39 protein-coding genes and 2 pseudogenes are annotated in these 43,189 nt (G+C 58.4%); 15 read left to right on the top strand and 26 right to left on the bottom strand.

Annotated elements, in window-relative coordinates; genetic code table 11:
• Window positions 1–320: 320 nt before the first annotated feature.
• The 18 genes from J0F90_RS24640 to traW form a co-directional block, all read right to left on the bottom strand.
• The gene (locus J0F90_RS24640; RefSeq protein ID WP_014072582.1) at window positions 321–1,103 is read right to left on the bottom strand and encodes a TraX family protein; all 783 of its coding nucleotides are present in this window, start codon (window positions 1,101–1,103) and stop codon (window positions 321–323) included.
• 13 nt (window positions 1,104–1,116) lie between these two features.
• On the bottom strand, window positions 1,117–1,671 hold the full coding sequence (locus tag J0F90_RS24635) for a phospholipase D family nuclease (RefSeq protein WP_033641520.1): 555 nt from the start codon (window positions 1,669–1,671) through the stop codon (window positions 1,117–1,119).
• The gene (locus J0F90_RS24630) at window positions 1,664–1,882 is read right to left on the bottom strand and encodes a hypothetical protein (protein ID WP_033641521.1); all 219 of its coding nucleotides are present in this window, start codon (window positions 1,880–1,882) and stop codon (window positions 1,664–1,666) included. Before J0F90_RS24630 ends, J0F90_RS24635 begins: the two co-directional genes overlap by 8 nt.
• A 78-nt stretch (window positions 1,883–1,960) precedes the next feature.
• Complete coding sequence (gene traI / locus J0F90_RS24625) at window positions 1,961–7,267, bottom strand: conjugative transfer relaxase/helicase TraI (protein WP_033641523.1); 5,307 nt, start codon at window positions 7,265–7,267, stop codon at window positions 1,961–1,963.
• Window positions 7,267–9,465 (bottom strand): type IV conjugative transfer system coupling protein TraD, encoded by a 2,199-nt coding sequence (gene traD / locus J0F90_RS24620; protein WP_033641524.1) that lies wholly within the window; start codon window positions 9,463–9,465, stop codon window positions 7,267–7,269. Before traD ends, traI begins: the two co-directional genes overlap by 1 nt.
• Complete coding sequence (locus J0F90_RS24615) at window positions 9,455–9,664, bottom strand: hypothetical protein (RefSeq protein WP_033641525.1); 210 nt, start codon at window positions 9,662–9,664, stop codon at window positions 9,455–9,457. The genes traD and J0F90_RS24615 overlap by 11 nt, the downstream gene beginning before the upstream one ends.
• A gap of 2 nt (window positions 9,665–9,666) precedes the next feature.
• Window positions 9,667–10,197 carry a hypothetical protein gene (locus J0F90_RS24610; RefSeq protein WP_033641526.1) on the bottom strand — a complete coding sequence of 177 codons (531 nt, stop codon included), beginning with the start codon at window positions 10,195–10,197 and terminating at the stop codon, window positions 9,667–9,669.
• Window positions 10,194–13,025: a conjugal transfer mating-pair stabilization protein TraG gene (traG, locus tag J0F90_RS24605; protein ID WP_014072586.1), complete on the bottom strand. Its 2,832-nt coding sequence runs from the start codon at window positions 13,023–13,025 to the stop codon at window positions 10,194–10,196. Before traG ends, J0F90_RS24610 begins: the two co-directional genes overlap by 4 nt.
• A gap of 1 nt (window position 13,026) precedes the next feature.
• Window positions 13,027–14,394 (bottom strand): conjugal transfer pilus assembly protein TraH, encoded by a 1,368-nt coding sequence (gene traH, locus J0F90_RS24600; RefSeq protein ID WP_014072587.1) that lies wholly within the window; start codon window positions 14,392–14,394, stop codon window positions 13,027–13,029.
• On the bottom strand, window positions 14,391–14,927 hold the full coding sequence (trbB, locus tag J0F90_RS24595) for a type-F conjugative transfer system pilin assembly thiol-disulfide isomerase TrbB (RefSeq protein ID WP_014072588.1): 537 nt from the start codon (window positions 14,925–14,927) through the stop codon (window positions 14,391–14,393). The genes traH and trbB overlap by 4 nt, the downstream gene beginning before the upstream one ends.
• Window positions 14,914–15,228, bottom strand: a complete 315-nt coding sequence (locus J0F90_RS24590) for a conjugal transfer pilin chaperone TraQ (protein WP_014072589.1) — start codon at window positions 15,226–15,228, stop codon at window positions 14,914–14,916. Before J0F90_RS24590 ends, trbB begins: the two co-directional genes overlap by 14 nt.
• A gap of 10 nt (window positions 15,229–15,238) precedes the next feature.
• On the bottom strand, window positions 15,239–15,988 hold the full coding sequence (traF, locus tag J0F90_RS24585; RefSeq protein ID WP_265335897.1) for a type-F conjugative transfer system pilin assembly protein TraF: 750 nt from the start codon (window positions 15,986–15,988) through the stop codon (window positions 15,239–15,241).
• Between the two features lie 41 nt (window positions 15,989–16,029).
• Window positions 16,030–17,934, bottom strand: coding sequence for a type-F conjugative transfer system mating-pair stabilization protein TraN (gene traN / locus J0F90_RS24580; RefSeq protein WP_014072591.1), 1,905 nt, complete (start codon window positions 17,932–17,934; stop codon window positions 16,030–16,032).
• A gap of 169 nt (window positions 17,935–18,103) precedes the next feature.
• Window positions 18,104–18,778, bottom strand: a complete 675-nt coding sequence (gene trbC / locus J0F90_RS24575; protein ID WP_080286891.1) for a type-F conjugative transfer system pilin assembly protein TrbC — start codon at window positions 18,776–18,778, stop codon at window positions 18,104–18,106.
• A 29-nt stretch (window positions 18,779–18,807) separates the two neighbouring features.
• On the bottom strand, window positions 18,808–19,194 hold the full coding sequence (locus tag J0F90_RS24570) for a hypothetical protein (protein WP_033641527.1): 387 nt from the start codon (window positions 19,192–19,194) through the stop codon (window positions 18,808–18,810).
• A gap of 10 nt (window positions 19,195–19,204) precedes the next feature.
• A complete protein-coding gene (gene traU / locus J0F90_RS24565; protein WP_014072593.1) occupies window positions 19,205–20,203 on the bottom strand; it encodes a conjugal transfer pilus assembly protein TraU in 999 nt (332 codons plus the stop codon).
• Window positions 20,200–20,577: a hypothetical protein gene (locus J0F90_RS24560; RefSeq protein ID WP_033641528.1), complete on the bottom strand. Its 378-nt coding sequence runs from the start codon at window positions 20,575–20,577 to the stop codon at window positions 20,200–20,202. Before J0F90_RS24560 ends, traU begins: the two co-directional genes overlap by 4 nt.
• A gap of 11 nt (window positions 20,578–20,588) precedes the next feature.
• The gene (gene traW / locus J0F90_RS24555) at window positions 20,589–21,212 is read right to left on the bottom strand and encodes a type-F conjugative transfer system protein TraW (protein WP_033646075.1); all 624 of its coding nucleotides are present in this window, start codon (window positions 21,210–21,212) and stop codon (window positions 20,589–20,591) included.
• 74 nt (window positions 21,213–21,286) lie between these two features.
• On the opposite strand from traW, the gene J0F90_RS24550 reads away from it, so the two are divergent.
• From J0F90_RS24550 to tnpA, 5 genes and pseudogenes are all read left to right on the top strand, one after another.
• A protein-coding gene (locus J0F90_RS24550) for an IS3 family transposase (RefSeq protein ID WP_103086435.1) occupies window positions 21,287–22,452 on the top strand; the annotation gives its coding sequence in 2 pieces (ribosomal slippage) (window positions 21,287–21,551 and window positions 21,551–22,452; 1,167 coding nt in all).
• 18 nt (window positions 22,453–22,470) lie between these two features.
• A pseudogene (gene tnpB / locus J0F90_RS24545) lies at window positions 22,471–22,629 on the top strand (IS66 family insertion sequence element accessory protein TnpB); the annotation flags it as partial.
• Between the two features lie 19 nt (window positions 22,630–22,648).
• Entirely contained in the window at window positions 22,649–24,268 is a 1,620-nt protein-coding gene (gene tnpC / locus J0F90_RS24540) for an IS66 family transposase (RefSeq protein ID WP_014072597.1), read from the top strand.
• Window positions 24,178–24,618: a transposase domain-containing protein gene (locus tag J0F90_RS24535; protein WP_327280565.1), complete on the top strand. Its 441-nt coding sequence runs from the start codon at window positions 24,178–24,180 to the stop codon at window positions 24,616–24,618. Before tnpC ends, J0F90_RS24535 begins: the two co-directional genes overlap by 91 nt.
• Window positions 24,619–24,637: 19 nt before the next feature.
• Window positions 24,638–25,006, top strand: coding sequence for an IS66 family insertion sequence element accessory protein TnpA (tnpA, locus tag J0F90_RS24530; protein ID WP_072009626.1), 369 nt, complete (start codon window positions 24,638–24,640; stop codon window positions 25,004–25,006).
• Here tnpA and J0F90_RS24525 read toward each other — a convergent pair.
• The 3 genes from J0F90_RS24525 to J0F90_RS24515 form a co-directional block, all read right to left on the bottom strand.
• Window positions 24,994–27,114 (bottom strand): peptidase domain-containing ABC transporter, encoded by a 2,121-nt coding sequence (locus J0F90_RS24525; RefSeq protein ID WP_033641511.1) that lies wholly within the window; start codon window positions 27,112–27,114, stop codon window positions 24,994–24,996. The two genes, tnpA and J0F90_RS24525, sit on opposite strands and share 13 nt — an antisense overlap.
• Window positions 27,107–28,381 (bottom strand): HlyD family secretion protein, encoded by a 1,275-nt coding sequence (locus tag J0F90_RS24520; RefSeq protein ID WP_014072568.1) that lies wholly within the window; start codon window positions 28,379–28,381, stop codon window positions 27,107–27,109. The genes J0F90_RS24525 and J0F90_RS24520 overlap by 8 nt, the downstream gene beginning before the upstream one ends.
• 218 nt (window positions 28,382–28,599) lie before the next feature.
• Entirely contained in the window at window positions 28,600–28,836 is a 237-nt protein-coding gene (locus J0F90_RS24515; RefSeq protein ID WP_126186633.1) for a hypothetical protein, read from the bottom strand.
• Window positions 28,837–29,384: 548 nt separating this feature from the next.
• Between J0F90_RS24515 and J0F90_RS24510 the strand changes: the two genes are divergently transcribed.
• Both J0F90_RS24510 and J0F90_RS24505 read left to right on the top strand, forming a co-directional pair.
• A complete protein-coding gene (locus J0F90_RS24510; protein WP_014072569.1) occupies window positions 29,385–30,608 on the top strand; it encodes an IS91 family transposase in 1,224 nt (407 codons plus the stop codon).
• A 133-nt stretch (window positions 30,609–30,741) separates the two neighbouring features.
• Window positions 30,742–31,554, top strand: a pseudogene (locus J0F90_RS24505) (IS91 family transposase); the annotation flags it as partial.
• A gap of 613 nt (window positions 31,555–32,167) precedes the next feature.
• Here J0F90_RS24505 and J0F90_RS24500 read toward each other — a convergent pair.
• From J0F90_RS24500 to J0F90_RS24490, 3 genes are all read right to left on the bottom strand, one after another.
• Window positions 32,168–32,410, bottom strand: coding sequence for a plasmid partition protein ParG (locus tag J0F90_RS24500; RefSeq protein ID WP_033641514.1), 243 nt, complete (start codon window positions 32,408–32,410; stop codon window positions 32,168–32,170).
• 2 nt (window positions 32,411–32,412) lie between these two features.
• Window positions 32,413–33,036: a ParA family partition ATPase gene (gene parA, locus J0F90_RS24495; RefSeq protein ID WP_033641516.1), complete on the bottom strand. Its 624-nt coding sequence runs from the start codon at window positions 33,034–33,036 to the stop codon at window positions 32,413–32,415.
• 171 nt (window positions 33,037–33,207) lie between these two features.
• Window positions 33,208–33,972: a tyrosine-type recombinase/integrase gene (locus J0F90_RS24490; RefSeq protein WP_227944657.1), complete on the bottom strand. Its 765-nt coding sequence runs from the start codon at window positions 33,970–33,972 to the stop codon at window positions 33,208–33,210.
• A gap of 444 nt (window positions 33,973–34,416) precedes the next feature.
• On the opposite strand from J0F90_RS24490, the gene J0F90_RS24485 reads away from it, so the two are divergent.
• The 5 genes from J0F90_RS24485 (at window position 34,417) to J0F90_RS24465 (ending at window position 37,781) form a co-directional block, all read left to right on the top strand.
• Complete coding sequence (locus J0F90_RS24485; protein ID WP_014072573.1) at window positions 34,417–35,301, top strand: restriction endonuclease; 885 nt, start codon at window positions 34,417–34,419, stop codon at window positions 35,299–35,301.
• Between the two features lie 71 nt (window positions 35,302–35,372).
• Complete coding sequence (locus J0F90_RS24480; RefSeq protein WP_014072574.1) at window positions 35,373–36,305, top strand: Rpn family recombination-promoting nuclease/putative transposase; 933 nt, start codon at window positions 35,373–35,375, stop codon at window positions 36,303–36,305.
• A gap of 27 nt (window positions 36,306–36,332) precedes the next feature.
• Window positions 36,333–36,968, top strand: a complete 636-nt coding sequence (locus tag J0F90_RS24475) for a DUF2913 family protein (protein ID WP_014072575.1) — start codon at window positions 36,333–36,335, stop codon at window positions 36,966–36,968.
• Window positions 36,969–36,993: 25 nt separating this feature from the next.
• The gene (locus tag J0F90_RS24470; RefSeq protein ID WP_033641517.1) at window positions 36,994–37,455 is read left to right on the top strand and encodes an STM2901 family protein; all 462 of its coding nucleotides are present in this window, start codon (window positions 36,994–36,996) and stop codon (window positions 37,453–37,455) included.
• The gene (locus tag J0F90_RS24465) at window positions 37,455–37,781 is read left to right on the top strand and encodes a DUF1493 family protein (RefSeq protein WP_014072576.1); all 327 of its coding nucleotides are present in this window, start codon (window positions 37,455–37,457) and stop codon (window positions 37,779–37,781) included. Before J0F90_RS24470 ends, J0F90_RS24465 begins: the two co-directional genes overlap by 1 nt.
• Here the strand turns inward: J0F90_RS24465 and J0F90_RS24460 are convergent.
• Entirely contained in the window at window positions 37,778–37,942 is a 165-nt protein-coding gene (locus J0F90_RS24460; protein ID WP_227944658.1) for a hypothetical protein, read from the bottom strand. The two genes, J0F90_RS24465 and J0F90_RS24460, sit on opposite strands and share 4 nt — an antisense overlap.
• Window positions 37,943–38,389: 447 nt before the next feature.
• On the opposite strand from J0F90_RS24460, the gene recA reads away from it, so the two are divergent.
• The 3 genes from recA to umuC are packed head-to-tail and all read left to right on the top strand — an operon-like array spanning window position 38,390 to window position 41,208.
• Window positions 38,390–39,499 (top strand): recombinase RecA, encoded by a 1,110-nt coding sequence (recA, locus tag J0F90_RS24455; protein WP_014072577.1) that lies wholly within the window; start codon window positions 38,390–38,392, stop codon window positions 39,497–39,499.
• Window positions 39,499–39,879 carry a translesion error-prone DNA polymerase V autoproteolytic subunit gene (gene umuD, locus J0F90_RS24450; RefSeq protein WP_042706893.1) on the top strand — a complete coding sequence of 127 codons (381 nt, stop codon included), beginning with the start codon at window positions 39,499–39,501 and terminating at the stop codon, window positions 39,877–39,879. The genes recA and umuD overlap by 1 nt, the downstream gene beginning before the upstream one ends.
• A gap of 54 nt (window positions 39,880–39,933) precedes the next feature.
• Entirely contained in the window at window positions 39,934–41,208 is a 1,275-nt protein-coding gene (gene umuC / locus J0F90_RS24445; RefSeq protein ID WP_014072579.1) for a translesion error-prone DNA polymerase V subunit UmuC, read from the top strand.
• Window positions 41,209–42,088: 880 nt separating this feature from the next.
• Here the strand turns inward: umuC and J0F90_RS24440 are convergent.
• Complete coding sequence (locus tag J0F90_RS24440) at window positions 42,089–43,177, bottom strand: Replication protein (RefSeq protein WP_227944659.1); 1,089 nt, start codon at window positions 43,175–43,177, stop codon at window positions 42,089–42,091.
• Window positions 43,178–43,189: the final 12 nt, after the last annotated feature.

Below are 43,189 nucleotides of genomic sequence, written 5' to 3'. Positions count from 1 at the left end.
TTAGGGTCGGCAGGGGGGATTGACGTAGAATACGCATACAGTATACTTCCTTACAGGCGCCAGGCCTGCTTTCGACCCCCGAACTTACGATCTCCCGACCAAAGTTGATGCGTAATTCGGGGGTTTTTGCGTCTGGAGCTCCGCTCCAACCCATCCACCTTCTGGCGTGGACAACCATCGAATGCAAAATTTTTCCCACTCTACCAAAAGCCATCATATCGGTAAAGCGGACAACGCGCCCCGCGGCCGTGGCGATCGTCACCTGGTCAAGTAACGAGGCATGGGCAAAGTGCGACGCGGTCGGTAACATCAGCGGCGACTCAGTGTAAAAACACGCCGGCCAGCCCCAGCGCCAGCAGGTGCGCCACGTAGGTCTGCAGGAAAAACCCCCGCGGCAACAGGCGCCGTTGATTGAACGCCGTCGCCAGCGGTAGCGTCCCCAGGATGAGCAGTGCCGGCAGCAGCAACCCGGCCAGCATCATCGTGCCGCCCAGCTCGGCATTGAGCATCAGCACCAGTAACGGCCAGGCCACGATCGCCAGCCCGCGCACCGGCCAGACGGCCGTCACGTACCCCGGCAGGGAAACGCACAGCCCATAACTGGCCAACAGCAACAGAACGCCGGCAGTACCGTAGCTGCCGTCTGTGGCGCCATACGCCCACCACAGCGCCAGCAAAACGCCGCCTGCCAATACCGGGTTAGGTGCGCCCTTGCGCATCGGCAACGACGCCACCGCCAGCGCCTGTGTCACGGCAGCGAACAGGAACAAAATATTCGGATCGGTGAACGCCAGCCCGTCATGACGCATTACCAGCCAATAGCCCGGCTGCGCAACCACGGCCCATATCCACAGCCGGGTCGCCTGCGCCTGCCGGACAGGCCGCGACGCCAGGTTGTACCCCCACAGCAGGGCGAACAGCGGAAACGCCCCCCGCCCCAGAAGCAACAGCACCGGCTCATGCAGCCCCAGCGCCCGGTTGGCGTGGTCGAACACCATCAGCATCAGCGCCAAAAATTTCAGTACGTCCTGCTGCAGCGGGGTGAAGCGCACTACCTCGCGTACCTGCTGCAGTTTTCCGCTGTGCGGATCAAACATCGCCATCCGATTTCCCTTCTTAGTAAGTCGACTGCCAGTCCTGGCCCTGCGCCCAGCGGGATTGCCAGTGCGCCAGGTACTGTTTGGCCACCTCCGGCATGTCGCGCAGCACCACCACATTTTCCGAGTTGGCGCGGTGTGCCGCCCGGCTGAAATTGAAGCTGCCCGTTTCGGTCGTCACGCCATCCACGACGATCACCTTGTCGTGCAAAATCTTATAGCGGTTGACCGTCCTGACGTTCACGCCGGCGTTGGCCAGCAGGTTCAGTGCCGCCCGGCCGGCGCCGTTCTGGTTGGCCTTCGCATCGACCACCACCCAGACACCCACCCCGCGCCGGTGCGCCGCAATCAGCGCCCGCGCCACCTCCGGCGAGGTAAAGGCGTACCCCATCAGGCGAATATCGCGCTGCGCCTCACCGATAACGCTCAGTACCAGCTGCTGCGCCGACCCTTCCGGCGAAAACCCCACCTCTACCGCCGGTGCCGCCAACAGAGGCGACGCCGGCAGCCAGCCGCTGAGCACCAGGGCGGCAACGCCAAACACGCGGGCGGGGAGTCGCCGCGTCTTATTCATGCTCGTCCGCCCTGTTAAGCCGCGCCTGCAGGTGCTTCATGCCCATGTAGACCAACAGCGGCAACGGGACGAGCGCATTGCGCCAATACAGCGGCAGATCGCTCAGCACGTCCCACTGCACATATCCCCAGAGCGTCGCGGCTCCGGACAGCAAGATCGCAGTGGTTAACAAGACGCCCTGCGTCGTTGATACGTTTTGAGTTGTGTTCATCCGTTCTTCCTTTAGGTAATGCCGTGCGGGACAGGGGCTCGTCACCTGTCTCGCACGGCGTTGGACAAGCGCAGCGCGTCAGTCGCCGCCCAGGGTTTTCTCTTTGTTCAGTTCCCGCTCAGGATGGGTATCGCGCACCAGATTCTGCTCGTCCTGCTGCAGCCGGCTGCGTGTCGATACCGGCTCGCGCGCCACCTGGCGGACAGCGGCATCGACCCGCAGTGCTGCATCCTGACCCATCACCTCCCGCATGACCGCCGCCGGCAGACGCGCTTTCACGTCCTCGGCGCGCAGTTCGCCACGCGCGAACAACGCACGCAGCTGCTCATCGTTAAGCCCGGCCAGCCGCTGCGGGTCAGGGGCGTTCGGTTCACGGCCCAGTTTGTCAGCCTGCGTCCGCAGTTCACGCTGCAACCGCTCCTCCGGGGTCTCCGGTAATTTGATGACACTGTCGGCCGCGCCGCTCTCCCGTGCAGTGGCCTTGAGCGTTTCGTCATTCACCCACACCCTGCCGCCGGTCATCGCCTGGGGGTTGAACGGCACATCGTCCCCCTGCAGGCGCACCACCACGCCACTGTCGGGATAACGTGCCGCCAGCCGGATACCGTCCTGCATCGTCCCGGCCAGCCGGGTCTCGTTGTTGCGGCTCCCCTGCAGCGCCACGAACTGCGCGCTGTCACTGCCGAACACTCGCCCCTGCGTCGGAAGTCCTCCGACGCTTTTCCCCTGGGTGTCCGCCAGCGGTGCCAGCCAGGCGCCGGCCGGTTTACCGTTGGCGTCATACATCGGCAGCATGGCGTGCGGTTGGGGGTATTTCTTGCCCGGCGACACATAGTGCGCCAGCGTGTCGCCGGTAAGTTGGCTCCCGCGCAGCACCGCGCGTCCCAGCGCGTTGTCGGATAACGAGACCGCTTTGCCGTAGAGGTCGGCGGCCGCTTTCTGGCTGCCCGGTGCCATCCCCAGCACCGCATCATGGGCCGTGGTGCGCGCCTTCGCCTTGCCGATGGCGTTCAGCCACCCGGCTTCGTTGTCGGTGTACACCTGCACGTGCTCCTTGGCGCGCGAGAGCGCCACATAGGCCGACGCCCGGTTGACCAGCGGCTCACGCCCGCCTTCCCCCCCCTCGAGCGTGATGGCAAAACGTTCGCTGGCCCCCTGGGCACCGTGGGCGGTGATGGCATAGGCCAAATCGACGTGCCGGTCTTGTTGCTGCTCGCGGGGATTGACGGTACGGGTCTGTTGTCCATCGGAGAGCGTGACCATGTCACCTTTTATCGCCTCGACCGTCCATACACTGTTGGCCACATGCCCGCGCTCGACGTCCGATTTGGAGAAGCGCATGCGGTCGCCCACGCTTACCTCGATGGTGCGCGGGTTGTACAGCGTGACGCCTTCGCGCACCGCACTGGCCGGGGAAAACTGCCGAGTATTGCCCTCACTGTCCTGCAGGCTGACGGTACGGGACTGACTGTCGATGCCGGCCATCCGGTAGTAGGTACTATCCAGCAGAACGACCGCGTCCCGGTTGCGCGCCCAGGCATCCATCTTGCGCAGCTCGCCGTCGCGAATATTGGCGCTCTCAAGGATGGGCAGACTGACGGACTCCCCCTTCAGCTCGCCCGCCGCCTTACGTTCCTGATGAATGCCGGCATTGATGATGTGCCGGTCGGCATTAAGGTGGGTGATAATCAGCGTATCGCGCCGGGCCGCCTCGGTGCGTCCCAGGTAATCGCTGACAATCGCGGCATGAATGTCATCCGGCCCCTTGGCGGGATATTCAACGACCGACTGCGCCGGCACCCAGGCATCGGCTTGTCGGGGCACGTTGGCCGGCGCCACGGTGCGCACCACGTCCAACGCGCCGGGCACATCGTTTTCAATCATCTTGTACACCGCCGGCTTCAGCTCGGGGGTCTGGCGCACAATCTCTTTCATGACCGCCATATCGATGGCGCTGCGCCCCTGCGCCAGCCGGAACGGCGCGCCCGGCGCAATCGCCTCCAGCTGGGCTTCATCACCGCTCATCACCGCGCGGCCGTTGCCCTCGGCAATCAAGGCGTAGGTGCGCGCCATGTCGCTGTTGCCCACCATCGAACTCTCATCCACCACAAACAGCGTGTTGCGGTAGTCCGGTTTCTCGCCGCCGGCGACCTTCAGCCCCTCATCGTGCAGGAACGACGCCAGCGTTTGGGCATCGACGCCGGCCGCCTGCATTTCCCCCACCGCGCGGTGCGTCGGCGCCAGCCCGACCACGCGGGGCCGCTCGCTTTCTGGTAACTGCGCTATCCCGTCCAGTACCGCCTTGAACTGGGTGGTTTTCCCCACACCCGCATAGCCCTGTATTGCCACAAATCGGTCGGTTGTGTTTAAAATAAGGTCGACAGCCTGCCGCTGTCCCTGGGTCAGGTACGGAGCCACCTTTCCCTCCCGCTGACCGGGGCCGTCCTCGTTGTGGGTTTTGCTACTGGTTGTTACCAACGGCGGCAGGCTGTCCTTACCGTCGGCGATCAGTCGGATAATGCTTTTCTCCGCCTCGAAGCTGGCGCGCGAGACCAGCAAATCCGCCCCGACGCCGGGCGCGACATCCACTTTCAGCAGCTCCCCGCGTTTGACCTGCGCCTCGATTTCCGTCTGGATGGCCTCCATCGACACGCCTTTGGCCGCAAAACCGAGGCTACCGGCCAGCAGTTTGGCCTGGCCAAACGCAACGCTATCCCCTTCCAGCGTCGGAATGGCCAGATGAATGGCCTGCTGTGCCGGGGTAAACAGTGATGATTTTTGCCCGGCGATCGCGGCATCAAGCCCCTCCTCACCGGCCAGTTGTTTGACCTGCTCGCCCGCCAGACGGTACGCCGGGTGCTGGGCCACTTTCTCCTGCGTCTTGCGCGCATCGAGCGCCGAATAGAGGGTGATATGCCCGCCACTACGGGCGATGCCACTCAGCGTGGCACTGTTAAGCTCGTTTTTCTTCACCGCGGCATAGACCGCCGCCGTACTGCTCACCGATGCGCCGAGGCTTTCCACATACGCCGGCGCCACCTTGACGGCGCTGAAGACGTCGCTGCCGACCGCAAGCGCTCGGTCCGCCGGCTTCTGCGTCGCATCCGGCTCGCCGGCCACGCGCACCTGCAGCTCGCCGGCGCCGGCACGAACAACCGCCAGCGCCGTGCCGGCCTTCAGCGCATCCTTGCCCCGTCCTTCCTGACCCAGCACCCGCAGGCGTTCGCCGTCGGCAACACCCATCGTACCGGCCCGGAACAACGACCAGTCCTTGTCCACGGCTTTGACGGCAAGCGTGTGCTTTTCACCCTCGGCGTTACGCAACACCAGGTTACGCGTTTGCGCACCGACCCGGTCGATAACGAACCGCTCGCGCTGCCGGCTCTCCGCATCCCAGCGCTCCATCACCATGCCTTCCCGGTAGGTATCGATGGCGCCGCGGTTTTTGCTATCCAGCCATACCGGCGTCAGCGTCGCCACAGGGGTCTCTTCGCGTCCCAGCAGCCCGGCATCTTTCAGCTCGTCACGGATCATGGCCGTCAACATCCGCTGCTCGGCCGGGCCGTTTACCTGCGCGACCGCCGACCGGTCTTCAACCAATGCCTGCACCACCCCTTTGGCCAACTGACCGAAGCGCTGGGCCTTGTCCGGCTCGCTTACCACTTCCGCCGGCACAGCCTGACGGCCACTGAACTGATAACGGGGTACACCGGCCTCCTTCATGACGGCAAGCGCATTGCCCGTCCCCTTGCGCTTTTCGGTATCCATCAGCACCAGCTGCACGTTGTTACGCACGGCGCCATCGAGCAGCGCCACGGTCTCCTTGAGCGTCAGTTTCTCTGCCTGGTCAACGACCAGCGTGCTGTTCGGCGCAAACAGCGCCTCGCTGCCGAGTGCGGCGCGCGTCACCACGTGGCCTTCATCGAGATAAACACTTTGCTGCAGATACTGCTGTGACTGCCGGTCAACGGTCAGTACGGTGGCATCGCGGCCCTGCTCGCGTGCCAGCTCCACCACTTCCGCCACGCGGGAACGGTTCACCGAGGCGCCCCCCATGCCCGACAACACCGCCATCGCCGGCGCATGTTGCGCAAGCGTCTGCACGGCATCGCTGTAGGTTGGTATGCTGCCGGTGCGCGGATCAGCCTTTGGCGCGCCTGTCACCACCGCACTCTCGTCAAGGTGCGTGCGGCTCAACTGCGCCACGCTCAGCTCATCGAGCAGATGAATATCGGAGGTAAATACGCCTTTCTCCTTGTCGAGCGGAATAAGCTGCTCGCGCTCGATGGCGCGGTCGATGCCGTCGCGTACCGCGTCCAGCATGCCCGGCTCCCCGGAGAGATAGCTGATGGCCTTGTTGGCCACCTGGTTGTGCGTGAAGTTGACCTGCCGGTCAGACAGCGCCGAGATGGCTTGTCCCACCGCCTGGTCGACAAGCGCGTCCCCCCCCGCTTCCAGCGGCGTCGGGGACGGCGTCACCATCGTGCGAGACTGCGCCTCCGCCAGATAGGCTTTGGCATCAAAGCCGGCGGATTTCATTTCCTGCAGCCACTCGACCGCCAGGGCAGCCGGATCACTGGCGACCTTGGCTTTGCGGGTGTCGAGCGTCGCCATATCGCGTGATTTGAGTGAGGCATCTGGGCCGGCGGCAGCGTCGATGGCGTGGTTGCGTTTGGAGAACACGTCAATTACGTTCTCCATACCTTTAAACTCCCACATGCCGTGCGGCCCGACGTTCTCGGTTTGATACCCCATGGCTTCCGTATCCTGACGCAGCACATGGCGGTATATCTGCCCGAAAGCCACCTGATTGGCATACACGCTCTCGATAAACCCGGTCTTGCCGACCGTATCGGAGGACAGCGTCTGCCACTTGCCGTCATGCTGCGTGACGTTGGCCACCACCGCATGCGTGTGCATCTGTGGGTCAAGGTCGCGCGACGTATCGTGGTTAAACAGCGCCACCACCAGGTTGCCGGTCAGCCTGGTCTCGGATACGCCCTCGGTCATACTGCGGGTCGAGGCCAGTTTCTCCACCTCGCGCACCGCGACCTCTACCGCGTGGTTATGCGCCGCGATAAGGCGTTTGTCGCCGCCCAACATCGCCATGATGGATACGCTTTTGGGCGCCGAAAACGTCAGGTCATAGCCGGGGCGGTGTTTGTTCTCGCCACCGACCATCCGGGTCAGGTCGCTGCCGTCCGGCAGCTTACCTTCCAGCACGGCCACGAAATCTTTGACGTCCACCTTGCCGGACAGGCCCAGGGCTTCCGCCCCCTGACCCACCCAGCGTTCGTCCATGCTGCCCAACACGTAGTAGTTGTCCTGATGGGTGTAGTAGTCGCCGGCTTTACCGGCAGGGCCGACCTGGCCAATGCTCATCATCAGAATTCATCTCCCGGTTCGCTGTCCCCATGATGAACTTCAGCCAGCTCGCGGCGGTGCCTGTCGATATTGATATTGGTCTCTTCCCGGCGCTGCATGGCTTGCTGCCCCATGGCCTGCTGCTGCGCCTGCCAGGCTTCATACTGCGCAATGTCCACCACTTCGCCGTCGCCACTGATACCGGGGGGCAGCTCCCCCCGTTCGGCATCATCATCACCGGGCGCTGGTTTCTGTTTCAGTTCCGCCTCCTGCCCCCCTGTCGCGGTGGTAGCAGCTGACACGACAGGCACGTCACTGGCAGGGTTCTCTGTCGGCACTGTGCTCACGGTAGCGACAGGGGCATCAGCAGTTTCGTTCGCACTGGCCGCCGGCAGGATAGGGGTAGCAGCGAACAAGGCATCCATATTGCCGGTCTCGGCTTCCCGCATTTCGATCGCCGATACAAGCCGCCCATCGGCAGCGGCATCCATCTTGCGAGGTTCATAGGGGTGCGCAACCTGCCTGACTTTTTTGTACACCATCTGCAGCCTGACGGCCGGGTACGGCCCCGGCAGCGTCACATAGCAGCACAAATCAGGCAGCGTCTGGATGTCGCTGTAGCTCACCAGCTGCATGCGCTCCAAATCCTTACCGACGGACACCCCGTCCCTGACGGGGTCGGCCCCGTAGGAAAACTGTTCAGAGGCCTTGCGATACTCTTTTTCACCGACTTCGCCGGCGGCGAACTCGGCACCCACGCGATCCGGTACGCTGAAGAGGAAGCGGGTGCGCAACACCCCGAACAGGGTGGCCGCCGCCTTGACGCCATAAATATCTTCAAGCTGAGAGTAGGTCTGGAATCCCAACACAAAGCATCCGCCGAACTTGCGCGCTTCCGGCACGATGGACACCAGGTCCGGCAGCTTGTGCAGGGTGGGTAATTCATCGGCAAAAATCCAGACGCGGCGGTCCGGGTTCTCGCCCATTGATAACAAGCTGTGTGAGGCGATAGAGAGCCACATGGAGATCAGCGGTTTGAGCGCCTTGTGGCTGGCTGAATCGGAGGTCAGGAACAACCAGCCGTTTTTGCCGTTGTCCTTCACGCCGCGCATCCAGTCACGGATAGTGAACGGTGCCCCCAGTTTCTCCACGCCCTGCATGTAACGCAGTGCCTTGGCATAGTTGGTCAGCACGCTGCGAATGGAGATGGCAGTCTTCTCGATTTTGCCATCCACCAGGTTGGCCGCCGGCGTGCCCTCCAGATAAGCACGCAGACGCGGCAGATCGATGGACAACAGCGTATTGAGCAACTTGGCGTAGCTGCGGTCTTCGTCATTGCGCATGCGGTAGGCCGCTTCCACAAAGATGGTGCGGGCCGACCCCTGCCAGAACGGATCTTCGTTGCTGCCCATGGGGATAAGGATATCGGCGACGTTCTCAAAGTCCGGCAGTGTCAGACATTCCGACCATAAATCCCAGCCGACGCAGCGTGCATCCTGCGGGTTGAGGATTTTATCGTGCTGCGGATCGTAGTAGTCTTTGACAAAATCACAGGACTTGTCGTAGACAATAACCATGTCACCGCGTTTGCGTGCATAGTCCATCAGCTTGCGATACAGCCGTGACTTCCCCGTACCGACGCTGCCCATGGCGCAGAAGTTTTTGACCTCGCTGTTTTTTAGCAGCGGCAGCCCATCAATAATGATATCGGACGCCATACCATCGCGTTTGAGCATGTTGGCCACCACCGCAGGGTTATCGGTGAGTGTTCGCCCGCCGGTTATTTCATCCTCGCTCTGTTGCTTGCCCTGACGGCCAAGTATCCACACGGTGACCACGAATCCCGTCACACACGCAACGGCCGCCACGATGCAGGCAAAGATCCCTTCACGCCAAATCAGCTGACCGCAGTAGGAGACGTAACTGTCGAGCAACACCTGTTTGGCGGTGTAGGTCAGCGTCTTGCCGTAATAATCCAGGTGGTAGAGGGTCTCTGACGGCGATATGCTCGGCCAGCCTTCCACCATCCAGACCCACCAATAAATCAGGCCGTTCGTGAGGTTCTGGATGGACACGCGCCACAACAGCGTGCAAATCGCCACCAGGAAGAAGGCGATAAACAGGCAGTAGAAAATCAGGTTGCCGATCTGCGTGAACATGCGCAGGCGCATAAAGGCGATCTGCCCGCCCTGCGTCATGTCCTTGGCGTTAAAGCTCATCAACACCTCCCTTTGCTACGGCCAGAATGCAGGCTTCACGTTCACTGTCGGTTAATCGACTGAGGGCCAGCAGGGCACCGCGCATCACATGTGAGGGGCTGTAGAGGGGGTTCTCAGCCACCATACGCTGCAGGCGCCCAAACGTACCGTCATCGAGTCGCAGGGTGGTGGTATGCGTTTTGGCAGAGATCTTAGCCACCGTTACTCACCTCCCTGTTTGCGGGATTTGATAAGCTCCAGAGCGGCGGTAAATGCTGAAAGACGATAGCGGCCAATATCCATATTAAAAATGAACACCATCATTACTGTGAAGAAAATAAGCGGTATGATATATGCCATAGAACCTAAAGCACTATTCGCCGCCAAAACTGATAATATCAGCACCAGTGATAAAAATACCATCGCGTAGCTTTTTACTTTTTTACTTAACAACTCCAACACCTGCGAACTCTCTCTCAATTGAACTGGTAGTGAGAGATACAAGCTCCGTCCATTGACAATGCTTACTGATATTAAAAAACCAAGAAACGCACTCATTCCTGTTGCAATGAGTAATTCCGAATCCCTTTGATCAGCCAAAAAGAAACTAACCAGTGGGCATAAAACCATCCAGACTTCCATTAGTATTGCAGGTTTAACACAAGAAAAGAATGATGGTATCTCAAGTTGTTCATCCATCAGTTCTTTCAACTGTGCAGCCTCATCTTTTATTATCTTATGAGTAACCATCATTTACCACCCCGCTCTTTATTGAATTTATCTTGCATGGCTTGTGCCTGTGCCATCATTTCATCTTGACTACTTGCACCTGGTATACCTTCCTGCTTCTCTTTTTCAAGACTATATTTTAAATTTTGTGCAGTTCGTGCTGATGAATGATTTTGCTGCAGTTCGTTTCTCTGCCCTTCAACATTTTGCTGTTGGCTATGAATATCTGTCTGAATTTTTTGTTGGGCTGTTTGGTTATTATCAACCATACCATTAACCTGAGCCCCTACATCATTACGTATTCCGGCCTGTGCTGTTCTTTTTTCAATCGCGCTCTGGTGATTGTTATAATCAGCCTGAATATCCTGGCCGGAGCTTCCGCCACCAACAGACCCCATGCCGGCGCCAAGCGTACCGCTGCTGGACTGATATTGTGCATCCACCTGCGGCGCCACCTGTTCACGCACAAAATCACGCGCCAGCGACTGACGCGCGGCAACGGCGTCCTGCGATTGACCGGTCAAAATGTTGCCGGCATCGTTTGGTGCCTTGTCCATCACGTACTGCGCAAACTGCTGGCTCAGGTTCTCGCGCATATCGCCACTGAGACTCTCGGTACGAGAAGCCTGCTGTGACAGCTCCTGGCTGCGGGTATGTGCACTACTGTATTGTTCGTAGCTGCTCTTGGCGCCTGACAAGGACGAAGAAAGCTGATCAATGCGCGAGTCCGCATTGTTATCCGTATGACTGCCGGACTGACTGGTGCGCTGGCTGGTCAGGTAGTCCATCCCTTCCTTAAAGTCAGCAGCGGCCTGGGCGCTCTGGTCGTGACGCGCATCCTGACTGCCACGCGTGCCGCTACTAGCAGAATGAGAATCTGTGTCGCTCCCTCTTTTGTCGTAACTTACGCCCATATATCCTTCTGCCGTTACACCATTCCCCAACACTTTCAATCCACCACTTGCGGAAACACCAGCTCGCGTATTAAAGCCCGCGGTATCAGTAACGGCTCTCGACGCCAACTCCTGCGTTGCCTGCTCTTTGCTGACATTGTTGGCCTTGGCATAACTTTCCACCGCGCTCGCCATTTTGTGCGCCGCGATGCTGGACTGGCTGTTTTGCGCCGTGTCGGCACCGTGGGTCATGCTGTCGCTGCTGCCACGTTGGCCGGTAAACTGCGACAGTTGCGTCCAGGCGCTGCTGATATTGCTGTTGAAGCCCTGCATGGATGTCTGCGCCTGGGTCTCGGCTTCCCGCGCCATTTCCTGCTGCGCGGTCGCAATCTGCTTCGTCACGCCGATATCTACCGGCAGTTTGGACATCGCGCCGCTCGCATCCCAGACGCTGCTGCCATCGCCCGTGCGGGTCTGTGTACCACCGGTCGGCAGTTGCGCGGTCATCTGGCCGGCACGCACGCTGCTGTTGGTATCCCAGGTGTTTCCCTGCACGTTGTCGGTTTGCATGTTGTTGAAGCTGTAGTTGGCATCCGACACGCTCATCGCCGCCGACGCCGCCGAACTCTGGTAGGCGCCGGTCATGCTGTGGCTGACGCTCATCAGCCCCTGCCCCAGCCCTTTGGCGATATACCAGGAGATAAACGGGATCATGCCGGAGATATAGCCGGCGGTATTGGCCAGATCGGAGTAGTTCAGCTTCACCGTGGACAGATTGCTCAGCACCACGGGCGAGCCGGCCTTCTGGCCGTAAAAGGCCATCGCGCTGTTGAGAATGGCGTACAACAGCGGCCAGCTCATCACCCACAGCCAGCCGAACACGTAGGCTTTGGCCACTTCCTTGCCCTGGTTAACCATGCCGATCACCACCAGAATGGGGAACATCCCCATCATCATGCCGATCAGGATGACCTGCAGCAGCGGCAAGGAGCGCATCATCACCTGCCCGAGCGTCGCCTGGGACAGGCGCTGCTTCTCGATGGCCGACGTGCTGGCGATGTTGAGCATGCCCGCCGTGTCACCGCTGCGCGCCGAGTAGCTCATGATGCCGCTGCGCAGGCCGTTCATGACGATGTTCTGCTTGATGATATCGCTGGCCGTCTTCTGGTTCTGGTAAAAATACTGGTAGCTGTTCCCCAGCAGCTGCCCGAACAGCAGATCGCGGTCTGGACGACCGCCAAGAATGCGCCGCGCATAATAGCTGTAGGTCGGACTGCCGGTTTTCGCTTCCAGGCCCAGCATGTTCTTCAGCGGCATCGCGGCTTCTTCACAGGTCTGGAAACGGCCGTCCTTGTTGAACACACCGCGAAGCGGACTCGGCTGGCGGAAGATCAGCGCATACGGATCTTCGGAATGCATCAGCTCCTCAAAGCTGTACTTGTGATTGAGCAGCATGTCGCCCACCACACAGTTCTGTACATAGTCGGCAAACAGGTTGGCCAGCTCCGGGTTCTGGGCGGTGAAGTCGGTGCTTCGGGACACCAGTGAGGAGCCGAACAGCATGCCGGTCTTGCTGTAGGTCACCGCATCCGGCTGGCTGAACACCATTTCGTAACTCAGCACCATGGCGTAACCGATGCGGGTGATGATGGTCGCCGGCAGCACAATCCCCAGCGGCACATTGGCCACCCGCTGAATCGAACGCTGATTGGACAGATCGATGATTTGCACCGGCTGCGCCTTGGTCAGCAACGCCGAGGAGAACACCAGCACAAACACCCAGCCCAGGATATCCATCAGGTCGCGACGGGCGGTATACCGCGCGGCCAGCACCAGCACGCTGATGGCTACCGCAAAATTCCGTATCCAGTCCCAGGTATCCGTCTGCATAAAGGCCGCGACCGCGTTAAGGTTCTGCGCCAGCCACTCCGAGCCGCCGATGACATAGATTTCCGTCATGTTACTGCGCCTCCCCGAACTGGTAGTTGTTCTGGTAACGCGTCAGCAGGCGTGCCGACACCTGCTGGCGCATGTAACGCATCTGCTGCTCGACGACCAGCAGGGCATCGGTCTGCACCTGAACGCGCGATTGCAGGGAGGCGATAAGCTGCCCGGCCTGCGTGAAGTTGTTGTTGATTTGCTCAACGGTGGCCTCCGGGTAGTTCCCGGTCGCCAGCATGGCGCGCGCGCCGCCCATCAGCTCCTGCAGGTACTGCATCAGGATGTCGTAACCCACGTAGTCGGCCAGTTGGTGCACCATCGCGCTGGACACGCCGAGCATTTGCGGGTCGGTCAGGTAAGTCAGCAACGGTACATGCGTGCTGGAAATCAGACCTTTCTCCGCATCCGTCAGCCGCTCGTCGTTGCGCGCCTTGCTCTCGATGCTGAACAGCATTTTTTTGATTTGCCCTTTCAGGGCATTGTCCGGACTTATCGTCGTGGTGCTGTCGGCCACCACCTTCAGGCACTTGTCGCTGTCGTTGCAGTGATAAACGCGGGCCGCGCCGCCTTCCATCAGCGCCTTGATAATGCTCTGATCGGTAGTGCGTGGCGGCAGCGGCGTGATTTCGCCGTTGGGGCCGAACACCAGCGAGCCGGTCAGCGTCATCACGAACTCCTTCAACTCCTTGTTGCCGTCGAACATCCGGTTTTTGGATAACGCATCCCACATGATGTTGATGTTCTTGGAGATACGCTCCTTATCCTTCTCTCCTGCCCGGTCACGCACCGAGTCACCTTTGCCCCCCACCGTGCAGCCCTGCCGCGAGGCAGCCCAGTCGGCGAAGATGTTGGATTCGCCGGCAATGTCCTGGCAGACCTTCTGCTGAGAGACCTGCGTGCGCGGGAACAGCCCGCCGACAATGCCCTGCGCCGCCTGGCAGCTGCTCATGTTCATGCTGTTGATGTCGCTGGCCATTTTCTGGATGAAGTCTTTGGCGTCTTTCAGCTCCGGCACGGTGGTCTGCAAGGCCAGATCGAAGAAGTAGCCGGCGGCGTTGGACATGATCTGTTTGGTAAAGCGCTGCAGCTGCTCGCCGTTGATAAAGCTGAACGCGCCCAGGTACGCATCGATGCCGCCGCAACCGGCATTGATATCCGGCAACGACATCGAGATCAGCTGTATTTGCTTCACGCCGGTGCGGGCGTAAATCGACCCGCCCGAGATATACCCGGCCGCCTGCCCCTGCCAGACCGCCGGTGCCGTGGTGTTGGACGCAAACCCCAGCTTGTCAAAAAACTGGTTCATGTCGCTGTTCATGTCGGCCACGGCCGGCACCGTCAAAAGCAGCCCCAGTGCGATGCCGCCAAACCGAGTGCGCAAAGTCATTGTTGACCTCCCCTCATCAGCGCTTCCTGTAACACGGTATCAAGACGCGCCATAAAGCCGCGCTCATCGCTGGCCCCCTGGATCATCGGGTAGGTCGCCAGCGTATTGACGTTCACCAAAAACGTTGTCGGCGACGCCACCGGCAGACCGGGGAAGAAGGTGCGCATCACCTCCGGCGGCGCCGGGATGGCCTCCGGGAACGTGGCATCGCCCTGGCCGTCGAAGGTGTAGGCGAACACGGAAAAGCCGACCCGCTCCGACAGTGCTTTCAGCAGCGGATCAAACTGATGGCAGTACGGACAGTGCCCCTGCATAAACAGCACCACCTTCCAGTCATTGAGGTTGACGCGCGCGCCGTTGCTGAGCGTAAACCAACGCGGCGCTGCCGCCGGCTGCGGAGCGGGGACGGACGTCGCTGATGGCGTCCAATTGACGCCGGCGTTTTTCTGCAGCGCCGCTATCTCATCAATTGTGGAGCCATGCGCCAGCCCGGTTAACAGCAAGGCCAGCCAGGCGATGTTAGCGATCCGCATTCTGCACCTCCCCGGCCCCGTGCTGTTCGTCTGTGGTCGCCGGCGACGGCGCCTGTTCACGATGTGCCGCGATATAAGCCTGTTTTTCCGCCTCCTCACGCTGCCGTTTGGGGACGCGTGCCAGCTCATCGAGGATTTTGTAGCCGCCGCACACCGTCAGGGTGAGCGCGATAAACTCGGCCAGCGTCACCGCCATATCCGGCGCCCGGTGCACCAGGCCGGCCACAATATGGAACCAGATCCCGAAGGCCGCGACCCAACCGCCGGTCGCGTCGATGTCAGGGAATTTAAATTTACGCATTCAACGCTCCTTAATAATTGGGTTTGAAGTCGGTAAAGACGTTCAGGAACTGTTTGGCCAGATCGTCCTGGCTGATAAAGCCATAGGCCAGCGGCTTGACCGCGCCGCTGCGCGGGTCAACCAGCACCAGCGCCGGGAAGTGGCTGATGCCCAGCCGCTGTGACTGTCCCACATCGCGCCGGCTCTCCGGCATCGCAGGGTTGACCACCCCGTCCACGGTCACCGGCACCACCGACAGCCCGTAGCTGTCCCGAAAGCCCTTCACCACGCTCACCAGCTGACCGTCGATCGGCTCCGCGCCGCGATAGAACAGCATCAGCCCGTACTGCTGCGCCATTTTGCCGATGGCCTCGCGCTGCGCGGCAAAGTCGGCGGCCAGCTGGCTTTTCACCGTGCCGTTGTAGTGGCTGTGCTTCAGGTTGTAGTCCAGCTCCGGGTGCGCCAGGAACGCGCGCTGCGCAGAGCGCTCAAACAGTCCCGCCTGCTGGGTGAAGTAGTTTTGCATCTGGAAGAACTTCACGAAGTTCTCGGTACTTGGGTACAGGATGGCGTCCGCCAGCCGCTCCTTGAGCGACTGCTGCAGCAGCTGCAGCTTTTGCAGTGCGCCGGCCGGTGCGGCCGGGGCTGCAGCCTGCGGTGACATCTCGTCGTCAGCGGGTTTGGCCTCCCGCTCATACCACTGCCAGCCGCCGGCCTGCGCAGTGAACGCCGCGCCCAGCAGGCTCAGACCCAACAGCGCTGCCGCCCTGCGGTTGGCCAACCCGCGTGCCGCCAAATTGACATTTGAAGTCCCGCGCGTTTTCACTTGGCTGCCTCCTGCATACGTTGTGCGATTTGCTGCTTAACCTTCTCCAGCAGTGCCGCGTCTTCGGGCACCTTCTGGTTTTTCATCAGGTCTTCATAGAAATTGGCAAAGTCCAGCTGGTCAAAGTTGATGCGCTGCAGCTCGTCTACGGTGATACCCCGGCAGTCCGGTGATTTTGCGTCGCCAAAGCCGATACCCAGCTGCCATGCCCGCCCCTGCTGCTGAACAATCTGCGCCAGCTTGCTGTCGAACTGGCAGTAGCTGCGCTTCTTCTGCAGGCAGACACCCAGCACTTTCTTGCTGCAGTATTCGCCGACGCTGACGGTCAATTTGTTCTCTTTCGCCTTGCCCAGCGCCTTCTCTTCGCTGTCGCAGTGCGCCAACCCGACGCTGTTACCCCACCCGGAGTCCTTGCAACAGTCGCTGAAACCGGCAAATGCCTTGCGGCAGGACTGCCCCTTACCGGTGAAGGCGCGCACATCGATACCGTTCAGCGCCGCCACGTCCTTGCCGGCGGCCGCCACCGCGGCCAGCTCGGAAACGGCGTGCGCAAAGTCGTTACCCTGAGTGCCCTTCTGCGCCTTGTCGCACTCCCCGTCCAGGCAGTACATCTGGCCACCGCACAGCATCACGTTACCGGTGGTGCGGGTTTCGCAGGAGTAGGTCACGTTCTCGTGCAGGCACTGGCCATACTCATCGGAGAAGGCGCAGCCGTGCGTGGCAATAGTGCAGGCCGGATTGTTGGCATAGGCTTCGCAGCTGCCCTGGCCGGCCTCCTGCAGCCGATAGGTGTCGGTAAAGCGCCAGCAGCTGGCCCACACCGGGTAGGTCTGGCCGTTGACCGTAACGGTTCTCTCGCCGCCCGGCTCACTGCAAACGGTATTGACCTTCACCGCCCCGGCCTCCTGCGCCAGTGGACAGTCGGCCGGTGTCGATGTGGTCGGCACCCAGACCTGCACCGACGAACTGCCGTCGAACTTCACGTAGAACACCATCGGCGAGCCGCCCCCGCCGCCGCTCAACTGCCTGACCATCGCATCCAGAAAGGTATCCAGATGGCCACCGGGGTCCATGGTGAGGAAAATATCGACCTGCTGCCCCTGCGTGAGCGTGACGTTACCGACGTTCAGCGGCCGGCTGCCCCAGTCCTGACGGCCATAGCGCACCTCATTCCCCAGCAGTGAAAAGGCCAGCGGCACGCCATAACTGTGCAGTTCGTCCTGCAGCTCGAGGTATATCGATCCCGTATTCAGCTTGCCGGTAAACGGCGCGGTAAAGGTGCCGTGAATGCGGTTGCCCTCTTTCCACCAACGGATCATCGATTTATCGATATGTGCGTTACGGTCTTCATAGCGGGTCTCATAGTGGCCACCGATGTCGGTGGCGCGTTCGCAGGTACGCATCACCGCCGTATCGCGCTCGCACACATGACGGGTGAACTCACTGCGCGTCACCTGCTCGGCCTTGCAGTCCGGGCCGGTCTTGCCGACGATGCTCTCGGCTTTGCCTTCAATCTCCTTGCCAGCCTGGATAAAGGGCGCATCATGAGAAATCGGCTCCTTGGGGTTCTTGAGCACCGAATCGGTCACCGCCTGCCCCACTTCGGTCTGGCCCCAGGCGGTGCCGCCGTCGGTCTTGAGGTTGTTGGCATCCCCGGCTGTGACGCCACCGTAATAGCCTTTTTCTTTCGGGTTGTCGGTGTAGTTCGGCAGCACGTTGGCCGGGTTGGTGTTCTGCAGCGTCCCTGTACCCTGACCGGCAATCTGTTTGGCAAACTCGCTGCCGGTCTGGAACACGTCATCACCTTCCGCCCGACAATCGCCGGTGGCGAAGATAAACGTCCCCAGCACCAGGGCATGTGTCGCCAGCAGACCGGGCAGAGACTTCACCAGGTGGGTCATTTGCCTTTCCTCCCGCGTTTTGTTTGCCCTTTTTTCGGCATTAACGCCCTGAATAGCAGCCATAACAGCAGTACGAGCCCCATGAGCCCCGCGATAACCAGGGTCAGTTGCATCAGTGAAAACAACTTCTGTAGGGGCGTGCCAAACATGTCCATATTCACGCTGCCGCTCATTTCACACCTGCCTTATCCAGTAATGCCTGAGCCGCGCCGGCGCAGTCGCCGTCTTTGGCAACCTTCTTCAGCGCCTGTGCCATCAGCAGGTTGCCGCGCACCACATCGAAGCCGGCCGCACAGCGCACGACCAGCGCCGGCACGGCGGTGATGCCGAACTGGGTATACGGCTGCGGGTCGATTTGCACACCGTCGATACCGCCGGCCTCCACCAGTTTTTGCACCCGCTGCACCGTTTCGCGCATGTCGCCATTCACCATGCCGCGCAACGTGGCCGGAATGCCGAAGCGACGCGCTTCCTGCAGCATGCGGCGCATGCCCTCCTCGGGAATAGCGAAGGACACGAAGTACAGCGCCCCTTCGGCCGGTTGCTCGGCGGCGTCCTGGCGCTGCTTTGCCGCCAGTTGGTTAATAAAGGACTGGTCGTCCTGGGACAGCGAACGCGGCGGCTGATTGCGCAGGAACTCCGGCACCGGGGTGTTTTGGTGCAGGTCAGCCGAGCGCTTTTCCTGCTCGCGCAGCCACGCCCGGTTGCTGTCCACCTGGGCTGCCGCCTGCTGCTGCGCAATCGTCACCTCGCTGGCAGGCGCAGCGCTGTCTGCAGCCCAACTCCCTGCCACATATAACGCCGAAAGCGTCAGCGCCAGGGCTAAGCTGTTCAATCTATTCATGGCGTTACCTTTAATGCTGCTGATCACCGTCACACTCCCCCCTCAGCCATCAAGAAACCCAGGAAGAAAATCGAAGCGAGGCCCACAGTCAGCGCATTAAGCAATAACAACGCCTCCATTGATGGCCAGAAATCAACCCCTTGCACCACTATTCCGAATAGCGAAATTACAAACCACAACACCCAGGCAACGAAGCAGACCAGGCCAGAGGCATAAGGACCAGATGACGTGTCATTCGGTTCGAAAACCACCACCCATAAAACAATGATCAACGTCCCTAACACGCATAAACCAAGCCATAAAGGCCAATTCAAAAAGGTCTGCTCTTGAGAGCCGGTTCTCAACGAAACCGCCCCCAACCCCAGAAATACGACCCAACTCAGTGGATAGAAAAATGAAATACGTTTAGAAAACATGGGCAATTCCCTATAAAAAAACGCAGTTGCGCTTGCGCCACATGACGTAGCCGAAGTTCTTCTTGCTGGCCGGTGAGTTGTGGCCCACCTCCCAGCGCATCACGCTGCGCCCCATCGGGTGACAGCGGGCGCTGTCCGGGTACATGTTCACCATCTGATAACGCCACCGCTCTTTCGGCATGATCGGCGACGGGTATTCGAAGCAGACCGCGCGGTCTTTGCCGATGGACTCCATGATTTGCCCCTGGCGGTGCAGTTTGAACGCCATCTTTTCCGAGACCAGCACCGACGACTGCAGCGGGCTGATTTCCTTGGCCACCCAGCCGTTGAACGGGTACATCGACCCCTGACTGCCGGCGCACCAGAACAGCGCGTCGATCGACAGATGGAAGCCGCTGGCAATGGCATCGGCCGCGCAGGCGCCCTGCGCCAGCGGGTTGGCAAAGACCACGGCTTCCGGGTTGAGAATGGTGGTCAGGCTGCTGTCGACCCAGGTCGGATCGATTTCCGACAGGTAGGCGATATCCATGTCCCCACCCTGCAGGCAGCCCGCGGAGGTGATGATGTTCAGCCAGTAGGTCAGCGGGTACTTGTACCAGTGGACGTGATAGAACGCGGTGGTCACGTCCCCTTTGCCACTGCTGCCACCCGTGCCGGTGCCAATCTTGCCGAGATTGATACTGAAGCCGCCCAGATTGACCATGCAGCCCGGCGAACGGGTCACGTCAGTCATGGCCATCGGCTCCCAGTACCCCATTGCCATACCGATACGCTGAAAAATCGGCGGCGGCATGGGGCAGAACTGGATAGGGCTGCCCGGATTGCTGGTATCCGGCAAATCCCCTTTCCCGACCGGAATGCTCCCAATCGAGAGCGGGAAGATGCAGCGCCAGCAGATATCGGTGATCGGGTTAACAAAGCGCCCCTGACAGGCCGCATCCGCCGCCTGTGACGGTGCCGAAAACAGGCCTGCCACGACCAGCAACGCCGAGAGCCAGCACCGGGTCATGCGCGACGCTCCTGGCAATGCGTCGCCCACTGCGTTCCCCGGTAAATCTCTTGCACATCACCGGCGGCAACCATCCGAGCGGTGGGACGTGCCTCATCCTGCGGCGGTAATAACGCAGCCAGGGTGCCCAGCAGACTGTCGATAAGCGCCAGCTTGTCGAACAAATAAGGGCAGTGACCGTCCTGATCGGCAGGCAGCTGTTTACGCAGCTCGTGGGCTACCTCACGGCACTCAAGAATGCATTTGTAGATCCCACCGTTTGCCGACGCCGCCTTGCGGATGGCCATCAACTCGCCGTGGCGCGCGGCCAGCAATTGGCGACAGCTCTGCAGCTGATTCTCGGTCGCAATAAAACGTTTACGTGTCACAAACATACTGTTCCCCTTCAGTTCGCGCTGCCGGCGGCAGGAATGGATTCGATACGCAGCCGCAGGCCGCTCGGCGCCGCCGTGATGCGCGCCGGCACCGTCGTCAGCCCGAACCGGCGCGACAGCGCCCCGCCCTGATCGAAGTAGATACGGCTGTCGAGCGCGGCAGAGGTCTTGGGAATGTCGCCGTTGACCAGAATGACCTTCACCATCAGGGTCTCCGGCTGCTGCGCCTTCATCCAGGCAACCTGCTGCGGATCGTCGCCGTCGATGAAATACAGCGTCTGCGCGAACGGTACGGTGGCCAGCGGGTTGATAACGTCGCCCTTGCGGGCAAACACGCGCCCCTTGTCGTCTTTCAGGTCAGAAGAGAGCTGCACGCTCGGGTCGAAGAAGCGTTCGGCATAGCGCTCGGTTTTTCCGATGCCGGCGACCGGCTCAGGCCGCTGGCTGTGCTTCACGGTACGCTCTTTGAACGCAGTCATTTCCTCATCCCAACGGCCGCTGCGCTGCAATTCGGTCAGCCTTTCGTGAATGGTCTGCAGCATGTCCGGCTCGGTAACAGGGTACAGATCGCCCCAGGTGCCGAAGTCTTTGGCCACCGCCATGCTCGTAAGCTGAGAAAGCCCGAGCACCGCTATCTGTAGTGGTTCAGCAATTTCGGACACCTCAATAGCCTGTTAATGTAACGACAGAAAATTGAGGTAAGCGAGTAATGACCCAACGTAAACAAACCAAACGCCGTTTTTCTCCTGAGTTCAAGCTGGAAGCCATCGAGCAGGTGACTAAATACCAACAGCGTGCTGTTGATGTCGCTCTAGCCCTGGATTTGGATCCCAGCCAGCTTCGTAAATGGATCCGTCAGTATGAAGCCGAGCTCCAGGGGGTTACGCCTGCCGGCGTGGCAGTGACACCAGACCAGCGTCGCATCCAGGAGCTGGAGAAACAGGTTCGCCGTCTGGAGATGGAGAAAGAGATTTTAAAGCAGGCAGCCGTGTTGATGAGCGAAATCCCCGTCAAATCTGTGCGCTGATCACACGGCTAAAAATGAAATGGCCTGTAGCAGAATTATGCCGTCTGTTGAAGATGCCGCGCAGCGTTTATTACGCATCGCGGTACCAACGTGTTGATGCCGAACGCCTGGAACTGCGAGCACAGATCCGGGCGTTACATCAGCTTAGCCGCGGGTCCGCCGGCAGCAGGACGTTAAGTTTGCTGATGCGCAGGAAGGGTTATGCCATTGGGCGCTGGTTGGCCAGAAAACTGATGCAGGAATGTGGTTTACTCAGTCGCCAACCGGGGAAGCACCGGTATCGTGGAGCCCGAGAAGAAGCAGTCGCCTCGCCAAACCTGCTGAAAAGGCGATTTATGCCGGCCTCACCGAACCAGGTATGGTGTGGAGACATCAGCTATATCCGCCTCCATGGCGGTTGGTGTTACCTTGCGTTGGTCGTCGATCTTTATTCACGCCGCGTGGTGGGCTCGGCACTCTCGTTATCACCGGATGCGAATCTAGCCTGTCGCGCGATGCGTAATGCCCTGGAGACACGGCGGCGTCATGGGCGACTGCTCTTTCATTCAGACCAGGGCTGTCAGTATAAAAGCAAACAATACAGACAGTTATTATGGCGAAGTGGGGTAATGCAAAGCATGAGTCGCCGAGGAAACTGCCTGGATAACTCACCGATGGAAAGGGTGTTCCGAAGTCTGAAAAGTGAATGGATACCGAGCACAGCGTATAAAGATCTGCATCATGCCTCGCAGGATATTCAGAGCTGGCTACAAACCTGGTACAACCAGATTAGGCCACATAAATATAACGGAGGGTTATCCCCCTGCGAGTACGAAAAACAATGGAAAGAGGCTACGAAGGTGTCCTGATTTTGTGAACCACTACACCTTTGCCTGTTCGTCAAGCGCCTGGAGCGCGGTCACTTCGTCTGGCCCTCCGTCAGCGACGGCAAAATCCACCTGACGCCAGCGCAGTTGGCCATGTTGCTCGAAGGCCTCAACTGGAAACACCCTCAGCGCGTATATCCGTCTGGCCTGCGCGTATAACCTGTTGTAATGTTGAGAGATGAAAACCGAAATCCCCGACGACATTGACGCGCTGAAAACCATGGTGCACCAGCAGCAGGTGTTGCTAAAGCAGCTCCAGGCTCAGATGTGCCGCTATGAAGGGCAGGTAGCCGGCTATGAGCGGGAAATCGAACGCCTGAAGAGCCAGCTCGATAAACTCAAACGGATGCTGTTCGGCCAAAGCTCGGAAAAACTGCGCAACAAGCTCGAGAAAAAAATCCGCGAGGCCGAAAAACGGTTGGACGAAATGGAAGGCCGGCTGCATACCGCCAAGGGGGGGCTGGAGGCCGTAGCAGCGGTAACGGCGGAGTCTGCTGAAACAGGCGTTGTTCCAGAAGGGTCGGCAGAAAAACCGGTCACACCGCGCCCTTCATCGCGCAAGCCGCTGCCGCCGACGTTACCACGTGAGACCGTGCGTATCGAACCGGCGGAAAAGGTCTGCCCGGTCTGCGCCGGCGAATTGGCGGCGCTGGGTGAAACGGTCAGCGATCAGTTGGATATCATCAACAATGCCTTCAGGGTCATCGAAACGGTGCGGCCGAAGCTGGCCTGCCGGAAGTGCGATGCCATCGTGCAGGCCCCCTTGCCGGCGAAGCCGCTGGACCGCAGTTATGCCAGCCCGGGGCTGCTGGCGCGTATCCTGGTGAGTAAATACGTTGAGCATACGCCGCTGTATCGTCAGAGCGAAATCTACGCGCGGCACGGCCTTGAGCTGAGCCGTAACACGATGGTGCGTTGGGTGCAGGCACTGGCGGAAAAACTGAGTCCGCTGGCCGATGCGCTGAACCGGTACATCCTGTCGGCGGGCAAGGTGCATACTGACGATACGACGGTGCCGGTACAGGCACCGGGCAATGGCAAAACACGCACCGCCCGGTTATGGGTCTACGTGCGGGATGACCGAAACGCCGGGGCATCGATGCCACCGGCGGTGTGGTTCGCCTACTCGCCAGACCGCAAGGGTGCACATCCTCAAGGGCACCTAGCGGAATACCGTGGCGTACTGCAGGCGGATGCGTATGGCGGTTATGACGCGCTGTATGAAACCGGTCGAGTAACGGAAGCGGCGTGCCTGGCGCACGCGCGAAGAAAAATCCACGACGAGCATGCCCGGCGCCCAACGGCGCTGACGACCGAGGCGCTCAGACGAATAGCGGAGCTGTATGCCATTGAGGCCGATATCCGGGGCAGCCCGGCGGAAAGTCGGCTGGCGGTCAGGAAAGAAAAGAGCCGGCCGCTGATGCAGTCGCTGTACGAGTGGATCCAGGAACAGATGAAAACGCTGTCTATACACGCAGAAATGGCGAAGGCGTTCGGCTACATGCTGAAGCAGTGGGGTGCGCTGAACGTGTTCTGCGGAGACGGTTGGGTCGAAATCGACAACAACATCGCTGAAAACGCGTTGCGGTGCGTGGCGTTGGGGCGAAAAAACTGGTTGTTCGCGGGCTCGAACAAAGGCGGTGAAGCTGCGGCGATCATCTACAGTCTGCTAGGCACCTGCAAGCTGAATGGCGTGGAGCCAGAGGGCTGGTTGCGCGATGTACTCGGCAAAATCAGCGACTGGCCATCGAACCGGGTGCACGAACTGCTGCCCTGGAACCTCACAACCGTAAAATAATCCTTACGCTACGTCCTACACAGGGCGCTTACGGTTCAAACGTGACGCTTACGTTGAAGCAGTGGAATGCGTTGAATCTCTACTGCGAGAACGGCTGGGCGGAAATCGACAACAATATCGCGGAGAACGCCCTGCGCGGAGTCGCGCTGGGGCGAAAAAACTGGCTGTTCGCCGGGTCAGATGCAGGCGGAGAGTGTGCTGCGCTCCTGTACTCGCTGATCGGCACGTGCAAACTCAACGGCGTAGAGCCGGAGGCGTGGCTGCGCTACGTCATCGGACATATCCAGGACTGGCCGGCGAATCGAGTGCGCGATCTGTTGCCCTGGAAAGTCGATCTCACCTCACTCTAAGCGTCAATACGGTTCAAATGTGACGCTTACGAAAAAACGATGGACTATTGAAGATAAAAAACACCATGTCGCCGCCTGGCGCTCCAGTGGACTTACCCGGCAGCAATATGCCGAACTACATCATATTGCCTTTACTGCGATGCGCGAATGGCCGCAGGTGGTCGCAAAATACGAACGCAGGAAAAATGAGTCAGGATTGCTTCCGGTACATATTTCCACGGACTTACCTGCTGGAAATCCGTCGCAGATGGTCAACGATCCCATTATGCTGTTTTTGCCAGGCGGCATCCGTATGAGTTGCCACTCCACCCAACTCACTGATGTTTTCAGGGCGCTCAAACATAAGGGACACAGCCTAGTACAGTTTACCTTATATCACTGGCGCTGACACCTGCTGTCGTCTAGGTTAATCACCCGATCTGCCGACGCAATGGTTGATTCTCGATGGGCAATGATCACCCGCGTAATACTGAGTGCCTTAATCGCCTGATTCACCCTCGTTTCACTCTCCTTGTCCAGCGCACTGGTCGCCTCGTCCAGGAACAAAATCGCCGGCCTCTTGTAAATGGCCCGGGCAATGAACAAGCGTTGCTTCTGCCCGCCGGATAATCCTTCCCCCAGCTCACCAATCAGGGTTTCGTACCCCATCGGCATGCCCATGATCACCTCATGCAGATAGCTGGTTCGGGCACAGGCTTCCATCCAGGCGTCATCCAACTCATCTGTGAATCCGCAGATATTTTCCCGAATCGAGCCGGAGAACAACTTGTCGTCCTGCATCACGCAGGCGATCATCTTGTGGTAGTTGTTGATGCCGAGCTGCCGGATATCGATGCCGTTCACCTCAACCTGCCCTGAATTTGGGGGAAACAGCCCGCACAGCACCTTCATCAACGTGGTCTTGCCAGTGCCGGACGGGCCGACGATGGCCACGCACTCGCCTGGCGCAATGTTGATGTTCAGGGCATCGAAGACTGCCGGTGACTGACTATCGTACCGGTAGCTCAGGGCGTGGGTAGACAGCCCCGCGGGGTGCATTCCCCCCGCGTAGGGAAGGTCGGGTTTACGGTTTTCTCGTGGGTGCAGGGCGATATCGGCAATACGTTCGTTATGCAGGCTCATCATGCGCAGCTGCAACAAAAATTCCGTCAGCGACCCAATACGGTCAGAAAACTGTCCCCGAAAGGCGCCGAACGCAACGAACATGCCGAGGGTCATCTGATTGTCGATCACCAGGCTGGCCCCCAGCCACAGTATGACAACCTGGTCACAGGTTGCCACGAAGGTGTTTATCCCGCCAAACAACATATCCATTTTGGTGATCCGGATATCGGTATTGATGCTGTCGATTTCCAGGTTGAGCCAGTGGGCGATGCGGCGTTCCGCCATGCCCTGCATCTTGACCGTGGCAATACCGTACAGCGTCTCCATAAAATAGGAACCGGCGCGGGCATTTCTCACCAGCGCTTCTTCAGACAACTGGCGATAATACCCATAGGTCAGCAGGCGCATCAGCACGTAGAGCCCGGTGAAGGCGACCACCACCCCGCTCAGCCAGCCACCATACAGCACCATCATCACCAGTACACCAATCACCATGATGCCATCCATGATGGCGCCGACGATACTGGTGGTGAAGGTGCTGCGCAGCGTATCCAGTGAACCGAAGCGAGACTGAATGTCACCTAGCTTGCGCCGTTCAAAGTAACCAAGCGGCAGGCGCAACAGGTGGGTAAACAGGCCGGACTGCCACTGCACGTTGATGAGCGTCGACATGACCAGTCCGGACCAGGCGCGCACCATGCCAATGGCGGCACGCAACAGGATGAACAGCATCAGCCCAACGCAGATGAGCGTCAGTAACCCACGATCCCCGGCGGGAATAGCGTGATCCATCACCAGCTGCGTGCCGATGGGCATCACCAGGTTGATGATTTCGAACACCAAAGACAGGCAAAAGATCTTACCGAGCGCCCCCTTGAGACCGTGTACACTGCCGATCAGCGAACGAAGGCTGAATTGATGGCGGACGCTGTCGGCGATGAAGGTGCTGCCGGGCCAGACCTCTAGCGCTACGCCGGTGAAACTGTGCGACAGTTCCGTCAGGCTGACGGCCCGGCGCCCGCGCGCCGGATCATGCAGCACCGCGCGGTGACCGTTGACGCTGACCAGCACCACGAAATGGTTGAATTCCCAGTGCAGAATGCAGGGCAGTTTTAGCGCACCGAGTTCGTCCAGATCCAGAGACAGAGGACGGGTGCTCAACCCCAATTGCTCGGCGATGCCGGTCAGTCCAACCAGCGTTGCACCGCGGGTTGACAGGTTGAACTGCCGGCGCAGTGCGATCAGGTCGATGTTTTTGCCGAAATAACCGCAGATCATCGCCAGACAGGCCAGTCCGCATTCCGACGACTCGGTCTGGTGCACCATAGGAACCCGGTGGCGCAGCCGCAGAGCCAACTGGCTAACCAATTGTTTGAACGAGAGCTTATTCATTGACCGGCCCCGTTGCACTGTGCTTCATGTCGTAGAACGGTGACAGCATCCATTGATAAATCTTCCTTTTTTCCAGAAACAGGGTGCTTTGCGCTTTCATGCCGTTTTCCAGGCTCAGATGTTTACCGTCGTAGGCAATGGCCTGTTTCTCTGGTCTGACGATGACCTTGTAGTACGGCACGGTGGCAGACAGCGCGGCTTTGGGCGCCCCCTGATAGGTCTGCATTTCCTGTGGTGAGGCCGGGGCTTTGGAGATGACGGACACCGTACCGGCAAACTGGCCGAATTTTTCCGCCGGAAAGGCGTCATAACGCACATTGACCTTGTCACCGGTCGCTATGTAGGGGATGGCGTCGTTGGGCACCCACAGCACCAGGGCGTAGTGATCGATGTCGTGGGGGATCACCTGCAGCAGACTGTCACCCACGTTGACCATCTGGCCAACCGTGACGCTCAGCGAGTCGATGCGGCCGCCTGCCAGCGCGCGAACGATGATCGCCCCGCCGGCATCGATGTTGAGTCGCTCCTTTTGCAGTTCGTAGCGCTGCAACTCCATCTGGTAGATCTGGTTATCAAATTCGGCCGCCTGGGTATGGATCTGGCTTTCCAGTGCGGTGATCTGCAGCGCATTCTGTTCGTTCTGTCCGGACAGGCTCAGCAGGTTGTTCTGCTGCTGGTAGTACAGCGCCACCTGGTTGGTAAGCTGATCCTTGTTGATCAGCCCCTTGGTCTGATAGTGCCGGTAGTTCTCCATGTTATCCTTCATGATGCGTATCCCTTCCTGGGCGCGTCGGAGGATGTCGGTGGAGCGGGTGAGCGCGGCGGTATATTGCACCTTCTGTTTTTCCAGCATGGTGAGCGTGGCCTGCTTGCTGCTTTCCAGTCGGCTGATGATTTGCGCAATGCGCGCCAGCTGGTCATCGATATCCCGTTGCTGGTTATCGCTGACCACCCCGCTGCGGGTACTTTTGCTGACGTCAATCTGGTAAATTGGCGCTCCGGCGGCGATCACCTGCCCTTCGGTGACAAATTGTTTGACCACTACCCCCTGAACGGAGGAATAGACATTGGCGGCCCGGGGATAGGTGCTGATCTCACCGGTTACGTTGACCCGCCGGGTATAGGTACCTGCGATCACGAAAGTGAGAAAAGCAATGAGAAAAAACAGGCAGAGCCCTGCCGTGAGCCAAAAGGGAATACCAGGCAATAGCAATGCCCGGCCACGCCATTTCAATTTATGGTTATCGACCGCTTCTTGACGAAACACCGTTTATTCCTTAGGGGAGGGAAAAACCACCTTACTAGGTAGGTGGTTCGTTTACTATTTTATATCAATATCCCCGACGAAGCACTATTTAAATTTAGCGGCACTGACCTTACTTCCCTAATTCAGGACGTGGCAGATAGCGATAGTGCTAGCTCGAGTGTTATTAACGTTGCCATTTAAAACAATGGCAGACATATAACGGTTAATAAATTAACCATTTAAGGTTTTTTGTTTCCGTTTATTTGGTTTTTAATCAACTCATTTGTTGCTGTAGCACCAGCACCAATTGCCACCCCTTCGCCAGCTTTTTTAACGATGCCAGCTCCATATTTTGCGACAGCTCCAGCGTTTTTAGTCACCGTGGTACTAATGAGTCCGCCGAGAAGTTTAAGTAAAGCACCCATACTCCCCCCTGAAACCATCTTAACTTCAACTTGTGATAATTCTTTCATCATACTCTCCTTGGTTGCTAAACAATTTAATAAGAAAACAAATGTTACGATATGGAATCTACAAACGGGTAGGCCATAAAGTCAATGTTTTTTTGTTATGTTATAACGAACCATCAAGTGCCGGCGGAATATTACTGGTACACCTGCCACGAATTTAGTGCCCCTGCGGGCTGAGAGATCCCCAGAAATCAGGGCTAATAAATCAGCACCATATTCTGGTAGGCTCTGCAAAGGCTATTTAAAACGGTGCTTAGCACCGTTCGCCTTAACATTAGGCTGTGTCCCTTAATTACCTAGGCTATAGTAACTGCCTGTTTCCACAACACATGAACGTAGCGCCCCTGCGGGACGAGCACGGCAGCGCAGCTGCCTCAACCGTCTTTAAGATCCAGCTTCACCTCAACGCCGACGCTGTCTGACAGCCCTATCGATCGCAGGGGGAGCATGCCCCTGCCGCGTTAACACCCGCATAAAATGAGCAAGTCTGCGACGTGAGCCGGCTGGCGCCGACGCCCTTTTCCTGCCCGATAATGCCCTGTAGACTCTGCCCCATGTATATTCCGCGCCCCGCAAAGCTGCTGTTCCAGCATGACGAAGGCTGGAGCCGCTATCTCGACAAACACGGTGACGCCCTCAGCGACTGGACCAAACTCGCCGTCGAGCGCATGCTTGCCTGCGGCACCTGTGCCATGGGCGTACGCCGCTACTGCTGCGCCTCGCCGGGCTGCACCCACGCCCGCTTCTTCTGCCAAAGCTGCAAATCCAAAGCCTGCAGCAGCTGTGGCCTCAAGGCCACTGAGCAATGGACTGCCGAACAGCAGCACATCCTGCCCGACTGCGACTGGCAACATATCACCTTCACCATGCCGCACCTGCTGTGGCCGTTCTTCAACAACAACTGGCCGCTGCTGAACGACCTGTTTCGCTGCGCCACGCGTGCCATGCTCCGCTGGGCACGTCAACAGGGGATCGAAGTCGGTATCTTCTGTGCGCTCCATACCTACGGCCGGCAGCTCAATCAGCACCCGCACATCCACGTTTCCGTTACCCGCGGCGGACTTGATGTCAAACACAACACTTGGCGTAATTTGTTCTTTAAAAAGAAAGAAGTGGAAGCCATCTGGCGCAATGCCGTCGTCTATCTGCTGCGGGACAACTACGCCCGCATCAATCCCGGCGCCCTGCCGGGCCTGGGCCATATCCGTAACGAAGATCGGTGGTACCACTACCTGCATGCACAATACCGGCGTTGCTGGAAAGTGCACTTTGCCAAAAAGACCCGCGGCGCCTGGCGCAGCGTGAAATACCTGGGCCGTTATCTGAAGCGCCCGCCGGTGGCGGCCTCACAGCTGCGCCACTACCGCGGCGGTGCCGTGGTGCATCAGTATTACGATCACCGCACGCAGCAGCACAAACGGCAGAAAATCAGCCAGGAGGAGATGCTGCAGCGTTACGTCAGCCATATTCCGGCGCGGCATTTTAAAATGGTGCGGTACTACGGTTTTCTGGCCAACCGCAAGCGAGGCTCACTGCTGCCGAAGGTCTACAATGCGCTGGAAATGACGGTACGGGAAAAACCGAAACGTCCCGGGTTCGCGGTGCTGATGAAAGGCTTCCTGGGAACCGATCCGTATCAGTGCATCCTGTGCAAGGGCCGACTGCGTTTTGCCGGCGCCATGGCGGGCGAGCACGCGACAAAAATGCTCTCTGACAGGCTGCACCGGATGGCCAAAAAACGATGGCTTCAGACCCCGGCTCTGGATAAGTGTGCCTGAAAAAAGAGTTTTAGCGTAAAAACACGGCAAAACTGTCATTTATACCTATTACCACACGACAGGTCGCACCACATGGTGATCCTCATTGCCCCCGTCCATGGTTAGGAAACTAAAAAAAGGTCGATTGAGTTTCCTAACCATCGAGGTCGGTATCTTCTGCGCGCTCCACACCTACGGCCGGCAACTCAATCAGCATCCGCATATCCACGTGTCTGTCACCCGCGGCGGTCTCGACATCAAACACAGCACCTGGCGGCAGCTCTTCTTTAAAAAGAAAGAGGTAGAGCAAATCTGGCGCAACGCCGTGGTTTACCTGCTGCGCGACAACTACGCGCAAATCAACCCCGGCGCCCTGCCGGGTCTCGGCCATATCCGTAATGAAGACCGGTGGCACCGCTACCTGCATGCCCAGTATCGCCGTTCCTGGAAAGTTCACTTTGCCAAAAAGACCCGCGGCGCCTGGCGCAGCGTGAAATACCTGGGCCGGTACCTGAAACGTCCGCCAGTGGCGGCTTCACAGCTCCGGCATTACCGCGGCGGGGCCGTGGTCCATCAGTATTACGATCACCGCACGCAGCAGCACAAACGCCAGAAAATCAGCCAGGAGGAGATGCTGCAGCGCTACGTCAGTCATATCCCGGCCCGGCATTTTAAGATGGTGCGCTACTACGGCTTCCTGGCCAACCGCAAGCGGGGCTCACTACTGCCGAAGGTCTACGACGCCCTGGCGATGACGGTACGGGAAAAACCAAAGCGGCCCGGTTTCGCAGTGCTGATGAAGGGCTTCCTGGGCACCGATCCGTACCAGTGTATCCTCTGCAAAGGCCGGCTGCGTTTTGCCGGCGCCGTGGCGGGCGAGCACGCGACAAAAATGCTCTCTGACAGGCTGCAGCGGATGGCGAAAAAGCGATGGCTTCAGGGCCCAGCTTTGGATAAGTGCGCCTGAAAATCAGGTTTTAGATTAAAATAATATCAAAACAGGCATTTTTCAGCATTACTCTGCGACAGTCCGCACCATATGGGGTTCTTCCTTGCCACTGTTCATGGTTAGGAAACCCAATAAAGGTCGATTGAGTTTCCTAACCGTGGACGCCCGAAGGGTGGCGACGGCTCGACGGCGCCATGCGCAGCACGACAGCGCGCCCGGACGCCCAAATTACGCCAAATATGCAAAGTACAAGTAGAAGTGAGCGTTATCACCGACGACGCAGTTCTGCACAACGCCTCACATGCAGAAGGCACGCCAAAAACTCGAATTATCCAACCTGGTTGCCGTCACCAGCGCCGTCCAGGTGAGGCTCACAATGGCCATGATGGGCCTGCACATTGATTTGCGCGAGGAGCGCCCACGAGTGGCATAGTCGTTACTGATTTCTGTATTTAAAGAAATATGATTTTCATTAAATACAGATAATCGTAATGATAGCTTTCAAACGGTACGCAGGGAGTTACGGCTCGACAGCAATGATGAGTCGTAACCTGCCTGCCCTACCGTCTCACCATAAACGCAAAAGCGTTTAATCTTAAAATCGCATAATCGTAAAACAGTAAATACAGAATTACTCTTTTCCGTATTTATCATATAACAGCTCGCGCACCTCATCGGCGATCTTGGTGCCCCTCAGGGCACAGGCAGACTTGATGGCCTTATGCAGGCTCTCCGGGATATCAATCGTGAGTCGCTTCATTTTCTCGACCGGCTGCAGTGGTGCTTCTTCGACAGCGCGACTTTCCACCCAGGCATCCGCACTGGGTGCAGGTTTGGTTGGCTTGGCACCGAAAGTCACTTTTTTCCCACTCATACTTATTGCTCCAAAATTTCGTTAACCAGGGCGCCGATCTCTTTTGACGCCGCCGAATCCGGCTCTAGCTCGAAGACGGCTTTACCGACCGCAGCGGCCTCAGCGAAAATCACGCGCTGTGAAACCGTGGCCTTCAGCACCGGCGTTTCATACGTCGACAGCGCCTCGCCCACATCGCGGCCTATCGCAGTATTTACGATTTTACGATTAACCGCAAATACAGATTTAAGGTTTTCTTTATAAATCTTGGCTTCCTGGATCAATGTGACCACTTCCTGTGCCGCCCACACGTCATACGGACTGGGCTGAACAGGGATCACCACCAGGTCTGCCGCCATAATGGCGGAACGGGCCAGATCCGTGACGCGGGGTGGGCCATCAATGATGATGTGGTCATAATCCTGGGTGAATTTGCCGATATCCTTGTGCAGCGTGGCGCGCGGCAACCCCAGCACCGGGAAAGCGGACTCATCTTCCCGTGCTGCCGCCCAATCCAGGGCGCTACCCTGAGGATCGGCATCAAGCAGCAATACGCGGGCACCATCCGCCGCCAGACGGGCAGCAATATTGACGCTGAGAGTGGTTTTGCCAACTCCCCCTTTCTGGTTCAGTACAGAGATAATCATCAGGTACTCCTGGTATGAGTTATTACGATTTTCAGTAAAACCGTATTTCTGCAAACTAACAATTACGATTCAATTGCAGTGTATGCATAAGCGCGGGCAAGGTCAATACTGAAATCATCAAATACGCTTTTCCGTAAAATCGTATTTGCGATTAATTGTAAAACCAGATAGTTATCTTAGATAAGGGAGCGCCAGCAGCTCCCGCGCTTCATCAACGGGCAGGGAGAAAGCCAGATCCGGCGTGACATCCAGGGCGAAGATCCGGGTATAAATTTCGGTATTTTCCAGGCGCTTGTGGCCCATCAGCGCCTGGACCTGTTTGACGTGCACATCGTTCATCAGCAGATGCATCGCATAGCTGTGGCGGAACGTGTGCGGGGTGATGGGGCGCACCGAAAAAGTCACGCCATCCTGGGCGGCACGGCGAACCGCCGCCCGCAACCAGTTACGCGGCGTCTCCTGGCTGGCCACATCCCACATCGGCGTCGCCCGGCGTGTCAGCAACTTGAATGTCGCAAAATAGCCCTGCAGCCGGCGCACATACCCCGCATCCGGCAGCGGCACAGCCCGGAACGGAGCCTCCCGTCGCTGCTGCTCTTCCTTGGTCGGCCGGCGGCGCGGCCGGGGCGCGCGTTGCTTCAACGTGCGCAGCCGGACAAACGGCAGATCGCCGTTGAAGAACACATCCCCCGGCGTCAGCGCCAGGGCTTCATTGATGCGCGCGCCGGTGTTCCACAGGGTTTCGATCAGCATGCGCTGGCGCAGATCGGGCAGGTAGTCGAGCAGCACCGCAATTTCGGGCGCCAGCAGGTAGCGGGGCACATCCAGTGAGGCGGCCAAGGCCATTTCGCGCAGCCGCACGGCGCGCGCGAAGCCGCCAGGCAGACTGATCGCGCTACGTGAAATCTGTCCCATCTCGAGGGGGATGATACTCAATTTTTCATTCTCCGCACTCTGTGCACTTTTCGGCCTTCAAAGGCCGCGATCGCGCTTTGACACCCTCGGCGATCGCCGGGTTGGCGCTCAATGCACTATTGTGCCGTGTCAGCCCCGGCGCCGTGAAGCCGAATAAATCGGTGATCGGTCAGGACAGCATCGCATAAATATTGGGGAAAAAACGTAATGTGCGTAAAAAACACAATCATCAATGACGCCGGTTGGCGCCGACATGACAGGCGTAACGCAAACACCGTCCCTAATCCGCTGTGACACAAGGGAAAATCAGCCAGGGGGCGGCCGGGCAGGGCGGTTGGGGAGTCTACCGGTAATGCCCAATCACTGAAACAGAAGCAAACCGCAACAGCTTTGGAACTTTGTCGAAAGCACGATAAAATGGTGGGATGGATAGATAAGATAAACGCATAAGGCCGCTCACAACATATGAAATTTACCCAGCAGGACATTAAACTGTTCGATGAAATATTTAAAAGCGCCTCCGGTTATGTATTGGACTTTTCAAATAGAACGATGCGGGAGTTTTTTGAAGAAGAACTTTCCATTGATATTGATAACGAAATATATCTTGATGAGGGCGATTCAAAAGCAAAAAGATTACGGTGCTTTATCAAAAAGACCGACCGCGATACAGTGTTAAAAGTCATCGATAAGCTGTGGGTTTATCGTAAATTAATGACAACAGATCCTGTCACGGCGCGGGATGAAATCTTATATGCTCAACTTGTTGAGAGAATAAATAATACCGACATAGTCTCTGCTCAAGGAATAATACCGCCAACCATTTCTGTCATTCAGTCCATTGATGTAGGTTATTTTCTTAATGAATTGGAAACCATGAAATCAATGCCCCCTCAGCAACGGGGATACCGATTTGAAGGATGGCTTAACGAACTCTTTTCCGCATTCCGCCTGTCGCCCAATGCTGGATTTAGGATTACCGGTGAGCAAATTGACGGGAGCTTCAACTTACACAATGAAACCTACCTTATTGAAGCAAAGTGGCACAATCAAAAAACCTCAGCCCTCGACCTGCATGTCTTTCAGGGGAAACTAACGCAAAAAGCAACCTGGACTCGCGGGGTTTTTATCAGTTGGCAAGGCTTTTCACCTGACGCATTGAATGCCTGGGGAAATTCAAAAAGCGTTATCTGTGTAACAGGCTATGATTTATATCACATGCTGTTGAATAATATCAGCTTGATTGACATGCTTGAAAGGAAAATACGCATCGCGGCAGAAAGAGGCGAGTATTACGTCAGCATTGATAAACTTTACCCAGGCATCATTAAGGCTGGCCACCCAAATTAATCGTTTTCGACAGAGAGCGCGGTTTTTATGCCAAATAGTGAGCTTTCACCGGAACATGATAGGATACCATCATGAAAACGACCCCAACTGCACATGATGCGCTGTTCAAACAGTTTCTGACACACCCGGAAACAGCCCGAGATTTTCTGGAGGTGCATTTGCCACCGGCATTGCGCCAGGCGTGCGATCTGAATACTCTGCGACTGGAATCCGGCTCGTTCGTTGAAGATGATCTACGCGCCTATTACTCTGACGTGCTCTATTCGCTGAAGGCCGGGCAGGGTGACGGCTACATTTACGCGCTGATAGAACACCAGAGCTCCCCCGACAAACAGATGGCCTTCCGTTTAATGCGGTATGCGATTGCCGCCATGCAACGCCACCTTGCCGCCGGCAACGAGCAACTGCCGCTGGTTATCCCAATCCTGTTCTATCATGGGCAAGTCACACCATACCCATATCCGATGAGCTGGCTGCAGGCATTCAGTGATCCGGAGCTGGCCGGCCAGCTGTATAGTGGTGAATTCCCGCTGGTCGACGTCACGGTTATTCCTGACGACCAAATCATGCAGCACCGTCGCGTGGCCATCCTGGAATTGCTGCAAAAACATGTCCGTCAACGCGACCTGGCCGAGCTGCTGGAACAACTGGTCACACTGCTTTTGGCCGGTTACACTACCAATGAGCAGCTGACGTCACTGATGAATTACATGCTGCAGGTTGGTGAAACCCGCAACCCGGGCGAACTATTATCAACCCTGGCATCACGGGTGCCGGAACATGAGGATACTCTGATGACGATTGCAGAAAAACTCCGCCTTGAGGGCGAACAACGCGGCTTGCAGAAAGGTATGCTGTTAGGTGAAGAAAAAGGGCGTCAGGAAGGGATGCTTGAAGGCAAACTCGAAGTTGCCCGGACCATGCTGGCCAACGGCCTCGATCGCGATTCGGTGATGAAAATGACCGGGCTGACCGCTGACGACCTGGCCCAAATTCGCCACTAATCCCAACGTCGACGGGCAGGGTAGCCATTGACAGATAAAACCGCATCCGTATCCCCGGAAAACACCACCTCAGCGCTCAGCCATCTGGCGTTCTGCGCCCTGGCGGCGCTGGGGCTGGCTCGCCAGGACGGTATAGCCGGCACACCCTATGCCGAAAACCTGTTCCTGATCCGCTGGCTAGCCACAGCCCAGAAGCAAAAACGCTTCCCCAGGAGCGTGGCGATAGACATCCGGTGGTTACTCGACCGTGGCCGTAAACACGGCCCGGCTGGTAAACTGCGCCAGCATCTTGACTATCTCTTTCGCTCCTGCAGCGGCAACCTGGCCGCTCAGTCCGACCTGTTCCGGCTCACCTACGCCTCCGAAACCCTGAAAGATCGGGACTGGGACAACTATGTGATGGATGCCCGCGAGTGGCGGTCGGAAACCACCCTCACACCGTCCCAGCACAACGGTTTTTACGTCGAAAAAACGGCGCTCAATGCCGCCTTCTCTCAGGATGGCCATCACCTGCAGCCGGTCTCTTTTCGCATTGTCGGCGATGTCGATACGTTCATTCAGGTCATGGCAGAGTATGGACTGCTGGCCCGCCTTGCAGACAGCAAGCCGACATATCAAACGGTAACACTGGAGCCAGGCGAGCACAGCAACGCGCCAACCTGACATCCCCTACGGTAAAGGATAACCTATGGATACGGTTGAGGAATTAAACGGTACGTATTTCTACAAAGGATATACCCAGTTGACGCCCCAGCAGCTGTGGTGGCTTATCACCGTCGATGCGCTCCGTGAACATCTGGGGATCAGCATTGCCGATGCCGTCCTGCTCGCATCAGGGCAACCCTGGCTTCCCACGCGCCAAAAGCCGGGGACCGCTACACCAGGCACGTCAATCGCCTCGCGACTGTCACGGAAATACCTGGACAAGCCTTTGCCGAAAGGTATCCGTTTACCGACACTGGTGGGTGAAACCCCACAGCGCCTGCACATCAGCTACGTGAATAACTGGGGAAAATTTATCGGCCGCAATGTTCCCTGGCTGGGGTATGCCCTGTCGGCCTGGACCATTTACGCGATCGGCCGCGATGTGAAAGACCGTTTCAACCTCATCGCCCGTCCGGCAGACAGAATTCAGTGGACCTATTTTTGATGATGAAGACGCCCGCACAAATAGAGCAAGAGATCATTGATTATTACTACGAAAATTTCAGCCCGCGGAAGTATGTCTTCTGGGGCCCGAAAGAACAGGTAACCCTGGACACACGCTTGCGGGAAGATCTCAAGATTGGTTGGGATGACGGTGACGATGCGATCAACACCTACCTGTCCATATGGCATGTCGATCCGGCTGGCATGGAATTCACCCACTATTTTGCCCCAGAGTTTTTCGGTTCAAAGGTGCCCGAACAGCCCCTAAAACCGCTGACCATCAGAATGCTGGTCGAGTCGGCCAAAGCCGGACGCTGGTTGTATTAGCCGGATTGGATGTCAACCGCCAGCATCCTGACGCGTTGTCGTAACGTTTCTGCAGGAAGAGCATCAATCTCCGGTAACAGCGCCGCCAGAGACAGGGCCTGGATGGCCAACTCAATTGCCCTCGGCGGATCAGCATGCTCATAGCGGATGTAGGTACGCATCGAAATCCCAAACTCCTTTGACGCCCGTTCCTGTGTCCATCCCAGTCCCGTTCGCCATAGTTTCAGCTCAAATCCAGTCATCACAGCCCCTAAAACATGTCATTTTGTCATATTATTGCAATGCAATTTGGCAAACAATGACGCCAGTAGCAAGTGACGATCACGCCTGGAAACACAACATTTAGTACCTCATTCAGCTGCTTTAGACACAATATCTTGTGTCTCTCGGGCTACATGGCAGATAACGATCAGCCCCTCTGAAATCGTGCTAAACCGCAACAAGTGAGAGACAGAAAAAAATCCACTTCAAAATGAGCGAGTTGTTCCTCTATAGCTGAAAATCGCGCCCTATCGCTTGTCATTCCCCCTCAGATTTATATTATACTGGTTATACATACAGTATCATTATAATAACGCATTCGATTCCCGACCAGAGGAGAACATGAAATGAGCAACGCATCACTCACTCGCACATCGCAGGACACGGCCGGCACACAGGAAAGTCGCGCCAAAGCGCTGCAAAGCGCCATCACCGCCATCGAGAAGGCGTTCGGCAAGGGCGCCATCATGCGCCTGGGTGACAACCATGGCATGGCTGTTGAGCGTATCCCGACCGGCTCGCTCGGCCTCGACATCGCGCTAGGCGGCGGCCTGCCGGTCGGCCGCATCACCGAAATCTACGGCCCCGAGTCGTCCGGCAAGACCACTGTCGCCCTGTCGGTCATTGCCTGTGCCCAACGAGCCGGGCTGCAATGCGCCTTTATCGATGCCGAGCACGCGCTCGACCCGCGTTACGCGCAGCAGCTGGGCGTCGATATCGGCGAACTCCTCATCTCCCAGCCCGACACCGGTGAGCAGGCGCTGGAAATCTGTGACGCCCTAGTGCGCTCCGGCGCCGTCGGTGTGGTGGTGGTCGATTCCGTCGCCGCCCTGGTGCCGAAAAACGAGCTGGAAGGGGAGATCGGCGACGCCCAGATGGGTCTGCAGGCCCGCATGATGAGCCAGGCGATGCGCAAGCTGAAGGGCAGCATCAACACCACCCGCACGGTGGTGATCTTCATCAACCAGCTGCGCATGAAGATCGGCGTGATGTTCGGCAACCCCGAAACCACCGCCGGCGGCAACGCCCTCAAGTTCTATGCCTCGGTGCGTCTCGACGTGCGCGGCGCCGGCAACGTCAAGGAAGGGGAGACCATCATCGGGCGGGATACCAAGGTGAAAGTGGTCAAGAACAAGGTCTCGCCGCCGTTCCGCCAGGCGCAGTTCCGGCTGCTGTTCGGCGTCGGTATCTTCCGCGAGGGCGAAGTGCTGGATCTGGCCGTCGACGCCAAATATATCCTCAAGACCGGCGCCTGGTATGAGTATCAGGGGGAGAAAATCGGGCAGGGGCGCGAGAAGGCCACCGGCTGGCTGCGCGACCGTCCCGACGTGGTGGCCACATTGACCGCGCAGCTGCGCACGCACTACCTGCAGGCCGCGCTGCCGGCTGCGGATTCAGTCGACGCGGACACGCCCCCGGATGACGATGCCTGGCAGAGCGCGCCGGAGGCCGTGTGATGCCGGTACGCTTCTATGACACCGGCGTGCCCTGCGGGTTTCCGTCGCCGGCGCAGGACTACCTCGAGCAGCGCCTGTCGCTGGACGACATCTGCATCCGCCACCCGGAGAGCACCTACCTGGTGCGCGCCGAGGGGCAGTCGATGCAGGACGCCGGTATCCTCGACGGCGACCTGCTGGTCGTGGAATGTTTCTACCGGGCGCAGCACGGCGACATCGTCATCGCCACCGTCGACGGCGAGTTCACCTGCAAGCGCCTGCAGCTGCTGCCCCGGCCGATGCTGTTGCCGGCCAATCCGGCCTTTGCGCCCATCCCTCTCGGTGATGACATCGAGACCGTGATCTTCGGCGTGGTGCGCCACGCCATTCACACGCTGTAACCCGACCCTGGTTATCGCCATCTGCTCATTCCGCAAAGCCCGGAGAACCCCGCCATGTTTGCCCTGGTTGACGTCAACAGTTTCTACGCCTCCTGCGAAACCGTCTTTCGCCCCGACCTGCGCGGGCGGCCGGTGGTGGTGCTGTCCAATAATGACGGCTGTGTCGTCGCGCGCAGCCGCGAGGCGAAAGCCTGCGGTATCAAGATGGGGGAGCCCTGGTTTAAGGTCAAAGCGCAAGCTGAAAAGCTAGGATGCATAGCATTTTCAAGTAATTACGCGTTGTACGCCGACATGTCGCATCGGGTGATGGCCATCCTTGGTCAGCTGACGCCGCGACTGGAAGTATATTCAATCGATGAATGTTTCTGTGATCTGACCGGTATCCCGGCAGCGCAACTGGAGTCGCTCGGTCGGCGGCTGCGTGAAGAGGTGCAGCGCCGCACCCACCTGACGGTCGGCGTCGGGATCGCGCCGACCAAAACGCTGGCCAAACTGGCCAACTACGCCGCCAAGACCTGGCACAAGACCGGCGGCGTGGTCGACCTGAGCGCTCCGGCGCGCCAGCGACGCCTGATGGCGCACGTGCCGGTAGAGGAAGTGTGGGGCGTTGGCAGGCGGATTGCCCGCCGGCTGGCGACGATGGGGATCAGCACCGCGCTGCAGCTGGCCGACATGCCGGCGGCCGCGGCGCGCCGTCAGTTCTCGGTGGTGCTCGAGCGCACGGTGCGGGAGCTGAACGGCATCGCCTGCCTGGGCCTGGAGGAATTTGCGGCGCCGAAGGAGCAAATCGTCTGCTCCCGCTCGTTCGGCGACAAGCCCACCGAGCTGGACAGCGTCAGTCAGGCAGTCTGCGCACATGCCGAGCGCGCGGCACAAAAGCTGCGTGGCGAGCGGCAGTTCTGCCGGCACATCTCGGTGTTCGTGGCCACCAGTCCGTTTGCCGCCGGCGAGACCTATTACGGCAACCAGGCGACCACCCGACTAGCAACGCCCACCCAGGACAGCCGTGACATCATTCAGGCCGCCCGGCGGGCGCTCGAGCGGATCTTCATCGCCGGCCACCGCTATCACCGTTGCGGCGTGATGCTGGGCGATTTCACCAGCGAACGTGTGGCGCAGTTCGGCCTGTTTGACGACGCGCCGCCGCGCAAAAACAGCGATCGGCTGATGCAGTTGCTCGACAGCCTCAATCAGGACGGCCGGGCGCCTGTGTGGTTTGCCGGACAGGGTATTCCCGATCGGGCCGACGGCTGGAAGATGAAACGACAGCGGCTGTCGCCGGCCTGGACTACACGGCTGCAGGATGTCCCAGCTGTGCGTCTGAAGTGAATGCGCGTCAGCGCATGGAGGCGACAGCTGAGCTGCATGAGAACGCCATCAGGTCAGGGTCGCCGGAGACGCGGCAAAGCCGCCCAGGCCTGATAGGTATCGCCTATCCCATCCCTCGCCCTGCAAGACCAGTCCCGCTAAATGCCATGTATATCTTTGTGTGCGCCGTCGGAGTGGTCACGGCAAGGCGTAGCCGCAGTCGGGGCGTATCTCCGCGTTAGCGGGCCGTGAGGGCCGCTTACGGGCGTGTACGATAGAACTTACAGCGATGCTACTCAAAGCGACTCAACTCCTAGTTACAACATCCATCATTAAAAGCGACACTGTTCCGGCCCTTTGGGCCGGGGCGGGGCCGCTTTTCAGCGGTGGTGAGGGGCTTTGTGGGGCTAAGGTTGGCGAATTTCATTGGTTGGGAAATTTCGGCAGTTCCGGCCTGGGGAGAGGGTCTTTTGCCTGCAGTCGTGACTGCAGGTGCTACATCAGGTTTTTGTTAAGAGAGGAAGGGAGTTGAGCGGGGTTCTGTTTTTGCCCGAACGAAGTGAGGGAGGTACTCAACAGCAACGGCGTAAGCCGGTGCGCTGAGTGACTCCCTTTATTTAAAGGGCTTAGTTTGTTCAGAAACAACCTTCGAAATTAAGCATTTCTCCGAGTGGTATTTCGAAGTTAATACTGCCTACGAAGTTAATGTCGAAGTTAAGAGTTTATTCGTTGCCGATCGATGTCAGCAATGCCCCGGATCGACGTCGGCGGCCGTAAAAATCACGCCGGCATCAGCCGAAACAAGTCGGCCGAATGGCCAACCTGGCATCAGCGGCGAGAAACAAGCAGCACAAAACCCCCGCGGATCAGACAGGGGAAAAATTCTGTATGTGGGAGGAAATTAGGCGGGGATAGCGCCGGCACGCTCCAGCAGCAGCCGGTAGAACGCCTCCGGATCGCTGTTCAGCAGTCCGGGCTGTTCACGTTTGAGCGTATTCTCCAGCTGCATCGCCTTCAGCGGCGAGCGGCCCATCGTCCACTGCACCCAGGCCTGATAAAAGCCGTTCTGCTTCTGGCGCCGGGCGGCGGCCAGCTTTTTGATGCCGGCGGCGGTGTCGTCCAGCAGCGTATCCAGCCGCTGCGCGTCCTGCTGCCGCCTGGCCAGTTCGTTGTCAATCACCTGCTCCGCGTTGCGCTTGAGGTTTTGCAGATCGGGACTCACCACCCAGCGCCGGATCTTTTTCAGTCGGTTCTTCAGCGAGTGCTTGCGCTCGATGTCGATCCCCAGATGCGCAATGCGCACCAGGTGGCGCTCGTATTTCTTGCGCAGGCTTTCCGTCAGCCCGTTCTTGATGGCCCACAGACGGTACTGGTTCAGCCACTGGCGAATTTCGTCCACCTGGATGCCGCGGCTGGTGAAGAAGTTCTCTGTCAACCAGATACGCAGCGGCTTGTTCTGGCCGGTGTCGGTATCCTGCCCGCGCGACACGATGAGATAGTCCAGCTGCTCGAGCACCGACAGCGCATGCAACGCCACGTCATACGCCTTGCGGCCGCTTTCGTAGACGTGCAGCACCCCCATCGCTTTGGCCACGTCCTCGAACGGCAGCATGATCTCGAACGGGTAGTCGCTGTCCGGGTTGTAGTCGCAGTTGGCGCCCAGCACCATCGAGAGCACCGTCAGCGCTTCACGGCTCTCCGAACGCGCAGCAATGCGCATCGGTTTGGGACGGTAGTCCGGGTTGTTGCGTTGGGTATAAGGGATATAACCCTGCCGGCGCAGACCGATCAGGTCATCATTACGCCGCCAGTCGTGGCTGCTCATGCGCGCCACCACCTTGCTCGCCATGCCTTTCGGCACCCGGCAGCACAGGTTTGGGGTGTAGCGACGATGAATTTTTTGTTGCCCGCGCCGCAGCGCATTATTGGCACCACGGCGTGAAATGGTTGATTTTACAGGATTTACCTGTGCGGCATTTTGACTATGCACGTTCCCCTGCAC

The organism is Serratia marcescens subsp. marcescens ATCC 13880 (genome assembly GCF_017299535.1).
Lineage (GTDB): Bacteria > Pseudomonadota > Gammaproteobacteria > Enterobacterales > Enterobacteriaceae > Serratia > Serratia marcescens.
Note: the sequence above shows the minus strand (reverse complement) of the source record. Positions and strands in the feature narration are given on the sequence as shown.

Bases quoted from the DNA above. Each gene is read 5' to 3' on its own strand.
- parA (WP_033641516.1), bottom strand. From the start codon at position 33,036: ATGATTATCTCTGTACTGAACCAGAAAGGGGGAGTTGGCAAAACCACT.
- J0F90_RS24525 (WP_033641511.1), bottom strand. From the start codon at position 27,114: ATGAATAAGCTCTCGTTCAAACAATTGGTTAGCCAGTTGGCTCTGCGG.
- J0F90_RS24470 (WP_033641517.1), top strand. From the start codon at position 36,994: ATGGATACGGTTGAGGAATTAAACGGTACGTATTTCTACAAAGGATAT.
- J0F90_RS24515 (WP_126186633.1), bottom strand. From the start codon at position 28,836: ATGATGAAAGAATTATCACAAGTTGAAGTTAAGATGGTTTCAGGGGGG.
- traH (WP_014072587.1), bottom strand. From the start codon at position 14,394: ATGACTTTGCGCACTCGGTTTGGCGGCATCGCACTGGGGCTGCTTTTG.
- umuC (WP_014072579.1), top strand. From the start codon at position 39,934: ATGTTTGCCCTGGTTGACGTCAACAGTTTCTACGCCTCCTGCGAAACC.
- tnpC (WP_014072597.1), top strand. From the start codon at position 22,649: ATGAAAACCGAAATCCCCGACGACATTGACGCGCTGAAAACCATGGTG.
- J0F90_RS24570 (WP_033641527.1), bottom strand. From the start codon at position 19,194: ATGTTTTCTAAACGTATTTCATTTTTCTATCCACTGAGTTGGGTCGTA.
- traU (WP_014072593.1), bottom strand. From the start codon at position 20,203: ATGACCCGGTGCTGGCTCTCGGCGTTGCTGGTCGTGGCAGGCCTGTTT.
- traN (WP_014072591.1), bottom strand. From the start codon at position 17,934: ATGACCCACCTGGTGAAGTCTCTGCCCGGTCTGCTGGCGACACATGCC.
- trbB (WP_014072588.1), bottom strand. From the start codon at position 14,927: ATGCGGATCGCTAACATCGCCTGGCTGGCCTTGCTGTTAACCGGGCTG.
- J0F90_RS24640 (WP_014072582.1), bottom strand. From the start codon at position 1,103: ATGGCGATGTTTGATCCGCACAGCGGAAAACTGCAGCAGGTACGCGAG.
- J0F90_RS24465 (WP_014072576.1), top strand. From the start codon at position 37,455: ATGATGAAGACGCCCGCACAAATAGAGCAAGAGATCATTGATTATTAC.
- J0F90_RS24630 (WP_033641521.1), bottom strand. From the start codon at position 1,882: ATGAACACAACTCAAAACGTATCAACGACGCAGGGCGTCTTGTTAACC.
- J0F90_RS24590 (WP_014072589.1), bottom strand. From the start codon at position 15,228: ATGCGTAAATTTAAATTCCCTGACATCGACGCGACCGGCGGTTGGGTC.
- traG (WP_014072586.1), bottom strand. From the start codon at position 13,025: ATGACGGAAATCTATGTCATCGGCGGCTCGGAGTGGCTGGCGCAGAAC.
- J0F90_RS24460 (WP_227944658.1), bottom strand. From the start codon at position 37,942: ATGCGTACCTACATCCGCTATGAGCATGCTGATCCGCCGAGGGCAATT.
- J0F90_RS24510 (WP_014072569.1), top strand. From the start codon at position 29,385: ATGTATATTCCGCGCCCCGCAAAGCTGCTGTTCCAGCATGACGAAGGC.
- traD (WP_033641524.1), bottom strand. From the start codon at position 9,465: ATGAGCTTTAACGCCAAGGACATGACGCAGGGCGGGCAGATCGCCTTT.
- traI (WP_033641523.1), bottom strand. From the start codon at position 7,267: ATGATGAGCATTGGCCAGGTCGGCCCTGCCGGTAAAGCCGGCGACTAC.
- trbC (WP_080286891.1), bottom strand. From the start codon at position 18,778: ATGAATAGATTGAACAGCTTAGCCCTGGCGCTGACGCTTTCGGCGTTA.
- J0F90_RS24610 (WP_033641526.1), bottom strand. From the start codon at position 10,197: ATGATGGTTACTCATAAGATAATAAAAGATGAGGCTGCACAGTTGAAA.
- J0F90_RS24560 (WP_033641528.1), bottom strand. From the start codon at position 20,577: ATGTTTGTGACACGTAAACGTTTTATTGCGACCGAGAATCAGCTGCAG.
- J0F90_RS24485 (WP_014072573.1), top strand. From the start codon at position 34,417: ATGAAATTTACCCAGCAGGACATTAAACTGTTCGATGAAATATTTAAA.
- umuD (WP_042706893.1), top strand. From the start codon at position 39,499: ATGCCGGTACGCTTCTATGACACCGGCGTGCCCTGCGGGTTTCCGTCG.
- J0F90_RS24635 (WP_033641520.1), bottom strand. From the start codon at position 1,671: ATGAATAAGACGCGGCGACTCCCCGCCCGCGTGTTTGGCGTTGCCGCC.
- recA (WP_014072577.1), top strand. From the start codon at position 38,390: ATGAGCAACGCATCACTCACTCGCACATCGCAGGACACGGCCGGCACA.
- J0F90_RS24480 (WP_014072574.1), top strand. From the start codon at position 35,373: ATGAAAACGACCCCAACTGCACATGATGCGCTGTTCAAACAGTTTCTG.
- J0F90_RS24500 (WP_033641514.1), bottom strand. From the start codon at position 32,410: ATGAGTGGGAAAAAAGTGACTTTCGGTGCCAAGCCAACCAAACCTGCA.